This window comes from Micromonospora luteifusca (assembly GCF_016907275.1).
Lineage (GTDB): Bacteria > Actinomycetota > Actinomycetes > Mycobacteriales > Micromonosporaceae > Micromonospora > Micromonospora luteifusca.
Window position 1 is genome coordinate 1 of sequence record NZ_JAFBBP010000001.1, and the last position, 57,048, is coordinate 57,048.

At 73.0% G+C, this 57,048-nt stretch carries 52 protein-coding genes, 1 pseudogene and 1 riboswitch (1 of these 54 only partly in view); of the genes and pseudogenes, 30 read left to right on the forward strand and 23 right to left on the reverse strand.

Features of this window, described 5'->3' with window-relative positions; all coding sequences use genetic code 11:
* From JOD64_RS00005 to JOD64_RS00050, 10 genes and pseudogenes are all read right to left on the reverse strand, one after another.
* On the reverse strand, window positions 1-1,296 hold a 1,296-nt coding region (locus tag JOD64_RS00005; protein ID WP_204940249.1), incomplete at its 3' end, for a bifunctional cobalt-precorrin 5A hydrolase/precorrin-3B C(17)-methyltransferase.
* Window positions 1,293-2,639, reverse strand: a complete 1,347-nt coding sequence (gene cbiE, locus JOD64_RS00010; RefSeq protein WP_204940250.1) for a precorrin-6y C5,15-methyltransferase (decarboxylating) subunit CbiE — start codon at window positions 2,637-2,639, stop codon at window positions 1,293-1,295. The genes cbiE and JOD64_RS00005, both read right to left, overlap by 4 nt.
* A complete protein-coding gene (locus JOD64_RS00015) occupies window positions 2,627-3,778 on the reverse strand; it encodes a cobalt-precorrin-5B (C(1))-methyltransferase (protein ID WP_204940251.1) in 1,152 nt (383 codons plus the stop codon). The genes cbiE and JOD64_RS00015 overlap by 13 nt, the downstream gene beginning before the upstream one ends.
* Window positions 3,775-4,620 carry a precorrin-4 C(11)-methyltransferase gene (cobM, locus tag JOD64_RS00020; protein WP_204940252.1) on the reverse strand — a complete coding sequence of 282 codons (846 nt, stop codon included), beginning with the start codon at window positions 4,618-4,620 and terminating at the stop codon, window positions 3,775-3,777. Before cobM ends, JOD64_RS00015 begins: the two co-directional genes overlap by 4 nt.
* A complete protein-coding gene (gene cobI / locus JOD64_RS00025; RefSeq protein ID WP_204940253.1) occupies window positions 4,617-5,435 on the reverse strand; it encodes a precorrin-2 C(20)-methyltransferase in 819 nt (272 codons plus the stop codon). Before cobI ends, cobM begins: the two co-directional genes overlap by 4 nt.
* Window positions 5,432-6,793, reverse strand: coding sequence for a cobyrinic acid a,c-diamide synthase CobB (locus JOD64_RS00030; RefSeq protein ID WP_204940254.1), 1,362 nt, complete (start codon window positions 6,791-6,793; stop codon window positions 5,432-5,434). Before JOD64_RS00030 ends, cobI begins: the two co-directional genes overlap by 4 nt.
* Window positions 6,790-7,401 carry a cob(I)yrinic acid a,c-diamide adenosyltransferase gene (cobO, locus tag JOD64_RS00035; RefSeq protein WP_204940255.1) on the reverse strand — a complete coding sequence of 204 codons (612 nt, stop codon included), beginning with the start codon at window positions 7,399-7,401 and terminating at the stop codon, window positions 6,790-6,792. The genes JOD64_RS00030 and cobO overlap by 4 nt, the downstream gene beginning before the upstream one ends.
* Window positions 7,402-7,470: 69 nt before the next feature.
* Window positions 7,471-9,752, reverse strand: a pseudogene (locus tag JOD64_RS00040) (putative cobaltochelatase).
* 55 nt (window positions 9,753-9,807) lie between these two features.
* Complete coding sequence (gene cobN, locus JOD64_RS00045) at window positions 9,808-13,476, reverse strand: cobaltochelatase subunit CobN (protein WP_204940256.1); 3,669 nt, start codon at window positions 13,474-13,476, stop codon at window positions 9,808-9,810.
* A gap of 271 nt (window positions 13,477-13,747) precedes the next feature.
* A riboswitch (cobalamin riboswitch) is annotated at window positions 13,748-13,925 on the reverse strand.
* Window positions 13,926-14,243: 318 nt separating this feature from the next.
* Window positions 14,244-14,579, reverse strand: coding sequence for a hypothetical protein (locus tag JOD64_RS00050; protein ID WP_204940257.1), 336 nt, complete (start codon window positions 14,577-14,579; stop codon window positions 14,244-14,246).
* 219 nt (window positions 14,580-14,798) lie between these two features.
* Between JOD64_RS00050 and JOD64_RS00055 the strand changes: the two genes are divergently transcribed.
* The 4 genes from JOD64_RS00055 to JOD64_RS00070 all read left to right on the forward strand — a co-directional run bounded on the left by JOD64_RS00055 (window position 14,799) and on the right by JOD64_RS00070 (window position 17,385).
* Window positions 14,799-15,293, forward strand: a complete 495-nt coding sequence (locus JOD64_RS00055) for an RNA polymerase sigma factor (protein WP_275581628.1) — start codon at window positions 14,799-14,801, stop codon at window positions 15,291-15,293.
* Window positions 15,286-15,996, forward strand: coding sequence for a hypothetical protein (locus JOD64_RS00060; RefSeq protein ID WP_204940258.1), 711 nt, complete (start codon window positions 15,286-15,288; stop codon window positions 15,994-15,996). The genes JOD64_RS00055 and JOD64_RS00060 overlap by 8 nt, the downstream gene beginning before the upstream one ends.
* Window positions 15,997-16,097: 101 nt before the next feature.
* Window positions 16,098-16,646: a hypothetical protein gene (locus JOD64_RS00065; protein WP_204940259.1), complete on the forward strand. Its 549-nt coding sequence runs from the start codon at window positions 16,098-16,100 to the stop codon at window positions 16,644-16,646.
* A 70-nt stretch (window positions 16,647-16,716) separates the two neighbouring features.
* On the forward strand, window positions 16,717-17,385 hold the full coding sequence (locus JOD64_RS00070; RefSeq protein WP_204940260.1) for a hypothetical protein: 669 nt from the start codon (window positions 16,717-16,719) through the stop codon (window positions 17,383-17,385).
* Window positions 17,386-17,557: 172 nt separating this feature from the next.
* Here JOD64_RS00070 and JOD64_RS00075 read toward each other — a convergent pair whose 3' ends face one another.
* Window positions 17,558-18,454 carry an aldo/keto reductase gene (locus JOD64_RS00075; protein WP_204940261.1) on the reverse strand — a complete coding sequence of 299 codons (897 nt, stop codon included), beginning with the start codon at window positions 18,452-18,454 and terminating at the stop codon, window positions 17,558-17,560.
* Between the two features lie 73 nt (window positions 18,455-18,527).
* Complete coding sequence (locus JOD64_RS00080) at window positions 18,528-19,790, reverse strand: MFS transporter (RefSeq protein ID WP_204940262.1); 1,263 nt, start codon at window positions 19,788-19,790, stop codon at window positions 18,528-18,530.
* 159 nt (window positions 19,791-19,949) lie between these two features.
* On the opposite strand from JOD64_RS00080, the gene JOD64_RS00085 reads away from it, so the two are divergent.
* From JOD64_RS00085 to JOD64_RS00095, 3 genes are all read left to right on the forward strand, one after another.
* A complete protein-coding gene (locus tag JOD64_RS00085; RefSeq protein ID WP_204940263.1) occupies window positions 19,950-20,939 on the forward strand; it encodes a LacI family DNA-binding transcriptional regulator in 990 nt (329 codons plus the stop codon).
* A 166-nt stretch (window positions 20,940-21,105) separates the two neighbouring features.
* Window positions 21,106-21,639: an OmpA family protein gene (locus tag JOD64_RS00090; protein ID WP_204940264.1), complete on the forward strand. Its 534-nt coding sequence runs from the start codon at window positions 21,106-21,108 to the stop codon at window positions 21,637-21,639.
* A gap of 133 nt (window positions 21,640-21,772) precedes the next feature.
* Window positions 21,773-22,486, forward strand: coding sequence for an alpha/beta hydrolase (locus JOD64_RS00095; RefSeq protein ID WP_204940265.1), 714 nt, complete (start codon window positions 21,773-21,775; stop codon window positions 22,484-22,486).
* A 59-nt stretch (window positions 22,487-22,545) separates the two neighbouring features.
* Here JOD64_RS00095 and JOD64_RS00100 read toward each other — a convergent pair whose 3' ends face one another.
* Both JOD64_RS00100 and JOD64_RS00105 read right to left on the reverse strand, forming a co-directional pair.
* A complete protein-coding gene (locus tag JOD64_RS00100; protein ID WP_239559297.1) occupies window positions 22,546-23,736 on the reverse strand; it encodes an FUSC family protein in 1,191 nt (396 codons plus the stop codon).
* 103 nt (window positions 23,737-23,839) lie between these two features.
* The gene (locus tag JOD64_RS00105) at window positions 23,840-24,469 is read right to left on the reverse strand and encodes a TetR/AcrR family transcriptional regulator (RefSeq protein ID WP_204940266.1); all 630 of its coding nucleotides are present in this window, start codon (window positions 24,467-24,469) and stop codon (window positions 23,840-23,842) included.
* Window positions 24,470-24,535: 66 nt separating this feature from the next.
* On the opposite strand from JOD64_RS00105, the gene JOD64_RS00110 reads away from it, so the two are divergent.
* Window positions 24,536-25,699 carry an FAD-dependent oxidoreductase gene (locus JOD64_RS00110; RefSeq protein ID WP_204940267.1) on the forward strand — a complete coding sequence of 388 codons (1,164 nt, stop codon included), beginning with the start codon at window positions 24,536-24,538 and terminating at the stop codon, window positions 25,697-25,699.
* On the opposite strand, the gene JOD64_RS00115 is transcribed toward JOD64_RS00110, so the two are convergent.
* Window positions 25,669-26,124 carry an NUDIX domain-containing protein gene (locus JOD64_RS00115; protein ID WP_204940268.1) on the reverse strand — a complete coding sequence of 152 codons (456 nt, stop codon included), beginning with the start codon at window positions 26,122-26,124 and terminating at the stop codon, window positions 25,669-25,671. The genes JOD64_RS00110 and JOD64_RS00115 overlap by 31 nt on opposite strands.
* Before the next feature lie 4 nt (window positions 26,125-26,128).
* Entirely contained in the window at window positions 26,129-27,115 is a 987-nt protein-coding gene (locus tag JOD64_RS00120; protein WP_204940269.1) for an adenosine deaminase family protein, read from the reverse strand.
* Between the two features lie 236 nt (window positions 27,116-27,351).
* Here JOD64_RS00120 and JOD64_RS00125 point away from each other — a divergent pair, with 236 nt between their 5' ends.
* From JOD64_RS00125 to JOD64_RS00200, 16 genes are all read left to right on the forward strand, one after another.
* Window positions 27,352-28,128 (forward strand): LppM family (lipo)protein, encoded by a 777-nt coding sequence (locus tag JOD64_RS00125; RefSeq protein ID WP_204940270.1) that lies wholly within the window; start codon window positions 27,352-27,354, stop codon window positions 28,126-28,128.
* Window positions 28,129-28,274: 146 nt separating this feature from the next.
* Complete coding sequence (locus JOD64_RS00130; RefSeq protein ID WP_204940271.1) at window positions 28,275-28,610, forward strand: hypothetical protein; 336 nt, start codon at window positions 28,275-28,277, stop codon at window positions 28,608-28,610.
* A 12-nt stretch (window positions 28,611-28,622) separates the two neighbouring features.
* Complete coding sequence (locus JOD64_RS00135; RefSeq protein WP_204940272.1) at window positions 28,623-29,231, forward strand: glycine zipper family protein; 609 nt, start codon at window positions 28,623-28,625, stop codon at window positions 29,229-29,231.
* Entirely contained in the window at window positions 29,228-29,926 is a 699-nt protein-coding gene (locus tag JOD64_RS00140; protein WP_204940273.1) for a carboxypeptidase-like regulatory domain-containing protein, read from the forward strand. Before JOD64_RS00135 ends, JOD64_RS00140 begins: the two co-directional genes overlap by 4 nt.
* 23 nt (window positions 29,927-29,949) lie before the next feature.
* Window positions 29,950-31,194: a phage tail sheath family protein gene (locus JOD64_RS00145; protein ID WP_204940274.1), complete on the forward strand. Its 1,245-nt coding sequence runs from the start codon at window positions 29,950-29,952 to the stop codon at window positions 31,192-31,194.
* Between the two features lies 1 nt (window position 31,195).
* A complete protein-coding gene (locus JOD64_RS00150) occupies window positions 31,196-31,678 on the forward strand; it encodes a phage tail protein (RefSeq protein ID WP_030327509.1) in 483 nt (160 codons plus the stop codon).
* Window positions 31,653-33,158 (forward strand): hypothetical protein, encoded by a 1,506-nt coding sequence (locus tag JOD64_RS00155; RefSeq protein ID WP_204940275.1) that lies wholly within the window; start codon window positions 31,653-31,655, stop codon window positions 33,156-33,158. The genes JOD64_RS00150 and JOD64_RS00155 overlap by 26 nt, the downstream gene beginning before the upstream one ends.
* Window positions 33,158-34,060: a CIS tube protein gene (locus tag JOD64_RS00160; RefSeq protein ID WP_204940276.1), complete on the forward strand. Its 903-nt coding sequence runs from the start codon at window positions 33,158-33,160 to the stop codon at window positions 34,058-34,060. The genes JOD64_RS00155 and JOD64_RS00160 overlap by 1 nt, the downstream gene beginning before the upstream one ends.
* A complete protein-coding gene (locus JOD64_RS00165; protein WP_204940277.1) occupies window positions 34,057-35,649 on the forward strand; it encodes a contractile injection system protein, VgrG/Pvc8 family in 1,593 nt (530 codons plus the stop codon). The genes JOD64_RS00160 and JOD64_RS00165 overlap by 4 nt, the downstream gene beginning before the upstream one ends.
* The gene (locus JOD64_RS00170) at window positions 35,649-35,987 is read left to right on the forward strand and encodes a hypothetical protein (RefSeq protein ID WP_204940278.1); all 339 of its coding nucleotides are present in this window, start codon (window positions 35,649-35,651) and stop codon (window positions 35,985-35,987) included. The genes JOD64_RS00165 and JOD64_RS00170 overlap by 1 nt, the downstream gene beginning before the upstream one ends.
* A complete protein-coding gene (locus JOD64_RS00175; RefSeq protein ID WP_204940279.1) occupies window positions 35,984-36,418 on the forward strand; it encodes a GPW/gp25 family protein in 435 nt (144 codons plus the stop codon). The genes JOD64_RS00170 and JOD64_RS00175 overlap by 4 nt, the downstream gene beginning before the upstream one ends.
* A complete protein-coding gene (locus JOD64_RS00180) occupies window positions 36,415-39,147 on the forward strand; it encodes a putative baseplate assembly protein (RefSeq protein ID WP_204940280.1) in 2,733 nt (910 codons plus the stop codon). The genes JOD64_RS00175 and JOD64_RS00180 overlap by 4 nt, the downstream gene beginning before the upstream one ends.
* Entirely contained in the window at window positions 39,128-39,643 is a 516-nt protein-coding gene (locus JOD64_RS00185) for a phage tail protein (protein WP_204940281.1), read from the forward strand. The genes JOD64_RS00180 and JOD64_RS00185 overlap by 20 nt, the downstream gene beginning before the upstream one ends.
* Window positions 39,640-40,569: a carbohydrate-binding protein gene (locus JOD64_RS00190; protein WP_204940282.1), complete on the forward strand. Its 930-nt coding sequence runs from the start codon at window positions 39,640-39,642 to the stop codon at window positions 40,567-40,569. Before JOD64_RS00185 ends, JOD64_RS00190 begins: the two co-directional genes overlap by 4 nt.
* Window positions 40,566-41,027, forward strand: a complete 462-nt coding sequence (locus tag JOD64_RS00195; protein ID WP_204940283.1) for a hypothetical protein — start codon at window positions 40,566-40,568, stop codon at window positions 41,025-41,027. Before JOD64_RS00190 ends, JOD64_RS00195 begins: the two co-directional genes overlap by 4 nt.
* A gap of 70 nt (window positions 41,028-41,097) precedes the next feature.
* Window positions 41,098-41,874 carry a hypothetical protein gene (locus JOD64_RS00200; RefSeq protein ID WP_204940284.1) on the forward strand — a complete coding sequence of 259 codons (777 nt, stop codon included), beginning with the start codon at window positions 41,098-41,100 and terminating at the stop codon, window positions 41,872-41,874.
* Between the two features lie 120 nt (window positions 41,875-41,994).
* Here JOD64_RS00200 and JOD64_RS33350 read toward each other — a convergent pair whose 3' ends face one another.
* From JOD64_RS33350 to JOD64_RS00235, 7 genes are all read right to left on the reverse strand, one after another.
* A complete protein-coding gene (locus tag JOD64_RS33350; RefSeq protein WP_204940285.1) occupies window positions 41,995-42,369 on the reverse strand; it encodes a cupin domain-containing protein in 375 nt (124 codons plus the stop codon).
* Window positions 42,370-42,640: 271 nt separating this feature from the next.
* Window positions 42,641-43,504 (reverse strand): DUF6807 domain-containing protein, encoded by an 864-nt coding sequence (locus JOD64_RS00210; protein WP_204940286.1) that lies wholly within the window; start codon window positions 43,502-43,504, stop codon window positions 42,641-42,643.
* Window positions 43,501-44,280: a hypothetical protein gene (locus JOD64_RS00215; protein ID WP_204940287.1), complete on the reverse strand. Its 780-nt coding sequence runs from the start codon at window positions 44,278-44,280 to the stop codon at window positions 43,501-43,503. The genes JOD64_RS00210 and JOD64_RS00215 overlap by 4 nt, the downstream gene beginning before the upstream one ends.
* On the reverse strand, window positions 44,264-45,163 hold the full coding sequence (locus JOD64_RS00220) for a carbohydrate ABC transporter permease (protein WP_239559765.1): 900 nt from the start codon (window positions 45,161-45,163) through the stop codon (window positions 44,264-44,266). The genes JOD64_RS00215 and JOD64_RS00220 overlap by 17 nt, the downstream gene beginning before the upstream one ends.
* Window positions 45,163-46,146 (reverse strand): carbohydrate ABC transporter permease, encoded by a 984-nt coding sequence (locus JOD64_RS00225; RefSeq protein WP_204940288.1) that lies wholly within the window; start codon window positions 46,144-46,146, stop codon window positions 45,163-45,165. Before JOD64_RS00225 ends, JOD64_RS00220 begins: the two co-directional genes overlap by 1 nt.
* A 76-nt stretch (window positions 46,147-46,222) precedes the next feature.
* On the reverse strand, window positions 46,223-47,572 hold the full coding sequence (locus JOD64_RS00230) for an ABC transporter substrate-binding protein (RefSeq protein WP_204940289.1): 1,350 nt from the start codon (window positions 47,570-47,572) through the stop codon (window positions 46,223-46,225).
* Between the two features lie 19 nt (window positions 47,573-47,591).
* Entirely contained in the window at window positions 47,592-48,722 is a 1,131-nt protein-coding gene (locus JOD64_RS00235) for a LacI family DNA-binding transcriptional regulator (protein WP_307813127.1), read from the reverse strand.
* Window positions 48,723-48,959: 237 nt separating this feature from the next.
* Here JOD64_RS00235 and JOD64_RS00240 point away from each other — a divergent pair, with 237 nt between their 5' ends.
* From JOD64_RS00240 to JOD64_RS00265, 6 genes are all read left to right on the forward strand, one after another.
* Entirely contained in the window at window positions 48,960-50,288 is a 1,329-nt protein-coding gene (locus tag JOD64_RS00240) for a Gfo/Idh/MocA family protein (protein ID WP_204940291.1), read from the forward strand.
* 22 nt (window positions 50,289-50,310) lie between these two features.
* Window positions 50,311-51,744, forward strand: a complete 1,434-nt coding sequence (gene uxaC / locus JOD64_RS00245; protein WP_204940292.1) for a glucuronate isomerase — start codon at window positions 50,311-50,313, stop codon at window positions 51,742-51,744.
* Entirely contained in the window at window positions 51,741-53,045 is a 1,305-nt protein-coding gene (locus JOD64_RS00250) for an enolase C-terminal domain-like protein (protein WP_204940293.1), read from the forward strand. Before uxaC ends, JOD64_RS00250 begins: the two co-directional genes overlap by 4 nt.
* Window positions 53,036-54,526, forward strand: a complete 1,491-nt coding sequence (locus JOD64_RS00255; protein WP_204940294.1) for a mannitol dehydrogenase family protein — start codon at window positions 53,036-53,038, stop codon at window positions 54,524-54,526. The genes JOD64_RS00250 and JOD64_RS00255 overlap by 10 nt, the downstream gene beginning before the upstream one ends.
* 34 nt (window positions 54,527-54,560) lie before the next feature.
* The gene (locus JOD64_RS00260; RefSeq protein WP_204940295.1) at window positions 54,561-55,730 is read left to right on the forward strand and encodes a Gfo/Idh/MocA family protein; all 1,170 of its coding nucleotides are present in this window, start codon (window positions 54,561-54,563) and stop codon (window positions 55,728-55,730) included.
* Between the two features lie 213 nt (window positions 55,731-55,943).
* On the forward strand, window positions 55,944-57,048 hold the 5' portion of the coding sequence (locus JOD64_RS00265) for a pectate lyase family protein (RefSeq protein ID WP_204940296.1). It continues 245 nt past the right edge of the window; 1,105 of the gene's 1,350 nt are visible here — the first part of the coding sequence; its start codon is at window positions 55,944-55,946; its stop codon lies off the right edge, out of view.

Consider the following 57,048-nt stretch of genomic DNA (forward strand, 5'->3'; position numbering starts at 1 on the left):
GACCGCCCGGCCGGCGACGGCCTCGGCGACGGCGGCGCGGGCCCGCGCCTCCTCCGCGCCCAGTCCGCTGGAGAGCACCCGGGTTCCCGGGCGGAGCAGGTCGCGGACCTGGTCGAGGTACTGGTCGAGGCCGACCACCACGGCGGCGCGACGCAGCTCGGTGACCGCGCGGGGGGTGCGCAGGTCGGCGGCGCCCGGTCCGAGCCCGACGATGGCCAGCCGGCCGCGCGGCGCGTGGCGGGCCACCGCCACGGTGGCCATCGCCGTCGCGGTCTTTCCCACCAGCAGGGTGGCGTCGCCCGGTCGGCCCGCCGGGCCGAGCAGCGCCGCGGCCTCCGCCACGCTCGGCGTGCCGACCGCGGCGCGGACCACCTCGCTGGGGTGCGGCACGTCGACCGTGGCCAGCCGCGTCGCCGGCCAGGTCACCAGGGGTACGCCGATCGCGTCGGCGGTGCTGAGGATGCCCGCCTCGTCGGCCTTGACGTCGGCGCTGGCCAGGCAGCGCAGGCTCGCCGGGCTGAGGCCGGCGTCGGCCAGCACCCGGTGCAGCAGCTCGGTCACCTCGGCGGCGGGTACGCCCCGACTCGCGCCCACGCCGGCGACCAGCGACGGGGGCCGGAGCACGGCGGTCCGCCCGTCCAGCGGCACCACCCGGTCGGTGACCAGCAGCCGGTACCCACTGCCCTGCTCGGCGCCGCGGTCGGCGGCGGGCTCGGGGGTGGCGGCGGACCCGGCGCCGCTGTCGGTGGCGGCGCTGTCGGTAGCGGCGGGTTGGGGGTGGACGTTCGGGGGCAGGGCGGGCAACGGCCAGTCTGCGTCGGCGATCAGCTGGACCGGCTCGCCGTCCAGGATGGCCCGGGACACCGCGGCGACCGCGCCCTGCACGGGCCAGCCGAGGGTGTCCAGCCCCGGCAGGCCGACCGCGTCGGTGGCGGTGGTGATCACCGGTCGGGCGTCCAGTACCGCGCCGATCTGTTCGGCGAGGTCGTTGCCGCCGCCGGCGTGCCCGCCGAGCAGCGCCACGGCGTGCCGGGCCGCCTCGTCGACGACCACCACGGCCGGGTCGCTGTGCTTGTCGCCGAGCAGCGGCGCGAGGATCCGCACCACGGCACCGGTGGCCAGGAACGCGACCACGGCGTCACACTCCGCCCAGGCGGTCCGCAGCGCGTCGGCCACGGTCTCCCCCTCCACCGGCCGGGCGTGCGGCCAGGCGGCGGCGATGGTGTCCGCGTGCCGTCGGCCGGCGGCGGTGGCCGCCACCAGTCCGATGCGAGCGGGCGGGTTCTGGTCGTTCACGGGCGCTCCCCGGTGAGGACGACCACCGGGTTGGTGGCCGCGAGGCGGATCGACCCACCGGGCAGGTCGGCGAGGCGGGCGGCGGAGAGTTGGCTGCCCTCGACCGTGTAGCCGGCGGTGCGCAGGAGGCCCACGGCCGGTGCGACCCGGTCGAGTGCGGCCAGGGTGAGCACCACCCGTTCGGGCTGGCGGGCCACCACGGCGGCGAGGACCTCGGCACCGCCACCGCCGACGAAGACCGCGTCCGGCTCGGGCAGGCCGGCCAGCGCCTGCGGGGCTGGGCCGGTAACGAGTCGGACGGTTACGGCGTGCGCGGTGGCGTTGGCCCGGATGGTCGCGCCAGCCTGCGGGTCCTGTTCGACGGCGACCACGGCCGCGCCGAGCAGCGCGCACTCGATGCCGACCGAGCCGCTGCCCGCGCCGACGTCCCACACCAGCCGACCGAGCCGGGGGCGCAGTCGGGCGACGACGAGGGCCCGCACCTCCGACTTGGTGATCATGGAGTCGCGGTGGGCGTACCGGGTCTCCGGCAACGCCCAACCGCCGACCGGAGCGGCAGCCGGCTGGTTGTCCGACCGCATGCCACCGGCCGCGACCAGAGGTGCGGGGTCGGGTGCGGATTCGGCGGCGTCGGGTGCGGGGTCCGCAGCGTCGGGTGCCGATCCAGTGGCGTCGGGTGCGGATTCGGCGGCGTCAGGTGTGGCGAGGCTGAGCAGGACGTGCGGGTCGGACCAGGTCTGCGCGGCGGCCTGCTCGGGGGTCACCTCGCGGATCCGTTCGGCGTCGGTGCCCAGGTGCTCGGCGACCAGCAGGCGGCGGGACCAGCCGGCCAGGCCGGCGCCCAACTCGGCCGCACCGGCGCCGGGTGCGGTGAGCACCGCGACCAGCGGCAGTGCCCGGCAGGCGTTCAGGGCCGGTCGCGGGTCGCGCCCGTGCGCGGTGACCACGGCGGCGCCGTCCCAGGGCAGCCCCGCGCGGGCGAAGGCGGCGGCCACACTGGACACCGCTGGCACCACCCGCAGTGGCAGCCCGGCCGCGCGCAGCCGCCGGACGATGCCGAAGAACCCGGGGTCCCCGCTGGCCAGCACCACGGCCGGCACCCCGGCGGCGACCGCCTCGGCCAGCCGGTGCAGGGCCGGGGCGAGCGGCCCGAGGGTGACGGTGTCGGCACCGGCCGGTACGGGCACCGCGGTCAGGTGCCGGGCGGCCCCGACCACCAGCCCGGCAGCGGCCAGCACCGGAGCGAGAGCGGGGTGTGGCGGGGCGCCCGCGGCGTCCAGACCGACCACGGTCACCGGGGACGGCACCCGGGTCACCGGGTCCACGCGGGTCACCGCGGCCACCGGCCGGACGAGGCAACGACGTGCGCTCCGGCGAAGTCGACCATCGCCACGTCCACGGTGACCGTCGGCCCGGCGAAGCGTCGCAGCACCTGGCGTACCCGTTGGCAGAGCAGGTCGCCGGCCGGGCCGAGCAGTCCGGCCGCCTCCCACAGCTCGTACGCGTGCCGCCCGGTGTTCGCCTCGGTCACGGCGTCGACGAGCGCCGGGTCGCCACCGGCTTCGGCGGTCACCGCGCCGAGCAGGGACAGGTCCACCATGGAGCGGGTGTAGTGGGTCATCAGCACTCCGGCGGCGAGTTTGGCCAGTTTGCCGGCCATGCCGACGAAGACGACGCCGGTCATGCCGTCGCCCACGGCGGCGGTCACCGCGGCACCGGTGAAGTCGCCGACCTCGACGAAGCAGACCTCGGGAAGGTCGGGCAGGAGCGCGCGGGCGGCCCGCTCGGTTCGCCCGCCGGTGCAGAGCACCACGGTCCGCTCCCCCTGGGCGGCCATCACGTGCACGGCCTGGACGACGCTGGCCCGCCAGGAGGCGGTGGAGAAGGGACGGACGATCCCGGTGGTGCCGAGAATCGAGATCCCGCCCAGGATGCCGAGCCGCCGGTTGGTGGTCTTGCGGGCCATGATCTCGCCCCGGGGCACGCTGATCACCACGCGTACGCCGACTTCGGTGAGGTCGACCACCTCGGCCACCGCCTCGTCGATCATCCGGCGCGGGGTGTCGTTGATCGCGGGGCCGCCGACGGTGAGCCCGAGGCCGGGCTTGGTGACCATGCCGACACCGGCACCGCCGGCGAGCCGCAGCCCGGGGACGTCGGTCCAGTCCACGGTGGCGGTCAGCTCGGCCCCGTGGGTGACGTCCGGGTCGTCCCCGGCGTCCTTGACCACGACCGCCTCGGCGCGGGCCGGCGGGGTGCCGGTCACCTCGCAGCGTTCGACCGGGAAACGCACCCGGCGTCCGGCGGGCAGCCCGATCTCCACCTCCTGTTGGGTCGTGCCGGTGACCAGCGCGGTGACCGCGGCCTTGGCCGCCGCGGTCGCGCAGGCGCCGGTGGTCCAGCCGGTACGCAGCGCGGTGGGCCGGACCTTCGCGGTTCGCGGCAGGTCCGGCTCGCGCAGCGGCGGCTCGGCGTACGTCATGGTGTGTGCCCCGGGGTGGCTGTCCCCCCGGTGCGGGCGCCGGCCTGGCGGCGCAGCTCGGCGCGGGCGGCCGGCTCGGCGCGGCGGAAGGTGTGGAAGTGCCCGGGGTGGTAGAGGTGCGAGCGGGTGCCCTCGGCGGCGAGCGCCGGCCCGACCAGGAACAGGGTGTGCTTCCACAGCTTGTGCTGCTTGACCGTCGCCTCCAGGGTGCCGATCGTGCAGCGCACCACCAGCTCGTCCGGCCAGGTCGCCTGGTACGCCACGATGGCCGGGGTGTCCTCCGGGTAGCCGCCGGCCAGCAGCTCGACCTGCACCTGCCCCGAGCGGGCGGCGGAGAGGAACAGCGCCATGGTGGTGCCGTGCCGGGCGAAGTCGCGGACCCGCTCACCGGGCGGCATCGGGGTCTTGCCGCCTTCGAGGCGGGTGAGGATCACCGACTGGGCCACCTCGGGCACGGTCAGCTCCCGTCCGACGATCGCCGCGACGGCGGTGAACGAGGAGACCCCCGGCACGATCTCGACGGCCAGGCCGAGCGCCCGGCACAGGTCCAGTTGCTCCTGCACCGCGCCCCACAGCGCCGGGTCACCGGAGTGGATCCGGGCCACGGTCAGCCCCTGCTCGGCGGCCCGCTCGTAGAGCGGCAGCACGCCCTCGATGGGCAGCTGCGACGAGTCGACGATCTCCGCGCCGGAGCGGGCGTGCTCCAGCACGTCGGCGTGCACCAGGCTGGCCGCCCAGATCACGATGTCCGCCTCGGCGATCACCCGGGCGGCCCGCAGGGTCAGCAGGTCCGCCGCACCGGGGCCGGCTCCGACGAACCACACCTTGCCGTCGCTTGTCACAGTTTTCCTCCTCGGTGGTCGCGGCGGGCCGGGACCAGCAGTGTCGACAGGTACGGCAGGTCGTGCGTGGTGTCGTCGACCGGGCCGATGCGTTCGCCGGGCAGCCCCAGGCTGCTCCCGAGCACCGCGTCGGCGAGCCGGCCCTGTCGGCGCAGCTCGGCGAGCAGCTCCGGGTGCCGCCGCCAGCCCTTGTAGGCGACCACGGTGCCCGGCCCGGCGAGGGCGTCGGCGAACAGCGCCAGGCCCGCGGTGGCGGGCAGCAGGGTCAGCGGCTCCCGTCCCTCGCAGAGCGGGGTGCCGCTGCGCGCCGCCAACTCCTGCATGGCGGTGACGCCGGGCACGGTCGCCACCCGCACCGCCGGGCGCAGCGCCCGGACGCTCTGCGCGAGGTAGCCGAAGGTGGAGTAGACGTTGGGGTCGCCGATGGTGGCGAACGCCAACGACCGCGCGCCCGCGTCGATCGCCTCGACCACCACCCGGGCCGCGTCGTCCCAGGCCGCCGCGCGGCGGGCGGTCACCCCACCCCGGTCGTCCAGGGCGAACGGCAGCCTGCGCAGGCGGTTCGCCGCGACGTAGGACCGCACGGTCCGCTCGGCCCGCCCGGCGTCCCCGCCCGGCGGTGTCGGACCGGCGGTCGCGGTGGGCTCGACCCGGTCCGCCATCACGGGTACGAAGACCACGTCGGCCTCGCCCAGGACCCGCACCGCCTTGACGGTGAGCAGTTCCGGGTCGCCCGGGCCGACGCCCACCCCGGTCAGCGTGGCGTCGGCCGACCCGGCGTGCACTCCGGCGGCGGAGCGATCGTCGGCGCTCATCGGCACGCCTCGACCAGCCGGCGGGCGGCGGCGGGGTGACCGGCCCAGTGGGTGTGCAGGTAGGAGGCGTGCACCCGGCCGGCGACGAAGCCGTGCTCCGCGTCGTCCCAGCGCCACGCCGGCGCCTCGCCGTGCTGCGGGTCGGTGGTCGTGCGGTGGAACTCGTGGCCGCGTACGCCCTCGCCGGCGCGGGCCACCGGGGAGTCGCTGACGGCCACCGCCTCGCGGTAGCCGAGGGTGAGCCGGCCGGTCATCCGGGCGCTCAGGTCCAGCCGCCCGCACATCGGCACCTCGTCCAGGGACCGTCCGAGGTAGAGCAGCCCGGCGCACTCGGCCACGATCGGCCCGTCGAAGTCGGCCAGCTCGGCGCGGAGTGCGGCGTTGCCGGCGAGCGCCTCGGCGTACGCCTCGGGGAAGCCGCCGCCGATCACCACCGCGCGCGTGCCGGCGGGCAGCGCCGGGTCGCGCAGCGGGTCGACGGTGACCACGTCGGCGCCGGCCGCGGCGAGCAGTTCGGCGGTCTCCGCGTACGAGAAGGTGAAAGCCGGACCACCGGCGAGCGCGACCAGCGGCCGCTCGGCGCCGGCCGGCCCGCCGACGGCGGCGACCGGGTCCCAGGCCGGGGTGGTCAGTGCCGGGGCGGTACGGGCCAGGTCGAGCACCGCGTCGAGGTCCACGGTGGCCTCGACCAGCTCGGCGAGCGCGGTGACGATGGCGAGGGACTCGGGTGCCCGCTCGGCGACCGGCACCAACCCGAGGTGCCGGGCCGGGGCGGCGACCTCGGCGGCGCGGGTGACGGCCCCGAGCACCGGCACGCCCACCTCGGCCAGGGCGTCGCGCAGCAGCGTCTCGTGTCGGGGTGAGCCGACCCGGTTGAGGATCACCCCGCCGATGCGCACGGCCGGGTCGAACGCGGCCATGCCCAGCGTCAGCGCGGCGGCCGAACGACCCTGGGCGGTGGTGTCCAGCACCAGCAGCACCGGCGCCTCGATGAGCCGGGCGACGTGCGCGGTGGAGGCGTAGTCGCGGCGGCCGACCGCGCCGTCGTGCAGACCCATGACGCCCTCCACCACGGCGATGTCGGCGGGCGTGGGCACACTCGCGCCGTGCCGCAGCAGCGGGGCGATCCGCTCGGCCCCGACCAGGAACGGGTCGAGGTTGCGGCCAGCCCGGCCGGCGGCGAGGGCGTGGTAGCCGGGGTCGATGTAGTCCGGGCCGACCTTGTGCGGGCTGACCGTCAGGCCGCGACGGCGCAGCGCGGCGAGCAGCCCGGTGGCCACGGTCGTCTTGCCGTGACCACTGGCCGGGGCGGCGACGACCACCCGAGGCAGCGGCCACGGTTCGGTGGGGACGTTCACCACTCGATGCCCTTCTGGCCCTTCTGGCCGGCGTCCATCGGGTGCTTGACCTTGGTCAGCTCGGCCACCAGGTCGGCGGCGGCGACCAGACGCGGGTCGGCGTCGCGGCCGGTGATGACCACGTGCTGGAAGCCGGGCCGGTCGGCCAGGGTGGCCACCACCTCGTCGACGTCCACCCAGCCCCACTTCATCGGGTAGGTGAACTCGTCCAGCACGTACAGCCCGTAGCGCTCGGCGGCGAGGTCACGCTGGATCTGCCGCCAGCCCTCCAGGGCGTCGGCGGCGTGGTCGGCGTCGCCGCCGCGCTGGATCCAGGACCAGCCCTCGCCCATCTTGTGCCAGGCCACCGGTGCGCCCTGACCGGTGCGCTCGTGCACCTCGCCGAGCGCGCGGAAGGCGTTCTCCTCCCCCACCCGCCACTTGGCGCTCTTGACGAACTGGAACACCCCGACCGGCAGGCCGGCCGTCCAGGCCCGCAACGCCAACCCGAAGGCGGCTGTCGACTTCCCCTTCATTTGTCCGGTGTGGACGATCAGCAGTGGCCGGTGCCGCCGTTGCCGGGTGGTCAACCCGTCGGCGGGCACGTTGGTCGGCTGTCCCTGCGGCATCAGCAATCTCCCCTGCTCGTCACGCCCACGCCCATTCCTCCCGCGATCTTTCGGTCTGCGATACGTGCATTACGTCCTCTGTGCCGCGACCGGAAGTGCAAGATCGCGCGAGTGGGGGCTGGGGTGGGTCAGGGCTGTCAGGGGGTGTAGTGGGGCAGTCAGCTGGGTTGCCAGGCGACCTGCCAGGTGCAGGCGTACCGGGCCGGATTCGCAGTCGATGACCACGCAGGCGGCTCCGGTTGCCGCCAGGACCGCTGCCGCTCCCGCGGAGCGGTCCAGCGGGCGGGTGCCCGCGGTAGCCCGGCCGTCGGTGACGATGAGAACCAGGGGGCGGCGCTTCGGGTCACGCAACCGCTCCACCCGCAGCAGGTCGGCGGCCGCGAGCAGCCCCTCCGCCAACGGCGTACGCCCACCGGTGGGCAACTCGGCCAGCCGGGTCGAGGCGGCCAGCACCGACGAGGTGGCCGGCAGCAACGTCCGAGCGCCGGCACCCCGGAAGGCGATCACCGCGACCTTGTCCCGCCGCTGGTAGGCGTCGGTGAGCAGAGCGAGCACCGCGTCCTTCACGGCGGTCATCCGCTGCCGGGCACCCATCGAGCCGCTCGCGTCCACCACGAACAGCACCAGGTTTCCCTCGCGCCCCTCCCGGACCGCCTCGCGCACGTCGTCCGGGCGTAACCGCAGCGGGCCGGTCAGCCGCCCCCGGGAGGTCTGGTGCGGCGCGGCGGCACGGACCGTCGCCGGCAGGTGCAACGCCCCGACCCGACCCGTCGGCACCCGGGCCCCGGCGGTGCGCCCCCGGCCGGTGCGGGCACGCGAGCGCCGGCCGGGCACCCCGTCACCCACCCCGGGCGCGGTGAGCACCCGCGCCTTCAGCCCACCCCGGGGTACGGCCACCGGCTGAGCTTCTCCGCCGCTGCCCCGCCCACGGGTCGAGTCCTCGTCGACGCGGGCCGCAGCTCGACCGCCGGCCGCCCCCGCGTGCTGACCGGGCCCACCCCGGTCGTCTGTCGGGTGCTGCGGCCGTCCACTGTCGTCCGCCCCGTTCGGCCCCTCGACGTGCCCGTCCGGGCCAGCGCCGTCACGGGCCGGGTGCCCGGCCGAACCCGGTCCACCCTGGTCGACCCCGTCGGAGCCACTGCCGTCACCACCCTGCGAGCCCTCACCGCCCGCCGGACCGGTGTCGTCGGGGCCACGATCGTCCGGGCCACCGCCATCGGGGCCACCGCCATCGGGGCCACGGTCGTCCGGGCCGCTGTCGTCCGGGTCGTCCGGGTGCGCGTCCTGGGCACGTTGCAACGCCTCGTCGAGGCGCTTGTCGTCCAACCCGGGGGTGTCGAACGGGTCGCGGCGCCGACGGTGCGGCAGGGCCAGCCGAGCCGCCACCCGGACGTCGTCGATGGTGACCCGGTCCCGGCCATGCCAGGCGGCGTGCGCCAACGCGGTACGGGCGGTGACGATGTCGGCGCGCATACCGTCCACGTCGAACGCGGCGCACACCTCGGCGATCTGCCGCAACGCCGCGTCCGGAAGTCGTACCCCGGGAAGCCGACGGCGTGCGGCGGCCACCTGGCGGGCGACCTCCGCGTCGGCGTCGGCCCAACGGGCGGCAAAGCCGGCCGGGTCGGCATCGGCGGCGAGCCGGCGACGGACCACCTCGACCCGGACCTCCGGGTCACGGCTGGCGCCCACCTCGACGGTGAGCCCGAACCGGTCGAGCAACTGCGGGCGCAACTCCCCCTCCTCCGGGTTCATCGTGCCCACCAGCAGGAACCGGGCGGCATGGCTGACCGAGACGCCTTCCCGCTCGACGTGGCTGCGGCCCATCGCCGCCGCATCGAGTAGCAGGTCGACGAGGTGGTCGTGCAACAGGTTGACCTCGTCGACATAGAGGACACCCCGATGCGCGGCGGCGAGCAGACCCGGCTCGAAGGCGCGGACACCCTCGCCGAGGGCCTTCTCCAGATCCAGTGAGCCGACCACCCGGTCCTCGGCGGCACCGACCGGCAACTCCACCAGCCGGGCGGGGTGAGTCTCGGCAGCGGCACCGACCGGGTGCGGGCCATCCGGGCAGGCCGGGTCGGGATCGGCCGGGTCACAACCAAAACGGCAGCCGGCGACCCGACGGACCGGAGGCAGCAACGCGGCGAGAGCCCGCACCGCAGTGGACTTGGCAGTCCCCTTCTCGCCACGCACCAACACCCCGCCGATCGCCGGGGAGACCGCGTTGAGCAGCAACGCCAGTCGCATGTCGGCCATGCCGAGCACGGCACTGAACGGATACGTGGTCACTGTGCCTCCTTGGATCGCGACTGCGGGGCTCGCAAACCCGGCTCACTCCTCGCGCTCACGCTGCCTCCTTGGATCGCGACTGCGGGGCTCGCAAACCCGGCTCACTCCTCGCGCTCACGCCCGGTCCTCCAGGTCGCCCTCACTGGCCAGGTACGTGTCGCGCAGCCGGTCCAGGGTGGCCGGCTCGGGTTTGGCCCACAGCCCCCGGTCGGCGGCCTCCAACAGCCGCTCGGTGATGCCACGCAGCGCCCACGGGTTGGACTGCTCCAGGAACTCCCGGGTCGTCTCGTCGAATAGGTACGCGGCGGCCAGGTGCTCGTACATCCAGTCGTCGACTACGCCCGCGGTGGCGTCGTAGCCGAACAGGTAGTCCACGGTGGCGGCCAGCTCGAACGCGCCCTTGTAGCCGTGCCGGCGCATCGCGGCGATCCACTTCGGGTTGACCACCCGGGCGCGGAACACCCGCCGGGTCTCCTCGCCCAGGGTGCGGGTACGCACGTCGTGCGGCATCGCCGAGTCACCCACGTACGCCTGTGGCGAGGTGCCGGTGAGGTGACGGACCATCGCCACCATCCCGCCGTGGTACTGGAAGTAGTCGTCGGAGTCGACGATGTCGTGCTCGCGGGTGTCCTGGTTCTTCACCGCCACGGCGATCCGGGCGAAGGAGCGTTCCATGTCGGCGCGTGCCTCCCGCCCGTCCAGGCCCTGGCCGTAGGCGTAGCCGCCCCACACCGCGTACACCTCGGCCAGGTCGGCGTCGCTGCGCCAGGTCCGGGCGTCGATCAGGGGCAGCAGGCCCGCGCCGTACGCTCCGGGCTTCGACCCGAAGATCCGCGCGGTGGCCCGTCGCTCGTCGCCGTGCTCGGCGAGGTCGGCGGCGACATGCGCCCGCAGGTAGTTCTCCTCGTCCGGTTCGTCCAGGGCGGCGACCCGCCGGACGGCGTCGTCGAGCAGCGCCACGACGTGCGGGAACGCGTCGCGGAAGAACCCGGAGATGCGCACGGTGACGTCGACGCGGGGCCGGCCCAGCTCGGCGGTCGACACCACCTCGATGCCGGTGACCCGCCGGGACCGGTCGTCCCAGACGGGACGGCAGCCCAACAGCGCGAGCACCTCGGCGATGTCGTCGCCCTGGGTCCGCATGGCACTCGTGCCCCACACGGTCAACCCCACCGAGCGGGGGTACGCGCCGGTGTCGGCGAGGTGCCGGGCCAGCAGGGAGTCGGCGAGGGCCACTCCGACGTCCCAGGCGTTGCGGCTGGGAATGGCCTTCGGGTCGACGGAGTAGAAGTTACGGCCGGTGGGCAGCACATTGACCAGGCCACGGGTGGGTGAGCCGGACGGGCCGGGTGGCACGAACCGGCCGTCGAGCGCGCCGAGGGTGTGGGTCAACTCGTCGGTGGTCCGGTCCAGTCGGGGCACCAGCTCGGTGGCGGCGAAGTGCAGCACCGCGGCGACGTCCGGGACCCGCTGGCCGGTCACCTCCTCGACCACCGTGTCGACGGCGTCGGTGTTCCAGCCGAGCGTCTCCATGCCGAGGACCAACCGCCGGGCGAGTGCCTCGATCAGGTCGACGGCGTCGGCGGCGGTGCCGGCCGGACCGTCCACCACGTCGGTCAACGCGGTGGGCAACGCCAGTCGTTGTCCCGGTGACGCGAGCAACGCCTGCTCGTCGAGGGAGTACGCGCCGGCGAGGGCCTGGCGCAGACCGGGCAGGGCACGGGCGCCGCCCCAGACCTGTGGCGCGCGCAGCACCGCGAGGACCAGGTTGACCCGCGGCTCACCGGTGGGCGCGTCGGCGAGAATGTGCAGACCGTCGCGGATCTGCACGTCCTTGACCTCGCAGAGGTACCCGTCGAGGTGCAGCACGAAGTCGTCGAAGTCGTCGGCGTGGGGCATCGCCTCGGCGTGCAGGTCGTGGTGCAGTTCGGCGGCACGCACCAGGTCCCAGATCTGCGCCCGCACGGTGGGCACCTTGGCCGGGTCGAGCGCCTGCACGGTGGCGTACTCGTCGAGCAGTTGCTCCAGCTTGGCCAGGTCGCCGTAGGTTTCGGCGCGCGCCATCGGCGGCACCAGGTGGTCGATCACCACGGCGTGTGCCCGCCGTTTGGCCTGGGTGCCCTCGCCGGGGTCGTTGACGATGAACGGGTAGACCAGCGGCAGGTCGCCGAGGACGGCGTCGGGTGCGCAGTCGGCGGCCAGGCCGAGGCCCTTGCCGGGCAGCCACTCCAGGGTGCCGTGCTTGCCCAGGTGCACCACGGCGTCCGCGCCGAAGCCGCCGTCGGCGACGGGCGCGGCCAACCAGCGGTACGCGGCCAGGTAGTGGTGGCTGGGCGGCAGGTCCGGGTCGTGGTAGATGGCGATCGGGTTCTCCCCGAAACCGCGTGGCGGCTGGATCAGCAGCACCACGTTGCCGAAACGCAGCCCGGCGAGCACGATGTCGCCGCCCTCGGTGTAGAGCTCGCCGGGCGGCTCACCCCAGTGTTCGCGCATCCGCTCGCGCAGCTCGGCCGGGACCTGGTCGAACCAGCGTCGGTAGGTCTGCCCCGCAATCCGGGCCTCGGCGCCGGCCAACTGTTCCGGGGTGAGCCATTCCACGTCGTGACCACCGGCGGCGATCAGCGCGTGGATCAACGCGTCCCCGTCGGTGGGCGGCGGCGCGGCGCCCAGGTCATAGCCGTCCTCGGCCAGCGCGGCGAACAACCGGACCGCCGAGACCGGGGTGTCCAGCCCGACGGCGTTGCCGACCCGGGAGTGCTTGGTGGGGTACGAACTGAGCACCACGGCGACCCGCTTGTCGTGGTTCGGCAGGTACCGCAGCCGGGCGTGGCGCACCGCGATGCCGGCGACCCGGGCGGCCCGCTCGGGGTCGGCGGCGTAGACCGAGAGGCCGTCCGGGTCGATCTGCTTGAACGAGAACGGCACGGTGATGATCCGGCCGTCGAACTCGGGGATGGCCACCTGCATCGCCGCGTCCAACGGGGACAGTCCGGCGTCGCTGCCGGCCCACTGCTCACGGGTGCTGGTCAGGCAGAGCGCCTGGATGATCGGCACCTCCAGGGCGGCCAGTGCGCCGACGTCCCAGGCGTCCTCGTCGCCGCCTCCGGAGGCGTCCGCGGCGACCGCGCCGCCGGCCGCGAGCACGGTGACCAGCAGCGCGTCGCAGCGGGCGAAGAGCCCGAGCGGACCGGCGGTCGCGGTCAGCCCGCGCAGCGAGCCGCAGAAGATCGGCAGCGGGTTGCCGCCGGCCGTCCGCACCGCCTCGGCCAGCACGTCGACGAAATCGGTGTTGCCGGCCAACGCGTGCGCCCGGTAGAAGACGATCCCCACGGTGGGCTGTTCCGGATTGGTGGGGTACTCGCGGTGCACGCCGTACGCCGGAGTCGGTGCGGGTGGGGCGAACCCCTCGCCGGTGAGCAGCACCGTGTCGGACAGGAACCGGGCCATTTGCCCGAGGTTGTCCGGGCCACCCTCGACCAGGTACGCCAGCGCCTGGGTGACGACCCCGGACGGCACGGTGGAGATGGCCATCAGCTCCGCGTCGGGTAGTGCCTCGCCGCCGAGCACGGCCGTCGGGATGCCGCTGTCGAGCACGGTGGCGAGGCCGTCCGGCCACGCCTGCCGACCGCCAAGGAGGCGTACGACGACGAGGGCGACCCCGTCGAGCAGGGCGGGCACCTCGTCGGCGGCGACCCGGGCGGGGTTGGCCAGCCGGTAGTCGGCACCGCTGGCGCGGGCGGCCAGCAGGTCGGTGTCGGCGGTGGAGAGCAACAGGATGCGCACGGCAGGCTCCGGACAGTGACGTCGAGGCGCTCGCGGGAGCGACCCGGCATGAGGGATGGGCGCAGGGTTCGGCCTGGTCAGCGGCGCAGGGCCGGAGACGACGGGCGGTGCGGTACGGACTCAGCGGTGAGCGGAGAGATCGCGCCCGGGAGCCGGTGGGCCGACGATGCTGCCGATCGTGGCGACGGCACGGCAGCCGCACGAGCCACGACGATATCGGTCGATGAATGAGACGCCCTGCGTCATCGGGTCCTCCTCGGGTGTCCACGCCCTGGGGTACGTCCCGACGGCCGAAGTATCCTGGCTTCCGGATCGACGCTCTTCCCCCGGCCTTCCAACCGCAGACACACGGCCGTGACTCACGAGGGGGGATCGCTCCCCGGTGACAGTGGCGGGACCGCGTCGGATTCGCACCGACTTCCTTCACTGCCGTCAGGCCGCGAATGCTGCCACACCCTCGCGCCGCCGGTCAACGCAGACCCCGGCACCGCCCCGCCATGCTCACCACATTGACCTGCGGAAATATCGGCGCGCGGGGTTGCCTGATGCACGAGACGACGAGCTGATTGGCCGGTGGCGGCGTGACCCTGCGGAGGGAGCCGACTGTCTGTGTGACTCCCTTGAAGCTGATGCCGTAGACGCGGAGGTGTTCAGCGATCACTCGCACGTGCGGAACCCGATGGGCGTGCAGGAACATCCCCGGTCTAGCCGGGCATCCTGACGGAACGGGCGACTGCGCCGCTCGCCATGATCCGCTGCCGCGGGGCTCAGCGGGCGTGGCGTTCCGGGTGGGCTCGGCTCCAGGTCCGCATCCGTTCCGGGTAGCCGGTGCGGGCCGCCTCGTACAGCGGCACCGCGTGCTTGCGGGCGATGGCCCCCGCCGCGCGTGGCGTGCCGGTACGGCGACGGATCCACTCGCCGTCGTGGGCGATCGCCACCACGGTGGTGTCCGTCGCGGTCGTCTCCGGCTCCAGGTAGAACTCCACCCCCCGCCGAGAGGCGACGAACGACTCCAGCGCGGCGAGATCGTCGCGGGTCGCCTCGCGGTCCAGCTTCGTCGGGGTCGCCTCGGCACCCCGTGACCGGCGGTTGAACCAGCTCATGACCAGCCCCTCTCCTCGACGCCCTCCAGTGCAGCACCGATTCCTGGCAATACGCTGCACGCCGGGTGGGAGACAGCTGAGCCACTTTTCGAGAACCCGGAGTTGGAACCGGCAGCGCGTGAGCGGTGTCATGGGTTGTGACCGGAACGGAGGTTCGCCCTGGACGACGACGCACTCGTCACCCGCGCTCGGGCAGGTGACCTGGAGGCGTACGACCTCCTGGTCGCCCGGCACACCGCGTCCGCGTACCGGACGGCGGTGCTGCTCGGCGCGGGCTCGGACTCCGAGGACGTCACCCAGGAGGCGTTCGTGAAGGCGTACCGCAAGCTGTCCCGTTATCGGGGCGAGTCGTCGTTCCGGTCCTGGCTGCTCGCGATCGTCGCCAACGAGACCCGCAACCTGCACCGCTCCCGTGGCCGGCGCGACGGGCTCGTCCTGCGGGCCGCCGCGGCGAACCCGACGTCGGAGATCGCCGAGGACGGGGCGGTCAGCGCGGTTCTCGCCGGGGAGCGCCGCACCGCGCTGGTCGAGGCCCTGCGTCAACTGCCGGTACGCGATCGCGAGGTGATCGTCTGCCGGTTCTTCCTCGATCTCACCGAGGAGGAGACGGTGGCGGCGCTGGGCTGGCCCCGCGGCACGGTGAAGTCGCGTACGTCTCGGGCCCTGACGAAGCTTCGCGGCCTGCTCGACCACGAGGAGGTCCGGTATGGGTGACCTCGAACGGGAACTGCGCGACCTGTCCACCTGGCTGGAGACACCCGACCCGCCCGACGTGACCGCAGGCGTGCGCGTACGGCTCAGCAGGCCGGCACACCGGTGGCGTCGGCTCGCCGCGGCGGCGCTCGTCGCGGCCGTCGTGGCGGTGGTGCCGCCGACCCGTGCGGCCGTCGCCGACGCTGTCACAGGGCTGCTGCGCTTCGCCGGTGTCAGCATCGCCACCACGCCCGCCCGGACGCTGCCCGGCGACAGTCCGTCGCCCTTGCCCAGCCAGCGGTCCATCGCCCTGGACGAGGCCCAACGGTCGGTACGGTTCCCGATCCGCCTACCGGCGAAGCTGGGTCCGCCCGAGCGGGTGCTGGTCGCCGACCCCGACCCCACGGGCAGCTACCGGGTCGCGACGCTGCTCTACGACGGGGGTGCGCTGCGCGTCGACGCGTTCGACGGCGGCCTCAATCTGGCCTTCCACAAGGAGGCCACCCCGCCCGGGGTGGACTGGGTCCAGGTCAACGGGGACTTCGCCGTGTGGGTCGACCGCCCGCACGTGCTGTCGTACGTGGACCGGGCCGGGCAGGTCCGCGAAGAGACCGCCCGGCTGGCCGCCTCCACCCTGATCTGGGAGGACGACGACGTGAGCTACCGGCTTGAGGGCGCCCTCTCCAAGGCTGAGGCGATCGAGATCGCCCGGTCGCTGCGCTAGGGAACCGGGCGGGCCCGGCCGGTGTCGTGAAGGTACGACGAGTCGTCGACGCCCGGCCTGCTCCAGACCGGGGTCGCGGCCCGCGTACCGGGAGGGGCGAGATGGGTGCATGGGGCAGGTTGATGCTGGCGTCGTCGGTGGTCCTGCTGGCGGGGTGCACGACCACGGCCAGCGGCGGGTCGGCCACGCCGACCAGCGCCAGCGCCAGCGGCGGGCCGGCCGCGCCGACCGGCGCCACCGCCACCACGGCGAGCGCCACGGCGGGTTGCGGTTCGCGGGTCGAGACGGGGTCGCTGCCCGACTGGGCGGACGCCGGTTTCCACGGGGACGCCCGGGTACCGCACGTGTTCGGCGCCAAAGGTGACATCGTGGCGGTGCTGTTCGCCCACCCGCTGAGGCTGGACCGGAAGGACGGGTCGAACAACAAGATCCTGTGGGTGGCCCAAGCCTCCACGACTTCACCCGACCCGACGTCGCCGGCGACCCTGGTGATCACCGCGACACTGGACGGCACCGACACCAGGGTGACCCGGGAGGTCGCCGGCGGTCCAGGTCCGTCGATCATCGACATGCCGCAGGCCGGTTGCTGGCACCTCGACCTGCGTTGGTCGGGGCACACCGACACGATGGACCTGGTCTACGCCCCATGAGCTGCTGCGACGCCGCCCGTCCCGAGCCGTCGTGCTCAGGTCGATCGGGGCGCGGCCTAGGCTGCCGGGCGTGCTGAAGGACGCACGGGCTGCGGCGGCCCGCAACAACGCCGAATGGTGTGACATCGTCTGCGGCAGCCACGGGCTGACCGGCCGTACCGACGCCGAAGCCTGGTCGGTCCCCCGCCGCTCGCCACCGTGGTACCCGGACGCGGTCACCCTGCGGCCGGGCGTCGACGCCGAGGCCCTGCTGGCCCGGATCGACGCGGGACCCGGCGCGTCGGTGAAGGACAGCTTCGCCGACCTCGACCTGTCCGGGTACGGGTTCCGGGTGCTCTTCAACGCCCAGTGGATCCACCGCCCTCCGGCGAAGCCACCGGTCGACGCGCCGCTCACCCCGGTCGGCACCCCCGACGAGTTGGCGGCCTGGGCGGCGGCACACGGCGGCGCGGACCTGTTCCGCTTCGCGCTCCTGACCGACCCACGGGTACGGGTGCTCGCCCGCCACGACGACCGGGGCGTGCTCACCGGCGGCGCGGTGCTCAGTGGCAACGACGGCCGGTACGGCGTCTCCAACCTTTTCACCCACACCGACGACCCTCTGGACATCTGGCACGGAGTCTGCGCCACTGTGCCCGCAGCAGCACTTGTCGGCTACGAATCCACCCCGGACCTGACCCCAGCCCTGAGCGCAGGCATCACCCCAACAGGCCCCCTCCGAGTCTGGCAAAACGCCTAACCCACCCCGGCCCACCCCGGCCCCCACCCAGCCCCGCCCGCCCCCGCCCGCCCCCGCCCGCCCGCCCCCGTTGATCATGAGGTTATCGCCCCGACACGCCGGACGGGATGGCAATAACCTCATGATCAACATGGGAGGGCGGGGGCGGGTGGGGGGCGGGGGTGGGGGTGGGTCAGGACAGGTTGGTTAGGTCTTCGGGGGTTAGGCGTAGGGCTGCGGCCGCAATGTTCTGCTCCAGGTGCTCCGGGTCTGTGGTGCCGGGGATGGCCAACACGTGTGGGCCCTGGTGCAGCGTCCAGGCCAGACGTACCTGCTGCGGGGTGACGCCGTGGGTGCGGGCCACCGCCTCGACGGCCACGCCCTGCGCGGCGCTCGCGCCCGCCTCCCGGCCGGTGCCGGCCAGCGCGAAGAACGGCACGTAGGCGATGCCCCGCTCACCGCAGAGCCGGACGAACTCGTCCTGCTCGCGGTAGGCGTCCACCCCGTAGTTGTTCTGCACGCAGACCACCGGCGCGATGCCCGCCACCTCGTCCAACTGCGTGGGCCGGGCGTTGGAGAGCCCGAGGTGCCGGATCAGCCCGGCGTCGCGCAACTCCGCGAGGGCGCCGAACCGATCGACCAGCGGCACCGGGCCGGGTCCGCGACCGAGGCGCAGGTTCACCACGTCGAGCTGGTCGCGGCCGAGCCGACGCAGGTTCTCCTCCACCTGGGCGCGCAACTGCGCCGGGGTGAGCGCCTCGGTGAAGCCCGCCTCCGGGTCGTACCCGAAGCCGACCTTGGTGGCGATCACCAGATCCTCCGGGTACGGGGCGAGCGCCGCGCGGATCAGCTCGGTCGCGTAGCGGGCCGGGCCGGTGCCGACCCGCAGGACGCCCCCGGGTGAGACGTAGAACGCGGCCGTGTCGATGTGGTTGACGCCCAGCTCCACGGCCCGGCGCAGCAGGGCGACGGCCCGGTCGCGGTCGGGGTTCGCGGTGATCCGCATGGAGCCGAAGCCCATGCGGTGCACGGTGCGGTCACCCAGGGTCCAGCTGCCCGCCGCGGCGGCGGTGATCTCGTCGGTTGGCATTCGGCGACCATAGCCAGCACGGGTACGCGGCGCAGTCGGCCACGTACCCGATACCGCTCGGCGACCGCGTGGGTTAGTTTTTGTGTGCTGACGGAGCCGTCTCGGCGGCGTGCGGCGGGCGCAGCACCCGCACCAGCAGCAGGGTCGGCAGCAGCAGCAGAGGCACCACCAGCAGCGCGCGCAGGGTGCCGACCTCGTCGCCGAGCAGCCCCAGCAACGGCGGCCCACCCAGGAACGCGGTGTAGCCGATCACCGCGACCACGCTCACCCGCACCGGCGCGTGCGCCTCCTCGTCGGCCGCCGCGCTCATCCCGACCGGGAAGCCCAGCGACGCCCCGAGGCCCCACAGCGCGACGCCGACGATGGCCACCGGCCCCGACCCGGCCAGCACGGCCAGGCCGGCCCCGACGACGGCGAGCCCGATGGTGCCGGTGAGCACCGGCACGCGACCCCACCGGTCCAGCGCGATGGTGCCGGCGGTGCGCCCGATGGTCATGCCCACCACGAAGACACCGAAGACCGCCGCGCCGGCGGCCTCGCTCAGGTCCCGTCCGTCGATGAACGCAACTGCCAGCCAGTCGTTGGCGGCACCCTCGGTGAACGCCGCCACCAGCACGAACAACCCGATCAGCAGGGTGCGCGGCTCCCGCCAGGCGGCGAGCTGCGCCCGGCGACGGGCAGCCGGGGTGGCGTCCGCCGGGTCGCCGGTGTGATCGCTGGCCACGGGCAGGAACGTCCGGGCGGCGAGTACGGTGCCGGTCAACACGACAACCGCCACCGCCACGAGATGCGTGCCGACGGGTACGTCGAACCGGGCCGCCAAGGCGCCCAGCCCCGCGCCGGCCACCGACCCGAGGCTCCACCCCGCGTGGAAACGGGGCATGATCGTCCGACCCAGCCGCCGTTCCACCGCCGCGCCCTCGACGTTCATCGCCACGTCGCAGGCGCCGGAGCCGTAGCCGAAGGTGGCCAATCCCAACGCGACGACGACGAACGACCCGGTCATCGTGGCGCCCAGCCCCGCCACGGTCAGGCCGACCGCCACCAGCACGGTGGCCAGGGTCACCGTGCGGGCCGCGCCGAGTCGCTGGGCGAGCAGGCCGGAGGTGGGCATGGCGAGCAGCGCGCCGACGCTCATCGCCAGCAGGAGCAACCCGAGCCGGCCGGCGGAGAGGTCCAACGCCTCACGGACCGCCGGCACCCGGGAGAACCAGCTGCCGACGGCCAGCCCGTTGAGGGTGAAGGTGACAGCGACGCCGTTGCGGGCGAGCAGCACAGCCCGCGAAGGCGGCGGCGCGGTGTCCGGGGCAACGGGTCTACTGGTGGTGGCGCTCACGGAGACAGGTCCTCTTTCTCGGGGTGATCTCTTGGGACGATCGCACACCTGAGAGCGCTACCACCACAAGCGGATACGCCCCTTACCGGCGGTGCGCCGGCCGGGGCATGATGTGAGCAGGCGTTTGTCCGACCGGACGGGCCGCCGCAGGAGGCGACGATGACGGCAGCGGCACACCGACCGGCCACCCTCGAAGACGTCGCGCGGGTCGCCGGGGTGTCCCGGTCCACCGCGTCGCGGGTGATCGCCGGCACCGGGTTCGCGTCCCCGGCCGCCCGGCAACAGGTCACGGCCGCCGTCGATCAGCTCGGTTACGTCCCCAACCCGGCCGCCCGGGCACTGGTCCGTGGTGGCGGCGTGCGACTGGTCGTGGCCGTCCTGGGGACCAGTGCGGCGGTGCTGGAAGACCCGTACGTCCACCAGGTGGTCGGCTCGGCCGCCCGGGTCTGCACGGCCGCCGGTGTCGGGGTGGCGCTGCACTGGCTGCCACTGGGCGACCCCCGCGGCCTCGACCAGCTCGGCGGGGATCGCACCGTCTGCGGGGTGATTCTGGTCAACACCACCGAGGACATGCTGGATGCGGTGCCCCGGTCGCTACACGGCCGGGTGGTCTCGATCGGCATCGGCTCGGCGGCGGTGCCGTCGTTCGACGTCGACAACGGCGCCGGCTCCGAGGCGGTGCTGCGCCACCTGTACGCCACGGGTCGCCGTCGGATCGCCATGGTGACCGGTCCCCGGTGGCTGCCCTGCGCGCAACGCCCCGTTGAGGCGTACCGCCGCCTCATGCGCCTCGTTGGCCTGCCGGAGCGGGAGCTACCGGGGGACTTCACCGCGGCGCGCGGCCGGTTGGCCGCCGGTGAGGCGCTGCGCCGCTGGCCGGACGTCGACGCGATCTACGCGATCAGCGACGACACCGCGCTCGGGGTGATCGCGGGCCTGCGTGACGCCGGCGTACGCGTGCCGGGCGACGTCGCGGTCGCCGGCTTCGACGACATCCCGCTGGCCGGCATGACCGCCCCGGCGCTGACCACCGCGAGCCACCCGGTGGGACGGATCGCCGTCGCCGCGGCCACCGCACTGCTGGACGGGCGTCCCGCCGCGCCAGAGACCCTGTTCCCTTCCGTCCTGGTGGCCCGCGCCAGCGCCTGAGCTCCGACGGTCAGAGGGTCACGGCCGCTCCCACCCTGGTGCGCGCGGCATGAAGCGGTGTTCGTGAAGCCGCAGCAGACGGCCGAACTCTTCGCCACGTTCGGGGCTCCACCGACGGACGTGACCGCCGTCGACCTGGCCATCCCGCAGATTCCGGTGTTCGAGAATGTTCCGCTCGGTTAACCGTCCACACCGGCCGGTCGCCGTCACGATCGTCGCCGGTTTGGTGCTCCTCGTCCCCGCGCCGGCGGGGGCCGCACCTGGAGGCACGGCCGGCGCGCCGACGACAGTGGTGGACGGGCCACGGCCGGGAGCCGACGGCGGGCAGGTGACGACTCCGGTGGTCGACGTGGTGGCGCCGGCGGTGGACGTTTTCGTCGTCACCGGCAGCGTCGAGGGTGACAGCACCGAGGCCGAGAGCTTCGACCGGGTCGAGCTGACCCTCGGCGCCGACGTGCTGTTCGCGTTCGGCAAGGCCGACCTGTCTCCGGCCGCGCACCAGCGGCTGGCGCAGATCGCCGAACGGATCCGCCAGCAGGCCAAGGGCGTGGTCCGGATCGACGGGCACACGGACGCGATCGGCGACCCGGCCGACAACCAGGAGAGCGAGCCGATCGCGACGGAGACCACCCCGGACGGCAGGGACAACCCGGCCGGCCGGGCGAAGAACCGCCGGGTCGAGATCCGCTTCGACAAATAGCGGGGTACGTCGGCTGGGGCCGGCGTACAGATGTCTCCTGCTGCAGTGTCAACCCTGTCAGCCCTGACGAATAACCCCTGGCGGGCCGGGTAACCGCGTCGGGCACTCCGTCGACCGCGAGGAGGGATGAGCCGTGTCCGACTCCTCGCCGTCGCGGCGGGACCCCACGCAGGGGCCCCGGCACGGCCGATTGACCACCCGCCGCCACCAGCCGGTGACACAGGCACCCACCGGGCTCGTGCCGATGAACGGCCCAGACGGTGAGCGGCTGGCGATGGCGTACGCCCCGGAGCCGGCAACCGACGCTTCGGCGTACCGGTTGGTGTTGCTTTTGCACGGTGCGGGCGGTTCGGCGCGGCAAGGCCTGGACCTGCTGCTGCCCGTCGCGGACGCGCATCACCTGCTGCTGGTTGCCCCACAGTCATCGGCGGCGAGCTGGGACCTGATCGCTGGCGGCTTCGGGGCGGACGTGGCGCGTATCGACGGACTGCTCGCGACCGCCTTCGACGGCTACCCGGTGCGTGACGTCACGCTGGGCGGCTTCTCCGACGGCGCTTCGTACGCGCTGTCGCTGGGCCTGGCCAACGGCGACCTGATCGACGCGCTGCTGGCCTTCTCGCCCGGTTTCGCCGCGCCACCGGCGACTCACGGCCGTCCACGGATCTTCGTGTCACACGGTGTGGACGACCGGGTGCTGCCGATCGACGTGTGCAGCCGCCGGCTCGTCCCCCATCTGCACGGCCTCGGCTACGACGTCACCTACCAGGAGTTCCAGGGCGGCCACGAGATCCCCACCCCCATCCGCGATACGGCCACCACCTGGCTGACCACCCCACCCCCACCCTGAAAAATAGACCGCCGGGCACGAGCATCGATGATCGCGGCGCTCGTCGTCAACGCACGACGTCAGACTGCGGGAAGGCCCAGGGCTTCGTCGACGCGGGCGAGGACGGCGACGTCGTCCTCGGGGTTCACGCCTCGTAGCAGGTCGATGGCCGTGGCACGAATCTGCCCGATGATCATGGCCAGTGGGAGGGTCTGCGTGGAGCCGAAAAGCTGCCCGGCGGTGTGCACGGCGGCCAGGGCGGCTTCGTCGGCCCGGGTGGCGTGCTGATCGGCGGCCTCGTCGTGTCCGTCCAGGTCGGCGGCGAGAGCCGCGCCGGCCTGCCGGACCGCCTCCGCCAGCGACCGCAGGGCGGCACCCAGCTCGGGCGGCGCAGCCGGGGCACGCAACTCCGACGGCGGAGCCGGGGTTTGCAGCCGGCTGAGTGTCACGCCGGCCCGGGCCAGCACCCGGACGTTGCGGACCGCATAGTCGATCTGTCGGATCGACTCGTCCACCGACCTCAGTCGACCGATGTGCTGGCGCCGACGGACGTTGAGCCGCAGCGCCTCACCGGCGGCCAGCACCCCGTTGCGCAGCCCGTCCACCCGGGCGTCCATCCCCCGGGCCTGCGTGAGCGCGGCGATGGCGGCGGCCTCGTCGCGGTGGTCCAGCGCGTCGGCGATCTCGCCCAGCAGCCCAGCCAACTCGTCGAAGGTTCGTCGTACCTCGGCGACCAGCGGTGCCAGCGGGTGCCGGGCGTCGACCAGCAGGCTGACGGCGAGGGCGACCGCGCCACCGAGCAGCGCGTCGACGAAGCGGAACGGCACCAGCGACCCGTCCGGCGGTGCGACCACCACCAGGTAGAGCGCGGAGACCGCGGCCTGCACCAGCGTCACGCCAGTGGCACCGAAGGCCACCGCGAGGAGGACGGTGAGCAGGATGACGGTGAACACCGTCCAGGTGGTGCCCGGGCCGAGCGCCTGCACCACCAGGTCCGCGACGAGCACCCCGGCGGCGACCCCGAGAACGACCTCGACCGCCCGGCGGATGCGCTGCCCCCGGGCCTGGCCGAGAACGATCAGGGCTGCGGCTGGCGCGAAGAAGGGCTGCGGGTGCCCGAGCAACCGGGTGGCCAGCAGCCAGGCCACCGTCGCGGCGACGGTCGCCTCCAGCACCGGCCGCCAGCCGTGCCGCAGCCGCCCGCCGGCCGTCCGCAGCCCGCCGAACCGCATCATCACCGACCTCCCGTACGCGCGCCTACCGGCCCGCATCCACCAGCACGATCGTCTCCCATCAGGCGGAGGACCTGCTCACCGGGCTGCTCCGCCTCCCTGCCCGTCGAACCGGTCGCCGCCGGCAGCCGCCTGCTGACGGTCAACTCCCGGTCAGGGCCCGCAGCAGCGTACGGACCGCGGCGCTCAGGTCGGCACGGCTGGCCGCGCTCCCGGGCTGCGGAGCGCTGAGCGCGCCTGCGCCGACGAGCCGATCGAAGAGCAGCCCGTCCACGAATGCGACGAACTGGTCGCCCTGCCGGTCGGGGTCGGTGGCACCGGCCCGGGTCAGCAGGTCCCGGGCCTGCACCCGAAGGCCGGTGCCGTGTTGCAGGATGCCCCGCAGTTCGGGCCGGTGCACCGCCTCCAGTAGGCAGGCGTAGCGGGCCAGGGTCCGGCTGCGCCCGGTGCTCAGCCAGCGGTCGAGCACCTCGGCGACGCCGGCGGCGAGCCCGTCGAGGTCGTTGCCGTCGAGGCGGGGTGCGGGTGTCGGGGGTGGCGGGCCGGTCGGCAGCTCGTATTCCGCCAGGTCGGCCCGGTCCCGTTCGGCGAGCCGTCCCACCACGGCCTCGATCAGCGACTGCCGGGTCCGCAGGTACGCGGAGGTGGTGCCGGGCGGCATTCCGGCGCGCCCGTCGACCGCCCGGTGGGTCAGCGCTCGCATCCCACCGTCGGCGATCAACTCGATGGCCGCGTCGGTCAGCAACGCGATCCGGTTCGTGCGGGCCGTCACGGCACTCCTTCTGTCCATGGTCCGCAGGTAGTATCACTCTTCTACAGGTGTAGAAAGGTGATCGACATGGACGACTCACACGCGGTGGTGGTCGGCGCCGGCATCGGCGGGTTGAGCGCGGCGCTCGCCCTGCACCGGCGCGGCTGGCGGGTCACCGTGCTGGAACGTGCCGCCCAGGCGCGCGAGGTCGGCGCCGGCCTGACCCTGATGGCCAACGCACTGCGCGGGCTGGACGCCCTCGGCCTCGGCCCGGCCGTGCGACGGGGTGGGCACGCCGAGGCGCCCGGCGGGATCCGCGACCGGCACGGGCGGTGGCTGTCCCAGGTGGACGGGGCGGAGATGACCCGACAGTTGGGCACCACGGCGCTTGGCGTCCACCGGACCACGCTGCACCGCATCCTGCGCGAGGCGCTGCCCGCCTCGGTGCTGCGGACCAGCGCCGACGTGGAGCACGTGGAGTCCGACCCGGACCACGCCGAGGTGCGCTATCGAGGGACGGACGGCCCGCACACCCTCACCGCCGACCTGGTGGTCGGCGCCGACGGCCTGCGCAGCCGGGTCCGCGCCCAGCTCTGGCCGCGACACCCCGGCCCGGCGTACGCCGGGTCGACGACATGGCGGGCGGCCATCGCGTTTCCCGAACCGGTTCCGACCGCGATCAGCTGGGGTCCGGGAGCCGAGTTCGGCATGGTGCCGATCGGCGATGGCCAGCTCTACTGGTTCGGCGCACTCAACGCCCCGCCCGGTGGCCACGCCCCCGACGAGTTGGCCGCCCTGCGGGAGCGCTTCGGGGACTGGCACGCCCCCATCCCGGCGCTACTCGCGGCGACCCCACCCGGAGTTGTCCTGCGCAACGACATCCACCACCTGGCCGTGCCGCTGCCGTCGTACGTGCGGGGACGGGTGGCGCTGCTCGGTGACGCCGCCCACGCGATGACACCCAACCTCGGGCAGGGTGCCGGGCAGGCGATCGAGGACGCGGTGGTGCTCGGCGCGGTCTGTGTCGGCGGTGCCGAGGGGGTGCCGGCCGCCCTGGCGGCGTACGACGAGCAGCGTCGCCCGCGCAGCCAGGCCATCGCCCGGGCCTCCGTCACGGCCGGCCGGTACGGCCAGCAACTGCGCAACCCGCTCGCCGTCGCGGTGCGGGACACGGCGTTGCGGCTCACTCCGGCCCGGGCTGCCCTGCGCGGTATGGCCCGCTACGCGGACTGGAGGCCTCCGGCGGGCTGAGTCGGCTCCGCGGGTCGGCCGGCGTCGTACTCGGGTGAGGCGAGAAACCGGGTCAGCACCTCGACAGTGCCCGGGGTCCAGGGGCGACCGTTGAGCACCTCGTCGCCGGGCACGAAGACCATCGCCGCACCCTCACCGAGCACCACGTCCTCCTGCCGGGCCCGAGTGGAGCCGAGGAAGTAGTGCTTCACCCGTCCCAGCTCGGGATGCGGCTGCACGGCGATCGGGTGCAGCGGCCCGTCGGCGCGCAGGCCGGTCTCCTCCCACAGCTCCCGCTCGGCAGCCTCCTCCGGCGTCTCCCCCGCCTCGGCGTGGCCGCCGGGCAGCCCCCACACGCTCGGGTGGTACGGGGCATTGTCGTCGCGCAGTTGCAGCAGCAGCCGCCCGTCGGGATCCACCAGCAGCACGCACGAGACCACGATCATCGGCTCAGCCTAGGGCGGGTGCGCCGCCCTGGTAGGCCCTCTCCCCCAACTCCACCAGTCGGGCGTGGTCGGCTGCGCTCCCGAGCATGCCGCGCAGGCCGGCGGCATAGGCGGTCGCGCCGTCCACTCCGAGCCGGGCGGCGACCGCGTACTCGTCGGCCAGGGTGATGTCGAAGATGGCCGGGTCGTCGGTCGACACCGAGCAGGCAACCCCGCCATCGGTCAGCACCGTCAACGGATGGGGGCGGTCCGCCCGGGCCACCCGGAGGCGCAGGTTGGAGGTGGGCGTCACGTCCAACACGATGCCCCGCTCGGCCAACTCGGCGACCAGCTCGGGATCGTCCACGGCCCGCACACCGTGCCGGATCCGGACCGCGCCCATCGCCAGCACCTCGCGGACCGCCTCCGGCCCGGCCGCCTCACCGGCGTGCGGCACGAACGGCAGGCCGCCGTCGCGGGCCACGTCCACCATCCGGGTGTACGGAATGGTCGGGTGCCGCCCCTCGGCACCGGACAGCCCGAAACCGACCACGCCCCGCCCGGCGAACCGGGTAGCGATGCGGGCTGCGGCCTCGGTGTAGCCGATGTCGTGACCTCGACAGACCTGCGGGGTCAACCCGATCGAGACGCCGTACGACTCGCGGGCCTCGGCCGCCGCGTCGACCAGAGCGGCGAGCACGTTCCCCCAGCCGGCCAACCCGAGCCGCTCCTCCGCGTCCACGATCGGTTCCAGGTGGACCGCGCCGTCGCGGGCGGCGTCCTCGGCGTAGGCCAGCAACGCCCGCCGGTAGTCCTGCGGGGTACGCAGCACCGCCGTCATCGCGTTCCAGGTGGCGATGAAGTCGTACAGGTGGTCGAACGTGCCGGGCGTCTCGGCCGGCACCGGGAGGCGATGGCCGTGGGCCAGCGCGGCCAGCAGCGCCGGGCGGATGGTCCCCTCCAGATGGACATGCAGTTCGATCTTCGGGGTGTGGCGCCGCGCCGGCGTCATCGCGGTCCTCCGGGGTGGCCGAACGGGGGCCTCAGCCTGCCCCACCCCGACCCGCGCCGACCTCCCCCGCGGGAGGGATCATCACCGTGAAAACGTGCTCGGCCCAAAACTCCAGAGTAGTCAATTGCACCGCCGAGAACCCCGGTCAAATATGACAGTGCGTCGGTACAATCGGCGACTGCGTTGTGACCGATCGCTGACTGCCCATGGTGAAAGCGATCACACACACTCATCCCATGAACAGGAGAGTCAACCGCGGTAAGGCACTCCGCGTCGCGGTGTGTCTCCTTCTTCTCGCCGCACTGAGCAGCTGCATGCAACTCAACATGGGGCTCACCGTCAACGCCGACGACACGGTCGACGGGCAATTGCTGCTGACGGCCCAGAAGTCCCTGCTGAGCTCCCGGAACAAGAACATTCCGGCGGCGTTCGCGGAGCTGCGGCAGAACATTCCCGCCCTTCCGCAGGGCGAGGAGACCGGTTACGAGGATGACAAACTCTTCGGCTCCCAGATCAGTTATCACAAGGCGCCGCTGGCAGGTTTCGACACGGAGAGCGTGAAACTGGTCCGGGACGGTGATCTGTACCGGTTCACATTGCCGCTCGACCCGTCGAAATACGGCGGTAAGGTTGCGCAGCAGAATCCGCAACAGCAGCAGGCATTCCTCAAGCTGATGTCGTTCGAGATCTCGGTGACGTTTCCCGGCAGGGTGATCGACAGCAATGGCACCGTCAACGGCCGGTCGGTCAGCTGGCAGGTGGACTCCAACCAGGACAAGCCGACCGAGCTGCGTGCGGTCGCCGAGGCGCCACCCCGACCGTCCCCCTCGCCGGCCGCCGCCAGCGACGAAGGCGGGTTCGGCTGGCCGCTGGTCGTCGGCGGCGTACTCCTCCTGCTGCTGCTCGGCGCGGTGGGCGTACTCCTGTTGTTGCGCCGTCGGCACCCCGCGGCGCCGGCGGCGCCCGGCCCGACCCCGCCCGGCCCACCCGCCGGCGCCCCGGGGCCCGGCTGATCCACCTGGTGGCCGGCTCAGCCGGCCACGCCCGGCCCCGGCCGCCCCCGAGACGACGGCGACCGGCCACGGTGCCCCCAGCCGGGAGCGCCGAACCTCACCACCACCACCTTCCGGTCGCACCATCGTAGAAAAGGGGGATCGCCATGGACGATCTCTTCACCTGGGCCGCCCTGGGCAGCCTCGCCGGCGCGAGCGCCGCCACCCTGTTGGCCACCAACGTCATCGGCGGGCTGATCGGCCCCAGTGGCGACAAGCTCCGCAAGTGGATCGCCATCGTCATCGCGCTCCTGCTGTCCTACCTGACGGCGGCGTTCGCCGACGAGGCCGGCGGCGAAAAGTGGATCATCGCGTTCTTCAACGCGCTGGTCATCTTCTCGGCCGCGCTCGGCGTCAACCAGTTCCCGCCCGGCAACCGGCAGGCGACGCCGACCCAGGTCGCGAGCGGTCGCGAGCCCAAAATCTTCCGCTCCTGGGTTTGAGGCGGTGACGTCATGATCTTCGGAATTCTCAGCGCGGCGGCCCAGGTCATCCTCGGCGCCCTGTTCGGCTTCCTCGCCGGCGGCCCGATCGGCCTGCTGATCGGCGCCGTCGTGGGCCTGCTGATCGGCGCGGTCTTCGGCTGGGCGGTGACATCCGCCGGGGTGTACGCACCGGACGCCCGCGGCATCTTCCTCTTCGTCGTCGACCACACCTGGAGCCTGCTCAACACGGTCGTCGGCGCCATCTACCTGACCGTGCACCTGATCTTCGGGCACTCGCTGGACCGGCCCACCTCGTCCGGCAGCGGCCGGGTCAGCGTGCTGGAGGGAGTCTCGCCCCGCTACGCCACCACCATCGGCACCGTCTGCGCCGGCTCCAGCTCCGGCATCCAACGGCACGAGGACGTGCACATCTTCCAGGGTCGCCTGCTCGGCCCGCTCTACATCCCGCTGGTGCTGGCGAACTACGTCCTGTTCACCATCGCCCCGGTGTGGCTGCTCTACCACGACCACACCAACGCGCCGATCAACCGGTTCACCCGGTACTTCGAGATCGGTGTCTACCCGCACGTGTGGAACGAGGCCATCGCGTACCGGATTCAGGGGACCCCGCCGCGATGAGCACCGGCGGGCGCGGACCGATCGAGACGGCGACCGCCGAGCTGGCCGCCTGGCTGACCAGCGCGGCGGGGGAACCCGTCCCGATCGGCCCGCCCCGCGCGTGCGATGACACCACCGGGCTCACCCTCTGGCCACTGGAGCTGCGTCCGGCTCGGCAGACCCGCTCCAGCGGCGCGGTCCGCGAACCCTACCGGTTCACGGTCCGCTACCTGCTGTGCGTGAGCGGGCCGGGTGGGATGCCCCGGTTGGACCGGGTGCTCACCGCCGCGACGAGCGACGGCAGCTACCCGGTCGCCCTGGAGGCCGGCGAGGCCGCACTGTGGACGGCGTTCGGCGCCACACCCCGCCCGGCGCTGCTGATCGACGTACCCGCACAGGTGGACCACCCCACCCCGGCCGCACCGCCGGTGCTGCAACCGCTGCGGCTGCGACAACTCGAGGTACGCGCCCTCACCGGCCGGGTGGTCGGTCCCGAGGACCAGCCACTGGCGGCGATGCGGGTCGAACTGTCCAGCACCGGATCCGCCACCCGCACCGACCCCGAGGGCCGGTTCCTGATCGCCGGCGTTCCGCACGACCCGGAGCAACCGAGCCCGGTCCGGCTCCGGCTGACCGGCCGTGGGCTCGTCCTCACCGCCGACGTCGACCCCGCCGAACCCGACATCGTCATCGTCTGCGCGCCACCGACCCACTGACGCCCACCCGCACAGGAGGACCGATGCCCAGCTACTTCTCCCCCGGCATCTATGTCGAGGAGGTCCCCAGCGGCGCCCGACCGATCGGCCCGGCGAGCACCAGCATCGCCGCCTTCGTCGGCGTCGCCCCGGACCGCTCCGCCCAACTGGGCAAAGCGGTGCCGGTCAACAACTGGACGGAGTTCCTGCGGCTCTTCGCCGGCGGGGAACGGGTGGAGAGCACCCCGTTGGCCCGGGCGGTCTTCGGTTTCCTGGACAACGGGGGCGCCCGCTGCTGGGTGGTCAACGTCGGCGAGGGCGGCGCGATCACCGGCACCGGGCAGCGGCGCGGCGGCCTGCAACTGCTGGAGGCCGTGGACGAGATCTCCATCATCGCCGCGCCCGGCTTCCACGACGTGGTGTCCCACGAGGCGCTGCTCAGCATGGCCGAGCGCACCCGCACCATGGTCGCGATCTGCGACCCGGCACCGGACATCGACGACATCGCCGCACTGACCCGGGTCGCCACGCCGTCCTCCGGCAAACCCCCCAAGCCCGCCGAGGGTACGGGCGCTTCCGGAGGTACGGCCGGGCCTGGCGGCTCCGGCGGGCACGAGGGGGCGGCCTACCGGCCCCGACAGTCCGAGTTCGGCGCCTTCTACTACCCCTGGCTGCGGGTACGCGACCCGATCAGCGGCGAGTTGGAACTCACCCCGCCGAGCGGACACCTGGCCGGCATCTGGGCCCGCACCGACGCCCTGCGCGGGGTGCACAAGGCGCCAGCCAACGAACCCGTTCGTGGCGCCGTCGACCTGGGTTACCTGGTCACCCGACCGGAACACGACGTGCTCAACCCCAAGGGCGTCAACGTGATCCGCTACTTCGCCGGCGAGGGCATCCGGGTCTGGGGCGCCCGTACGCTCGCCGCCGAGGCCAGCGAGTGGCGCTACCTCAACGTACGGCGACTCAGCATCGCCATCGAACAGGCCATCGCCAACGGCACCCGGTGGATGGTCTTCGAGCCCAACGACTTCACCCTCTGGCGCTCGATCCGGCGCGACATCGGGGCGTTCCTCACCCGGGTATGGCGCGACGGTGCCCTGCTCGGGCGCAGTCCCGAGGAGGCGTTCTTCGTCAAGTGCGACGAGGAGACCAACCCGGCGGACGTCCGCGACGCGGGCATGGTGATCGCCCACATCGGGATCGCCGTCGTCAAGCCCGCCGAATTCGTGGTGTTCAAGCTGAGCCAGTGGGCCGGCGGCACCGAGACCGAGACGATCGGAGGCTGACATGCCCACCACAGCCACCCCGCAGCCCGGCGCCCCGGTCGACCCGTACCGGGCGTACAACTTCCGGCTGCTCATCAACGGCGTCACCAACGGCCACTTCACCGAGATGACCGGGCTGGAGGTGAACATCCCCGGGCAGCCGTACCGGGAGCACGGCCTCGGTCGGATGCGCATGGTGCCCGGCCAGGCCGAGTACGAGCCGGTGACGCTGCACTTCGGCCTCACCGCCTCGCGCGAGCTGTGGGACTGGGTGAACGCCACCGCGCAGGGCACCCTCAACCGTCGCAACGTCTCCGTGGTGCTGCTCGACTCGGTCGGGACCGCCGAGGTGCTGCGGTGGAACCTGATCGACGCCTGGCCCACCCGGTGGCGGGGCGCGCACCTCAACACGCTCAGCCACGAGATCGCCATCGCCTCGTTGACCCTGCGCTACGAGGGCCTGGAGCTGGAGACCGGCGGTGCCACCGCGCCGACACCCGCGTAGCTGGCTGGCCGGCCGGTTGCGCTCGGCGGCCGGTGCGGTGCACCGCCTCGCCGGGCGGGTCGAGGTCGCCGGGCTCCTCCCGGCGAGCCCGCCGTCGGCCCCGCCCACGGCAGCACCGCGCCGCTTCGGCGAACCTCCGCAGCACTGGCTGGACCTGGTCAGCGCACACGCGCCCGGCCTGCTGCACAACCTGGACCTCCCCGTGTCCCCGGTCAGCGCCGACGACGCGACCGCCCACGATGACCGGCCCGGCGAGACGGGTTCGATCGGTCGGCTCGCAGGTGGTGTCGCGGCCCCCGCCCCGGGTACCGCGTCCGACAGCACCACCGGCGCGAGCGGCACTGCCGGCGCGAGCGGCACTGCCGGCGCGAGCGGCACTGCCGGCGCGAGCGGCACTGCCGCGGCTGGCCGGCGCGGTGGCCCGGGTACGAGCCGGTTCGCCGGCACGGACGGGTCGCGCTCGCCGGGCGGGACCAAGCGTTCGGGTCGCAGGTCGGCGACAGGTGACGGACCAGCCGGCGAAGGCACCGACGACGCAGGCTCACCCGGCGGAGTCGGGCCCGACACATCGGCAGGGCCGTCCGGGTCGGGCACCTCGGCGCGACCGGCGGGATCGGATGCGTGGGGCGATACCGCAGCGGTCGGCGGGACCGGGGTGCCACGGGCCGGCGAACCCGCTCAACCAGTCCGCCCGCTGATCCGCCCCGCGATCTGGGGTCCACCCGCCAGCCACCTGCCGCCCCGGACCGACGACGTCGAATCCACCCGACCCACGGCACGCGCTCCCCGCTCAACCCTTGATCCACTCTGGTCCGGCCCGCCCTCGACCAGCGGTGACGCCGTCGCCGACCGACTTTCGAGTGGTCACGACCGGCTTCGCGACGACCCGGACGGATCGGGGGACGACCAGACCCGGAGCCGGGCTGGCCACCCCGGGTTCGCGGGCGGCCACCCCGGGTTCGCGGGCGGCCACCCGGGGTTCGCGGGCGGGCGAGGGGTACCAGGCGGGACACGGCCTTCCGGGCCAGGCGACGCGGCGACGCGGCGGACACCGGCGGACCCGGACCTGGACGGGGTCGACCGGCCGTGGACCGGTTCGACCGGCGCGACGGTGGCAGCCGACGGTGGGGGTTCGACCATCGAGCGGCGTCGCGACCTGGACCACGCCGCGGGCGACTGGCCCTGGCTGGCCCTCCCCGACGAGCCGGCACGACCTCGGCAACGGCCCCGGCGAGCAGCCGGGCGGCGGGTCGACGAGACGGGAACGTTCGGCGGCGCGGCGTGGGCCGCCGGATGGGGGCGCGGCGCGACCGGCGGCGGGCGGTCGACGAACACCGGCCCGCCGTCGTCCACGGTCGAGCTGAGGGTCACCGACCCGTGGCCGGCGCTGCCCGACGACGCGACGCTCTGGACCGTGCCGGCTGACGCGTTGAACGATGCCCAGCTCAGCCGGTTGGATCACGAACAGGCGGGCGACTGATGGAACGCGTCGCCTTCCTCATCGACTCCTCCGGCGAGCGGGTGGACTGCCTGCTCAACCCGGAGACCGTGCAGGTGACCCGGCTCGCCGGCGTACGCCATCGGGGTGTCGCCGGCGGGCAGCTCACCGGATCCGGGCTGGCCGACGATCCGCTGGTCTTCACCGGCGGCGGCCGGACCGAACTGGTGCTCGACCTGCTCTTCGACGTCGACTTCGTGGAGGCGCAGGTCCGCCCGGCCGACGTACGGGTGCTGACCCGTCCCCTCTGGATGCTGGCGGAGAACTCAACCGCCGAGCATGGCTGGCTGCGACCGCCGCTGGTCCGGTTGGTCTGGGGCAAGACCTGGAACGTGCCCGGCGTGATCATCGCGGTGGCGGAACGGTTCGACGCGTTCACCGGCACCGGGTCACCTCGACGCTCCTGGCTGCGGCTGAAGCTGGTCCGGGCCGCCGAGTCCGCCGACCAGGCCGAGGCCGGCTTCGCCGAGGAGTTGGCCGCGGCGAGCACCCCGACCGCCGCACCGGGCAGCGCGGTCATCGCTGCCGGCGACGGCGCGGCAGAGCCGGGTCGGTCCGGGGTGCGCTTCGACCTGCTGGCCAACGACGCCCTCGGCTCTCCGCTGCGCTGGCGCCTCCTGGCCGAACACAACCGGATCACCGATCCGCTGGCGGTGCCCGCCGGCACCACCCTCGCCGTCCCGCCAGCCGCCGGCATCCGGGCCGGCGGCACGCCGGGGAGCGGATCGACGTTTGCCGGTGCGGTTGCGGGGATGGCGCGGACGATGGCCGGCGCGGTGAGCGCAGGAGCATCGTTCGTGGGCGCCTCGATCGCCGGCAGCACCGGGCCAGGCAACCCCGGGCCAAGCAGCACCGGGCCAGGCAGCACCGGGGGTACGCCGTGACCAGCGTGGCGCCCCGGGCGTTGATCGTCCTGCTCGACGGTGCCGAGCTGACCGGTGCGGCCCGTCAGCGGATTCGCTCACTGCGGGTGGCGGCTCGGCTCGACCAGCCCACGCAGGCGGAGCTGGTGCTCGCCACCACTGCCGGCCCGGGCGCGCTCGACCCGGCGGTACGCCCCGGCACGACACTCGACGTACGGCTCGCCGACCATGCCGACGTCCTGTTCAGCGGTGAGGTCACCGCGGTGGAGGTCGAATACGCCGCGGACGGAGCGGCGGTGCTGCGGCTGCGGGCGTACGACCCGCTGCATCGGCTGCGTAAGCGGCAGGGGTTGCGGGTCTTCACCTCGGTGACCGCCGTCGAGCTGGCCCGGGAGCTGTGCGGCGAGGTGGGGCTGGACGTGACCGCCGAGGTCGACGGGCCACGGCTGGAACGGCTGCTGCAACACCGGCACAGCGATCTGGAGCTGCTCCGCGAGGTGGCCGGCCGGGCCGGGCTGCACCTGGCCACCGACGGCGACGGGCTCCGGCTGATCACTCTGGCCGGCTACGGCGAGCCGATCGCGTTGACCCTCGGCGCGGGCGTGCACACCCTGCGGCTGTCCACCAACGCCGACCAGTCCAGCGGTGCCAGCGCGGCGCTGGGCTGGCACCCGCAGCGGGCCGAGGTGATCAGCCAGCAGGCCGACGAGGCGCGCTGTGGCCGACCCGCCCGCGATCGCCCGGACCCGGCCGACGTGGGTGCCGACGGGGTACGCACCGTCGTCGACCAGCCCGGCCGCAGCGACGACGAGTTGGCGGCGCTGGCCCAGGCGCGACTGGACACCCGCGCGGCGGCGCTGGTCACCGCCGAGGGGGTGGCCGAGGGTGACCCGGCACTGCGGCCCGGCCGACGGGTCGACCTGAGCGGTGTGCCCGACCCGGTCGCCGGGGCGTACGTGTTGACCGAGGTGGTGCACACCGTGGACGGCAACGGCCACCTGACGCGGTTCTCCACCGTGCCGCCGGCCACCCCGTCGGCGCCGACCGCCGGCGCGGTGGTCACCCTCGGGACCGTCACCGACGTCGCCGACCCGGACGGGTTGGGCCGGGTCCGTCTGACCCTGCCGGCGTACGGGGACCTGGACGCCGGCTGGCTCGCGGTGCTCTGCCCCGGTGCCGGGCGCGGCAAGGGTCTGGTGGCGCTCCCCGATCCGGACGACACCGTGCTGGTGGTGCTGCCCGGTGGCGAGCCGGCCTCGGGCATCGTGCTCGGTTCGCTGTTCGGCGCTGTCGAGCCGTACGACGCGGGCATCGACGACGGGAAGGCGCGTCGCTGGACGCTGCGCACCGCCGGCGGGCAGTCGATCGTCGTCGACGACGTGCGGCGCAGTCTGCGGCTCGGCACCGAGGGTGGCAGCTTTCTGGAACTGACCCCCGATCTGGCCACTCTGCACGCGGCGTCCGACCTGGTGATCTCCGCACCCGGCCGGGCCATGGTGGTGCGCGCCCGCAGCGTGGACTTCCTGCACGCCGACTCGACCGAGGACTCGACGACCGCGGCGCGGCAGGCCCGTTCGCTCGCCCGCGCCCACCACGAAGGAGGCGGCTGATGCGCTGGATCCACCGTGACTCCGTGATCACCTGCGATCACGACGGCCGGGTCGAGAACCGACCCTCGCGGCAGTGGGTGACCGTCACCGGCGTGCCCGTGCTGGTGGACGACGACCCGGAGGGCCGCACGATCGTCGCCTGCCCGAACTACGGCCCGACCATCAAGCCGTGCACGACGACCCTGACCGTCCGAGTCGGCTACAGCGACTGGGTCCGCGTCGACGGACACCGGGTGGTGCTGTCGCACCTGGAGGGGTTCACGAACGGCACGCCGCCGGGGCTGGTCAAGCACACGGTGCGTGACCCGCGCCAGCAGTTCCTGGGGTCGGACCGATGAGGGCCTTCCGCTTCGTCGGTGCCGGCTTCGACGCCGGTCGTACCGGTGGCCTGGCGCTCACCGCGGCCGGCGGCCTGGCGATGACCGAGGGCGACGAGAGCGTACGACAGGCGCTGTTCCTGCTCCTGTCGACCACACCGGGCGAGCGGCTGATGCGACCCGGGTACGGGTCCCGGTTGCACCGGCTCGTCTTCGCGCCCAACGACGACACCACCGCTGGCCTGGCCATCCACTACGTCCGGCAGGCCATCACCCGCTGGGAGCCACGGGTTGAGGTGATCGACGTCGACGCCGGTCCGGACCCGGACGACGCGTGGCAGCTGGTGATCCGGTTGGACTACCGGGTGCGGGCCAGCCTGACGCCCGGGCAACTGGTCTTCTCCGTCGACCTGCTCCCGGCCGACGAGCCCGCGCAGGGAGGCGCGTCATGACACTGCCCGTGCCGCACCTGGACGACCGCGGCTTCCTCGACCTGGTCACCGAGGCCCGGGAACGGATCCGGCAGTCCTGCCCGGGCTGGACCGACCTGTCGGCGCACGACCCCGGCATGGCGCTGGTGGAGGCGTTCGCGCACCTGACCGAGGTGATGATCTACCGGCTGAACCAGTTGCCGGAGAAGGCGTACGTCTCGTTCCTGAACCTCCTCGGGATCTCCCGGCACGCGCCCACCGCGGCCTGGGCGGACGTCCGGTTCACCCGCAGCGGCACCGACAGCGCCGCGGTGCGGATCCCGGCCGGTCTGCGGGTCGCGGCGGCCCGTGGCGCGGATCCCCGGCCGGTCATGTTCGTCACCACCGAACCGGCCCTGCTGCCCGCCGGTGAGGCGTCGGTGACGGTCCGGATGCACCACTGTGAACCGGTCGAGGCGGAGCTGCTCGGCGTGGGCACCGGCCAGCCCGGGCAGGTGCTGCGGGCCGCCCACGCCCCGCTGGCGCACACCGCCGAACCGTTGGATCTGCTGCTCGGGGTGGAGGTGCCGGCCGGCACGGTCGAGTTGGGTGCGGCGGCCCGCGAGCACGACGGCCGCACGTTCGAGATCTGGCCGCCGGTGGACAGCTTCGCGGGGATCGGGCCGCAGGCCAAGGCGTACCTGATCGATCGCTGTTCGGGCACCGTCACCTTCGCCCCGGCCCTCGACCTGCGACCGCCCGCCGGGACGACCCCGGCCACGTCCGGCGACCCCGAAGCAGCCGCGACAGGCGGCCCGACGGTGGCGGCGGTGCCGCCGGCCGGGCGACAGGTCCGGCTCTGGTACCGGGCCGGCGGCGGACCCACCGGCAACGTGGCGGCGGGCACGCTCACCAGCCTGCGCGACCCACTACCCGGGGTACGCGTCGACAACCCCGCGCCGGCAGCCGGCGGCCGGGAGATGGAGGCGCTGGAGTCGGTGTTGCTGCGCGGTCCGTACGAGTTCTTCGCTCAGCAGCGGGCGGTCACCGCGCGTGACTTCGAGGTCCTCGCCACCAGTTCCGGCGCGGTGGCGCGGGCGCGGGCGTTCACCCGCGCCGCGGTGTACAGCTTCGCCCGGCCCGGTGAGGTCGAGGTGGTGCTGGTGCCGTACGTGCCACCGGCGGCCCGCCCCGGTGGCCGGCTGCCGGTGGCGGTGCTGCGTGAGCACGAGGTGCCCGAGGCGCGGCGCCGGGTGGAGGCGGACCTGGAGGAACGGCGGATGGTCGGCATCCGGTCCCGGGCGACCTGGGCCCGGTTCAAGGCGGTGTCGGTACGCGCCCGGGTGGTGGTCCGCCGGGAGGAGGACGTGGACGCGGTCCGGCGCCGGATCCACGACCGGCTGCACCAGACGTTGAGCCCGCTGCCGACCGCGCTCAACCCGACCGGCTGGCCGTTCGGCGAGCCCCTGCGGGCATCCAACGTGTACCGGCTGCTGGAGCACGCCGAGCCGGGTGTGCGCTACGTCGAGTCGGTCCGGTTCGTCGTCGACGAGGCGCCCGACGCCGGGGTACGCGCGCTCGCCGTCGACCAGTACCAGCCGCGCACCTGGTACGCCGGGCGCGGCCCGGTGCTGTTTCGCTCCAGCAACGGCGGTGCGGGTTGGGAGCCGGCCGGCCGGTTCGACGACGAGACCGTGCTGCGGGTGGCGCCCGCCCCCGCACCGGTACGGCCCGGCATCGTCGCGCGTCCCGGCTCGGTGGCGGTGGTGACGCTGCGCGCCTCCGGCGGTTCCCGGGTGCACCTGAGCACCGACCTGGGCGAGACGTGGTCACTGCTCACCGACCTGGATTCGCGGATCTCCGACGTGGCCTGGCTGGACCGCGACGGAGCGGGCGCGCTGCTGGTGGCCACCGACACCGGCCTGTACGAGGTGTCGCTGCTGCCCGGGGCGGTGCCGCTGCAGATTCTGGTCGACCCGTCCGACGCCGACCGGGGGTTCTACGCGGTGCGCGCGTTCGTCTCGGAGCGGGGCGCGCCGGGCGTGGCGGTGGCTGCGCAGGCCAGCTTCGGGGTGTACCTGTCGACCGCTGGCGGCCGGCCCGGCAGCTTCACGCACGTCGGTCTCTCCAACGTGGACAACCGAGTCCTCGCGGTGCAGTACGACGGCCCGGCGACCCTGCTGTGGAGTGGCGCGGGTGAGCCGGACCCGAGGAAGCCCGGCCAGGGTTGTCACCGCACCCGGCTGTTCGAATCCGACGTGAAGTGGCAGTCGGTGCAGGCCGGCTGGATCGGCGGCACCTGCCGGGATCTCGCGTTCGCCGGGCCGCAGGCGGTGGCGGCCACGCAGAGCGGCGGGGTGTTGCGGCTGGACACCCTGGCCGCCCAGCCACAGTGGCAGTCGGTGTCGGTCAACTGCGGTCTGCCGCTGCGGGACCGGACCCGCTTCGTGCCGGTCGACGCCATCGCCGTGAGCGGCGGCTCCGGCTCGGCCGGTCCCGCGACCGGCGGCTCCGGCGGCTCCGGCGGTGCTGGCGGTGCTGGCGGTGCTGGCGGAACCATCGGGGCTGGCGGGGCCGGCGGAGCCGCCGCGGAGCGGTTGATCCTGGCCGGCGGTGAGCGCGGCGTGCACCGCAGCGCCGACGCCGTCGACTGGACACCCAGCGCCAACCAGGCCACCGCCGACGTGGTGACCGTCCCGGATACCTGGCTGCTCTGCTCCGGCGAGCACGACATCGAGGTGGTGCGCCAGGATGCGACGTTCGGCGATTGAACGGCTGCTGCCCGCCGCCTATCAGCGGGCCTGCGTGCCTGGCAGCGTGCTCTGGGCGCTGCTCGACGTGATGGAAGGGCTGCACGCCCCGGACGAGGCGATCCTCGCCGAGGTGGACGCCCTGTTCGACCCGTACCGGGCGCCGGACGGGCTGGTCGTGCGGTTGACCCGCTGGGTGGCGATGGACCACGTGGTGGCCTCGCACCGACCGGACGCCCCGCTGCCGCTGCCGGTGGGCCGGCTGCGCGACCTGGTGGCCAACGCCGCGCTGTTGGCCCGGTGGCGTGGCACCCCGTACGGAATGCGCAGAGCCCTGGAGTTGGCCACCGGGCTGCCGGGCTTCGCGATCGACGAGCCCGCCGAGCAGCCCTTCCACGTCGTGGTGCGGGTGCCGGCCGCCGCCGCCGGCCAGCTCGCCGTGATCACCCGCATCGTCGAGGCGGAGAAACCCGCCTCGACCACCGTCGAGATCGTCCTGGAAGAGGAGTCGTCATGACCACCGAGTGGGCGGTCGTCGCCGCCGCCGAGCAGTTCACCCTCGACCCGCGCAACAGCGGCGAGCTGACCTTCACCGTCTCCAACCCGGGAAACGCACCGGACACGGTGGTGTTCGACGTGGCACCCGGCGACGGCTCCCAGCGGGCGTGGTTCACCGTCGCCGAACCACAGCGGGTGGTACCCGGCCAGGGCTCAGTGTCGTTCCTGGTCAAGCTGGCCGTGCCGGCGGGCACCCCGCCTCGGCGCTACGACATGACCGGGTTCGCGTACTCGGCGAACACGGCCCCGGAGGAGAGCTCCCGTTCCAGCGGCCGGGTCACGTACGAGGTGCGGGCGGTCGCGCCACCACGGCGTACCCCGTGGTTGTGGATCGCCGCCGCGGCGGCGTTGGTGCTGGTGGTGGTGACCGTGGGGGTGGTGCTGCTGACCCGCGACGGCGAGCCGGCCCCCGGCGAGCCCCGCGTGGTCACCGTCGAGGCGGAGAGCCTGGTGGAGGGCGCAGCCGTCGAGTCGCCGCGCAAGAGCGGCGCGGTCGTGGTGGCGCAGCCCAACTGCTGCGGGGTGACCTGGTCCGGCGACAAGCAGCTGTTCTTCCAGGGGTTGGCCATCGGTGACCAGGTCACCGTGACGGTGCAGATCCCAGCCGACGGCACGTGGCGTTTCGCCGCCGTGCGCACGACCTCGTTCGACTACGCCAACACGGTCTTCACCATCGACGGCGCCCAGGTCGGCGGCGCGTTCCTCGGTTTCAGTCAGACCGTGAAGAAGACCGAGTTCCTGGACGTGGGCACGGTCCGGCTGACCAAGGGCCCGCACCGGGTCACCCTGGCGGTGGTGGGCAAGACGCAGGGCACCAACCGCTACTTCGCGGGCGTGGACGAGATCCGGTTGACCGAGATCGTGGCGCAGGCCGTGGCGCGATGAGTGGCCGGCAGAAGGCGCTGCTCGGGCTGCTCGCCGTGCTGCTGGTGGCGCTGTTCGTGGTCGCCGTCGGCGCGGGCCGGGACGACCCGGGTGATCCGGGCGCCCGGCATGGGTTCGTCGACCGGCTGGGTGCGCTCGGGGGCGAGCGTTCCACGGTGGACCCGTCGACGGTCAGCGCCGACTGCGCGGATGGGACCGGCCGGTTGGTGTTCTCCGGCAGCTGCGTGGTGCGGGTCGCCGACCCGGGCGGGCTGCGCACCCTGGTACTGCGCAGCGCGGCGCGGTTCACGGTCGTCGCGTCGGCGCCCGGCGACGCCGAGCTCACCATCCGCGACGAGGTCGAGCCGGCGTCCGACGGCTCCGGCGCGGTGGCGAAGGTCGCCGTCGACCAGGCCACCGAGGTGGGCCTGACCTGCCCCGGCCTGGGTAGCTGCACAGTCCTCGTGGCCACGTCCTGACCTGATCGTCGTGGTCACGTCCCGAGCTGATCGTCGTGGTCACGTCCTGACCTGAGAGGAAGGTGCCGCCGTGGGTGACCTGCGTAAGCCGTTCCTGCTGCTGGCCATGCTCGCGATCGTCCTGGCGATCGGGGTGGAGCTGGGTGCCGAGCTGCTGCTGGGCGGCGCCGACGCCGGCGCGGCGCTCGCCGACAGCGCCGGCGCGCTGGACGTGGAGCTCGACGACGCGTCCGGGGTCAGCGAGCCGTCCGGTCGAGGCACCGGCTACCTGGCGTTGATCGACGCAGTGGCGGTGTGGAGCACCGGGCTCTTCTGCCTGGGCCTGCTGCTGCCCGAACGCGTCCAGGGCCGTGTGCAGGGCGTGGCCAGCCTGATCTTCTCGATCATCCTGATCATCGTCGGGCTGGTCGCGCTGATCGTCGCGTTCGTGGAACTCATGATCATGGTGTCGCTGTTCCTGGCCGTCCCGTTCGGCACGCTGGCGTACCTGGCGCTGTGGGGGTTCTTCCCGGTCGGCGAGGCGGCGGTGCTGCTCGGGCTGGTGCTCCTGCTCAAGCTGGTGTGGGCCGGGCTGCTGGTGCTGGCCCAGCCGCGCTTCCTACAGAACAAGGGCCTCGTCCTGTTGATCGTCACCACCCTGCTCTGCACGGTCGTGCTGGAGTTCCTGCACAACCTGGTGCCGGTGATCCTGGTCAGCATCGTCGACGACGTGGCGGCGCTGATCTTCGCGGTGATCGCGATCATCTGGGGGCTGGTGCTGCTGATCGGCTCGATCCCAGCGATAGCCAAGGCCATCCGGGTCACCGCAGCCCTGCCCGCCCGGGCCGGAGCGCACCCTTCCCGCTGAACCCCGGTGATCATGAGGTTATTGCCATCCCGGCCGGCGTGTCGTGGCAACAACCTCATGATCGACCCGGCCCTGGCCGGCCGGGGGCGGGCGGGCGGGCGGGCGGGCGGGCGGGCGGGGTCAGTCCACCTTGGTTAGGAGGGGTTTGCCTTTTTCCACCACGTAGGTGGCCAACTCGACCGCGATGCCGTCGCCGACGTTGCGGGCCTGGTGGTGGACGCCGTAGGGCACCGTCAGCGCATCACCGACATTGCACACCACCGGTGGCTGACCCTCGAGCGTGTATTCCAGAGTTCCCTGCAGAACGCAGATGATCTCTTCGCCGGGATGGAAGTGCTTGAACGGCGGTGAGTCCGGCGTGAATTCCACGCGACTCTGGATGACCTCACGTCCGGGAATGCTGAGATCGTGTTTCTGCAGATCGACACGCCACACTCCCGGCGCTCCCTCGACCGCCGCCGGACTGATGCCCTTGGGCCGATCCTGTCCGCTCACCACGGCCTCCTATGAGCCGTCGCGCAGACGGCGCCCGTTCCCGTTGACATCCGCTCGAGGATAAGGGGCCGCAGACCCCTCCGGGGCAGGGATGACTGACAAGCAGACCCACGACGCGACGCGCATCGTGGGCTGCCGAGCCCGGTCACTGACGAGCGGATTCCCACCACGCCAGATTGGCGGTCGCCTGCGCCGCCGGTTCGATGAGCTCCCACCTACCCGGCAGACCCGGAGAGCGCCACCAACTTCACAAAGTAGTACCCCTGTCCGGTCACCGGACGGAGGCGCTGACCGCCAGGGCGGCGGCAGCGGCGGCGTCCAGTGCGCCGTCGGCGACGACCACCGCGTGCCGGCCCCGCCGCTTCGCGCCGGCCGCGATGGTGACCGGCCGCTCGAACGCGAACGCCACCCCCACACCCGGATACATCGCGGTCCGCGTGAACCACCGGTCGCCGTCGCCGAGACCGCTGAAGACCAGGGTGTACGCCCGCCCGTCCGGCCCGGTGCCGGCGAGGGCGACCCACGCCTCGGCGGAGCCGTTGACCGCCTTCTCCCCCGTCGCCGACGCGCTGAACACCGACGCGGGCTCGGTCGAGACCGCCCGCCAGAAGAACCCGCCGTAGCCAGCACCGTCGGGACGGCCGTTGGTGGCCGGGCTGCCCAGCCGTACGTCCTGCCCGTCCGGGGCCCGCAGCGTGTAGTCCACGTCCAGCCGCCAGGCCGACACGTCCCCGGTCAACGGCGTGGCGGTGAGCCGACGGTCTTCGGTGAGCAGCACCGCCGCGTGCGGGTCGCGCCACTCGAGCCGGTGGGCGAGATGGTCGGCGGACCGCTCCGACCAGCCGGTGTGCGCGATCCGCCCGTGGTCGTCGCGCCAGGTGTAACCGACGTCGCGGACGTAGGTGCGCCCGCCCCAGAGGTTGCTGCCGTTGACGTCCTGCACGGCCAGGGACGCGCCGAGGTGCCACACGTGGTCGGCGGGCAGCGCGTCGGTGACCACCGTGCCGCCCAGGGTGCGGACCGGATGCAGGTACGGCCGCGGTCCGTGCCGCGCGTCCAACGCCGGGTCGACCACGTACCGGGCCACCTCCGTTCCGTCGACCACCAACCGCGCCGACTCCTGCGCGGCGTTCACGGCAACTCGGCGTGGGCGGGGAGCGACCCGCGGCCGGCGATGTGAGCGGGGACCGACCTTCGGCCGGCTGCGTGGGCGGGGACCGGCCCGCGGCCGGCTGCGTGGGCGGGGACCGGCCCGCGGCCGGCTGCGGGAGTGGGGACCGGCCCGCGGCCGGCGACGTGAGCGGGGACCGACCTGCGGCCGGCGACGGCGTGCAGGGCGGCCACGGTGTAGCCGGCGAGGATCGGCACCGCGACCGGGGTGACCAGGACGGCGAGCAGCCCGGCCAGCGCGGCGACCCCGGTGAGCGCCGCCCAGCGGGCGGGCGCGTCGAGGCAGGCGCGGGCGGCGGACCGGGCTGCCGCCCGCCACCGCCCGCCCCCGTTGCCGCCCACCTCGACGACGACCAGCCCGGCGTACCCGATCAGGCCGGCCGTGATCAGTGCGGTCACCAGCAGCGCTGGCGGGCCGCCCGGCACCCGGCCGGTGGCGAGCGCCGCCAGGTCGGCGGCGAGCAGCCCGACCACGGCGAGCGCGAGCAGGCTGACCGGTACGCCGGGCAGCACCGAACGGACGAACCGGCGCAGGGTGGCCCGCGCCGATGGCCAACTGCCGGTACGCGTCCAGTCGTGCACCGCCGCGCTGGCCGTCCCGGCCGCCGCCGCCGCGGTGAGCAGGGGCGCTGCCGCCAGCGTCAGCAGGATGCCGAGCAGTGCCAGGTCGGCGGCGTCGCGGGCGACGTCGCGCCAGTCCCGCCGCCCGGCGGTGTCCGTCGGCTCAGCCCTTGATGCCACTGGTGTTGATCCCCTCGACGAGCATCCGCTGGAACGCGACGAAGAACAGGAAGACCGGCAGCAGCGACAGCACCGACATGGCGAACATCGGCCCGACCGCGCTCTGGCTGGTCGAGTCGATGAACAGGGTCAACGCGACCGGGACGGTGTAGTCCTCCAGTTGGGACAGGAAGACCAGCTGCCGGAAGAAGTCGTTCCAGGTCCAGATGAACGAGAAGATCGCGGTGGTGACCAGCGCGGGGCGGCTGAGCGGCAGAATGATGTGCCGGAAGATTCCGTACGGGCCGGCGCCGTCGATCCGGGCCGCCTCGTCCAGCTCGCGTGGGACGCCCCGCATGAACTGCACCATCAGGAAGACGAAGAACGCCTCGGTGGCCAGGAACTGCGGGATGAGCAGCGGCAGGTACGGCCATTCGCCGCCGACCAGGCTCAGCGTCCGGAACAGGATGTACTGCGGCACGATCAGCACGTGTTGGGGTAGCAGCAGGGTGCCGATCATGACGGCGAACCACATCCCGCGCAGCCGGAACCGCAGCCGGGCGAAGGCGTACGCGGCCAGCAGGCAGGAGAGGCCGTTGCCGACCACGGTGAGCAGGCTGACCATGGCGCTGTTGAGGAAGAACCGGCCGAAGCTGACGTCGAAGTTGGACCACCCGGCGGTGTAGTTGCCCGGGGTGAACCGCTCGGGCAGCAGCCCCACGTTGTTGACGATCTCCTCCTGGGACTTCACCGAGGTGCCGATCATCCAGATCAGTGGGTAGAGCACCACGGCGACGATCGCCACCAGGATCAGCAGTCGCAGCACCGGTCGGCCGCCGGGCCGGCGGGGTGTGGTCGGCGCTGGTGTGGTCGGCGCGTCGGCCGTCGGGGTCACCGTCACCATCACCGGTCCTCCCCGTCGGAGTAGTGCACCCAGAACCGTCCGGTGCTGAAGAAGATCGCGGTGATCACCGCGATGGCGAGCAGGAACACCCAGGCCATCGCCGAGGCGTAGCCCATCTCGAGGTCGGTGAAGCCGGTGATGTAGAGGTTCAGCGTGTACATCAGGGTGGAGTCGACCGGGCCGCCGAGGCCGTTGCTGAGCACGAACGCGGCGGTGAAGCCCTGGAACCCGTTGATCGTCTCCAGCACCAGGTTGAAGAAGATGACCGGGGAGAGCATCGGCAGGGTGACGTTGCGGAACTGGCGGAACCGGCCGGCCCCGTCGACCGACGCGGCCTCGTACAGCTCGGTGGGCACCTGCTTGAGCCCGGCCAGGAAGATCACCATCGGTGCGCCGAACTGCCAGATGGCCAGCACCATCAACGTCTCCAGGGCCCAGTCCGGGTCGTTGACCCACGGTTTGCCCTGGATGCCGACGAGGCTCAGCAGCGAGTTGAATGCGCCGTCGCGGTTGAACATGTTGACCCAGACGATGGCCAGCGCGACGCTGCCACCGAGCAGCGACGGCAGGTAGAACAGCCCGCGGAAGAGCCCGACCCCGCGCCAGGCGCGGTTGAGCAGCAGCGCCACGCCGAGCGCCGCGGCCAACTTCAGGGGTACGGCGATCAGCGCGAAGGTCAGGGTCACCCGCACCGAGTGCCAGTACGACGGGTCGGCGGTGAACATCCGTTCGTAGTTGGCCAGCCCCACCCATTCCACCTCGGAGAAGGGGGTGAGGATGTCGTAGTTGGTGAAGCTCAGGTAGAGCGACAGCAGCATGGGGATCGCCGTGATACCCATCAGGCCGATGAGCCACGGCGACAGGAAGACGTACCCCGCCAGGCCTTCGCTGTCCCGGAAGCGTCCGGGCCCACGCCGCTCTGCGTGGACCCGGACGGATCCGGGATCAGGTCGGGTCGGGTCGGGTGCCGTGGTCAACGCCACGAACAGCTCCTCTCCTCGCGCAGGGTCTGCGTCGAAGTCCCCGGCCAGGGACTTCGACACAGACCATGGGGGGCGGTCAGGCGATGGCGGCCTTGCACGCCTCGATGAACTGGGCGGCGGCCTGGGCGGGGGTGGCGCGGCCGTACTGTGCGTTCTCGGCGGCCTTGGTCAGCTCGGAACGCACCTTGCTGTGCCCCTTGATCGGCACCTGTGGCGACGGGCCGAACTTCTGGGTCAGCTCCGCCTCCACGGCGAGGGACTGCTTCATGGCCGGGTCGGTGGTGTCGTCGCTGACCACGCGACGCAGGTCCTGATTGGATGGCAGGCCCCGGTCGGTGCCGAGCAGTTTGACCGCCTCCAGGTCGTTGTTCAGGAAGTTGATCACGTCGACGGCGACGTCCTTGTTCTTGCTGCCCTTGAACACCGACCAGTACATCGAGGCCCGGGCCCACTGTGCGCTGGGGTCACCGGGGTAGGCGATCACGCCCAGCTCGTCCTTGGTGTTCTTCTTCAGATCGGGCATCTGGTTGGCCCAGACCCAACTGGTGCCGGCCTTGCCGGTGACCACCAGCTGCTTGGTGATGTCGGTGGCGTTGCCCTCGTGGATGACGTCGGCGGTCGGGGTGGCCTTGCGGTCCCGGGCGCCCTTCCACAGCTCGAACCACTTGGTCACGTCCTCGGCGGTGAAGCCCAGCTCGGAGCCCTTGTAGAGGTCCTTGCCCTGCTGGCGCAGCCAGACCCAGAGCGCCTTGTAGTCGGCGCTCGGGTCCTGGGTGCCGGGTACGCCGGTCTTCTTCGACACCTCCTCGGCCCAGGCGATGTGCTGCTCCCAGGTCATTCCGGTGGTGGGCTCGGGCAGGTTGTTCTTGGTCAACAGCGTCTTGTTGTAGACCAGGCCCTGGGTGTTCTCCCCGGCGGCCAGGCCGACGAGCTTGCCGTCGACCACGCCGTACTGCCAGAGGCTCTCGGGAAACTTGGAGGTGTCCAGCTTCCCGGACTTCTGGTACGAGGTCAGGTCGAGCGTGGTGTTGCGGGCCGCGTACTCGGCCAGGAAGTTGTCGTCGATCTGGAACAGGTCCGGCGGGTTGCCGCCGGCGGTGAGCGTGGCCAGCTTGTCGAAGTAGCCCTGGTTGGCCTGCCAGGTCTTCTCGAAGGTCACGTTCGGGTGCTTGCTGGTGTAGAGGGCCAGCGCGTCCTCGGTCAGCTTGGCCCGGGCGTCGCCACCCCACCAGAAGATGGAGAGCTTGACTGGGGCGTTCGGGTCGGCGGCGCCGCCGTCGTCGTCTCCGCAGGCGGCGGCCCCGAACATCAGCGGCGCGGCGACCGTCACGGCGAGCAGGCCACGCAGCAGGCGCCGCCGAGGCAGCGGGGTACGGTGATTGCGCCCGACAGGCGCGTTGGTGGTGGGGGGCGTTGCGGGGTGCATGTGCGCTCACTCCTCGGCATTAGGAGGCGACGGCGTCACCGGTGACCGCGGTCGGGATGCCCGGGCCCGCAGGGCAATGCGGGTCCGGGCCAAGCGGTGCGGCCAGGGGACGTGCCGGTCGGGCGTGCGGGCCCGGGCCGGTCGAGTCGCGGATGACCAGGTCGGTCTGGAGCATTACCTGTGCGGTCGTACGACGGACGCCGAGCGCCGTGCCGGCACCGGACCCCCGCGCGGCGCGCGGTGACTCGATGTCCTGTTGCAGCAGCATGTCGACGGCCGTCCGGCCGGCGGCCCCGGTGGGTGTGGCCACCGTCGTCAGTTTGGGGCGGGTGAGCCGGCTCAGGGTGATGTCGTCGACCCCGACGACGCTCACCTCCTGCGGCACCCGGATCCCGAGCGCGTGCAGCCCCTCGATGAGGCCGATCGCCATCAGGTCGTTGTAGGCGAGCACGGCCGACACACCGCTGCGCCGCACCTGCTCGGCGACGGCGGAGCCGCCGGTCTCGGTGGGCGCGTTCGGGCCGAGCAGGGTCAGCTCGGCCCCGCCGGATCGGGCGGCCGTGCCGGCGGCTCGGCGCATCTCCCGGTTGGTCCACGAGCTGCGCGGGCCGCCGAGCAGCGCGATGCTGCGGTGGCCCAGGCCGATCAGGTGCTCGATCGCCGCCCGAGCGCCCTGCCCGACGTCCATCAGCACGCAGGGCAGGCCGGTCACCTGGCGGTTCACGACCACCAGAGGCACCTCACGGCTGAGCTGCTCGATCAGGCTGTTGCTCATCCGAGGGCTGCACAGCAGCACACCGTCCACCTGCTTGGCCAGCGCGTGGACCAATTCCTCCTCGGCGGTGGGGTCCTCGTTGGTGTCGGCCACGAAGACGTGGTAGTCGCGGTGCCGGGCCTGACTCTCCGCTGCCTTTATCAGCGGCGGGAAGAACGGGTTCGCGATGTCCGCGATGATCAGCCCGATGTTGTGCGTACGGCCGGTGATCAGGGCGCGGGCGGCCCGGTTCGGCCGGTAGCCCAGATCCTCCGCGCACGCGAGCACCCGGACCCGGGTCTCCGGGTTGACCAGGTGCGGAGCGGAGAAGGTGCGGGACACGGTGGAGATGTGCACACCGGACGCCCGGGCGACGTCCCGGATGGTGACTGGCACGGCGGCCCCTTCGTCCGATGTGGCGGCGGTCACGCGGTGTGGCTCATTAATGCAAACGGTTGCGCCAGTGTCAACGGTCAATGGTTACGGCTTAGTTGCACCGAGGCTCCCCTTGGTGACTGACAGCCCCGCAAACACTGATAAATACCGCCGATTGTGTCGCCGTCGTTGACGCGATCGGATCGATCGTGATTACTTCACTGCAAACCTTTGCAGGATCACTGGGGAGGCGACCCAATGACACGGAGAGTCGACGGCCGGGTCCGGTACGCCGTCGTGGGCACCGGCGCACGGGCCGAGATGTTCGTCCGGGCCCTGGTGCTCGACCACCCCGACGCCACCGAGCTGGTCGCCTTCGCCGACGTCAACCAGGCCCGGATGGACGCGCACAACCGCTGGCTGGCCGAGCTGGGCCACCGCCCGGTGCCCACGTACCCGGCGGGTGACTTCGCGGGAATGCTGGACAAAGAGCGCGTCGACGTCGTCCTGGTCACCAGCGTGGACGTCACCCACGACGAGTACGTGGTGGCCGCGTTGCGCGCCGGCCGGGAGGTCATCACCGAGAAGCCGATGACCGTGGACGCGCCCCGCTGCCGGCGCATCCTGGACACGGTGTTCGAGACCGGCGGCCGGGTGACCGTCGCGTTCAACTATCGCTACAACCCGTTGCACGAACAGGTCCACCGGCTGCTCGCCGAGGGTGCGGTCGGCGAGATCGGCTCGGTGCACTTCGAGTGGCTGCTCGACGTCCGCCACGGCGCCGACTACTTCCGCCGCTGGCACCGCGACAAGGCCACGTCCGGTGGGCTGATGGTGCACAAGGCCAGCCACCACTTCGACCTGGTCAACTGGTGGTTGGCCGCCACCCCCGTCGAGGTGTACGCGGCCGGCCGGCTCTTCTTCTACGGCGCGGACGGCCGCCGGCACGGCTACGCCCGCGACTACGAACGGGCACATGGCTCCCCCGCCGCGGTCGACGATCCGTTCGCGCTGCGGCTGGACGCGCACCCGCGGCTACGCGAGCTGTATCTCGACGCCGAGGCCGAGGACGGCTACCAGCGCGACCGCAACGTCTTCGCCCCGGGCGTGAGCATCGAGGACGACATGGCGGTGCTGGCCCGCTACTCCACCGGCGCCACGATGACCTACCACCTCACCGCCTACGCACCCTGGGAGGGCTACCGGGTGATGGTCAACGGCAGCCGGGGCCGGCTGGAGCTGGAGGTCACCGAGAACGACTTCGTCGACCGGGGCACCGCCGGTGCGGTCAAGGGCGCCGCCCTGCACGGCACCGAGGCACCGGCCGAGGGCGGCGGTGCGACACTCACCCTGCGCCCGTTCTGGGAACCGCCCCAGCAGATCCCGATCGCGGACCGGCCCCGACACGGGCACGGCGGAGCGGACGCCCGGATGACCGGGGTGCTCCTCGGCGGCCAACCCGACCCGCTGGGCCGCGCCGCCACCGCCGACGACGGCGCGTTGGCCCTGCTCACCGGCCTGGCCGCCAACCGGTCCTTCGAGACCGGCCAGCCCGTCCGTGTCGCCGACCTGCTCACCCCCCGCTGACCCAGACGAGGAGCCCATCCCCGTGCCGACGTTCGACCACAACGACCTGCTCCTTCCGCCCGAACCCGGCCAACGCGCGCTGGCCCGGGAGCTGTACGCCCTCGCGGCGGAGCAACCCATCATCTCGCCACACGGGCACGTCGACCCAGCCCTGCTCGCCGAGGACCTGCCCTTCCCCGACCCGGCGCAGCTGCTCATCGTGCCCGACCACTACCTGACGAGGATGCTGCTCAGTCAGGGCGTACCCCCGGCGGATCTGGGCGTGCCCACCAGCGACGGCAGCCCGGTGGAGACCGACGGCCGGGTGATCTGGCGGCGCTTCGCCGCGCACTGGCACCTGTTCCGGGGCACCCCGTCGCGGCTCTGGCTGGAGCAGACCTTCCGCACCGTGTTCGGGGTGCACACCCGGTTCGGCCCGGCCACCGCCGACGAGATCTACGACGAGGTCGCGGCCCGGCTCGCCGAGGCGGACTTCCGGCCCCGGGCGCTGTTCGAGCGGTTCGGCATCGAGGTGCTGGCCACCACCGAGTCCCCACTGGACGACCTGGGCCGGCACGCCAAGCTGGCCGCCGACGGATGGGGCGGGCCGGGCGGTCGGGTGGTCACCACCTTCCGCCCGGACGACGTGGTGGACATGGAGTTCGAGGGCTGGTCGAAGAACGTGGACCGCCTCGGCGAGCTGGCCGGCGAGGACACCGGCACGTACACCGGCTACCTGGCCGCGCTGCGGGCCCGGCGCGCCGCGTTCATCGCCGCCGGGGCGACCTCCTCCGACCACGGCCACCCCACCGCGCGCACGCTGGACCTGGCGCCGGCCGAGGCCGAGCGGCTGTACGACCGGGGCCGGCGCGGCGAGGCCGACGCCGCCGACGCGGAAGCGTTCCGGGCGCACATGCTTGTGGAGTTCGCCCGGATGTCGCTCGACGACGGACTGGTCATGCAGTTGCACCCCGGTGCGGTGCGCAACCACAACCGCTGGCTGTACGACCGGCACGGCCGCGACGTCGGCGGAGACATCCCGCAGGCCACCGAGTACGTGCACGCGCTCGCCCCGCTGCTGGAACGTTACGGCAACGACTCACGCCTGCGCGTGGTGCTCTACACCCTCGACGAGGACACCTTCACCCGCGAGCTGGCGCCCCTCGCGGGTGGGTACGCCGCGCTGCTGCTCGGGGCGCCCTGGTGGTTCCTGGACTCCCCCGAGGTGCTGCGCCGCTTCCGGGAGACGGTCACCGAGAGCGCAGGTTTCTACAACACCACCGGGTTCGTCGACGACACCCGCGCGTTCTGCTCGATCCCGGTCCGCCACGACGTGGCCCGCCGGGTGGACGCCGGATTCCTGGCCCGGCTGGTCGCCGAGCACCGGCTGCCGATGGACGAGGCGGCCGAGACCATCGTCGACCTGGCGTACCGGCTGCCGAAGCGGGTCTTCAACTTCGGAGGACACCAGCAATGACGGTCACCATCACCTCCGTCGATGTGCACGACGTGCGGTTTCCGACCGCCGCCAAGGGCGACGGCTCCGACGCGATCAATCGCGGCGACTACTCGGCGACGTACGTGCAGCTGGGCACCGACGCCGGGCCGGCCGGCGCGGGGTTCACCTTCACCAACGGTCGGGGCAACGAGATCACCTGCGCGGCGGTCCGCGCGCTGGCCCACCACGTACGCGGGCGCACGATCGAGGAGATCGCCGCCGATCCGGTGGCGTTCTGGCGCTCGCTCAGCGCCGACGTGCAGCTGCGCTGGCTGGGCCCCGAGAAGGGCGTCATCCACATGGCGACCGGCGCGCTTGTCAACGCGGTCTGGGACCTGCGGGCGACCCTGGCCGGCAGGCCGATGTGGCGGTTCCTCGCCGAGCTGCCCACTGACGAGTTGGTCGCCAGCATCGACTTCCGGCACATCACCGACGCGCTCACACCGGACGAGGCAGCGGCCATCCTCGACAAGGGCCGCGACGGGTTGGCCGACCGGTTGGCCACCCTGGAACGTGACGGCTTCCCGTCGTACACCACCTCGGTCGGCTGGCTGGGCTATCCCGACGACAAGGTGCGGGCGCTGACCCGGGCGGCGTACTCCGACGGTTGGCGGGCGATGAAGATGAAGGTCGGCGGCCCGCTCGCCGACGACCTGCGTCGGGCTCGGATCATCCGCGAGGAGATCGGCCCGGACGCGCTGTTGATGATGGACGCCAACCAGGTCTGGGACGTCGACGAGGCGATCACCGCGATGGCCACGCTGGCCGAGGTCGACCCGTACTGGATCGAGGAGCCGACCCACGCCGACGACATCCTGGGCCACGCCCGGATCGCCCGCGCGGTGACCGAGTTGACCGATGGCCGGTGCCGGGTGGCGACCGGTGAGGTGGCCGCCAACCGGGTGGTCTTCAAGCAGTTGTTGCAGGCCGAGGCGATCGGTGTGATGCAGGTCGACGCGTGCCGTGTCGGTGGCGTCAACGAGGTGCTCGCCGAACTGCTGCTGGCGGCGAAGTTCGGGGTGCCGGTGTGCCCGCACGCCGGTGGTGTCGGCCTCTGCGAGTACGTCCAGCACCTGGCGATCTTCGACTACCTGCGGGTGGGCACCGGCCTGGACGGTCGGATGATCGAGTACGTCGACCACCTGCATGAGCACTTCGTCGACCCGGTGCGCACCCGCGGCGGCCGGTACCTGCTGCCCGACCGGCCCGGCTACAGCGCCACCATGAAACCGGCGTCGATCGCCGAGTTCCGCTTCCCGGACGGCCCGGCATGGCGGTGACTGTCAGCGCTTCCCGGCTCGGCCTGGGCATGCTGCGCCGGTTGCCCGCCGAGGCTCGTCCCCTGGTCCGGCCGGGCACTGTGCCGACCGGCATCGTGCACCTGGGGCTGGGCGCGTTCCATCGGGCGCACCAGGCCGTCTACACCGAGGCGGCGATCGGTGCGGCCGGCGGCGACTGGGGCATCGTCGCCGTCGCCCCGCGCAGCACCGCCATGGTCGAGGCGCTCGCCGCGCAGGACAACCTGTTCAGCGTCAGCACCCTCTCCGCCGCCGGCAACGCCACGCGGGTGGTGGGCGCCCTGAGCGGCGTACGGCACGCGCCCAGCGACCCGGAGGCCGTGGTGGCGCTGCTCGCCGACCCGGCGGTACGCGTCGTGACGTTGACCGTCACCGAGAAGGCGTACCAGCTCGATCCGGTGACCGGCCAGTTGTCCCCCGACTCGGCGCTCGCCGCGGACCTGGCCGGCGGTCACCCGCCGAGCACGGTGCCAGGGCTGCTGCTGCGTGGGCTGGCCGCCCGGGCCGCCGCGGACGCCGGGCCGGTGGCCCTGGTCAGCTGTGACAACCTGCCGGCCAACGGCCGACGTCTGCGCGGCATGCTCGACCAGGCGGTCAACCGTGCCGTCGGGGTGCCCGGGCTGGTCGAGTGGGTCACCGGCAACGTCACCTGCCCGGGCACCATGGTGGACCGGATCGTGCCGGCCAGCACACCGGAGACGATCGAGATGGCCCGCCGGGCGCTCGGCGTGACCGACCTGGCCGCGGTGGCCGCCGAGCCGTACGCGCAGTGGGTGATCGAGGACGACTTTCCCGGCGGCCGGCCGGGCTGGGAACACGCCGGAGCGGTGCTCACCGGTGACGCTGGCCCGTGGGAACGATTGAAGTTGCGCACCCTCAACGGCGTGCACTCGGCCGCGGCGTACCTCGGCGCGCTGGCCGGTCGGGAGACGATCGCCGACGCGCTGGAGATCCCGCACCTGGCCGACGTGCTGCGACGGCTGATCGCCGAGGACGTCGCGGCCAGCTTCACCCCACCCGACGGGGTCCGGGTGGTCGACTACGGCGAGCAGGTCCTCGCCCGGTTCGGCAACGCGGCGATCCGACACCGCACTCTGCAGGTGGCGATGGACGGCTCGCAGAAGCTGCCCCAGCGGGTCCTGCACACCATCGCCGACCTGCGCGCGGCCAACCGGTCCGCGCGCTGGGGCGCGCTGGTCGTGGCGTCCTGGCTGCGCTTCGCGCTCGGGTACGCCGACGACGGCCGGCCGTTGCCGTTCCAGGACCCGTTGGCCGGGCCGATCCGCGCAGCGCTGGTCGCCGGCGCGCAGAGCCCCGAGGGCGCCGTCGACGCGGTCTTCGCGCTGCGCGAGGTCGTCCCGGTCGAGGTGGCCGAGGACGACGAGGTCCGCACCGACGTGATCACGTGGCTGACCGCGCTGCAACGGCATGGTGTCGAGGCCACTCTGGCCGGTGCCCGATGATCGGGCTGACACTGGCCGGTGGGGGGTGAACGGGATGCCACCGCCGCCCCGGGTGGCGGTGATCGGGGCGAACGGGCACGGCCGGTCGCACCGGCGCGTCATCGCGCCGCTGCACGACGCGGGTCGACTACGGCTGGTGGCCCTGGTCGACGTCCGGCCGGTGGAGGACGATCCGGCCGCGCCGGTGCCACCCGGCGTCGGGGTCTTCACCGACCACCGGGCGATGCTCGCCGCCGCCCGGCCCGAGGTGGTGGTGATCTGCACTCCGCCACACACCCACCTGGCGATCGCCCGCGACGCTCTGGCCACCGGCGCGGACCTGCTGCTGGAGAAGCCGCCGGTGCTGTCGATGGCCGAGCACGAGGAGCTGACCTGGGCTCTCGCCGCCGCCGGCCGGGTGGCGCAGGTCGGTTTCCAGGCACTCGGTTCGGCGGCGCTCACCGCGCTGACCGACGCGCTGGCCGCAGGCCGGCTGGGCACGGTCACCGGCATCTCCACCATCGCCGCGTGGCAACGACCGGACGACTACTACGCCCGCTCCCCCTGGGCGGGTCGCCGGAGCCTGAACGGCCGGCCGGTGCTCGACGGCGCACTGGCCAACCCGCTCGCACACGCGGTGATGCAGTGCCTGGCGATCGCCGAGGCGCTCGGCGGGGCGACGCCCTGGCCGGTCACGATCGAGGTGGAACGCTACCGGGTACGGCCGATCGAGGTGGAGGACACCGCCGTGCTGCGGGTCCTGTTCCGCGCCGGCCCGCCCGTCCTGGCGGCGGTGACCCTGGCCGCCGAGGAGTTCGTGGCGGGCGAGGTGGTGGTGACCGGTACGGCGGGACAGGCGGTGCTGGAGTACCCGACCGACCGGTTGCGGCTGCCCGGGGACGTGGTCACCCGCCGCGTCCCGGGACGACAGGGCCTGCTGGAGAACCTGCTCGCGCACCGGGTCGACCCGTCGGGGGTGCCGCTGATCGCTCCGCTGGCCCGTACCGCGCCGTTCACCGCACTGCTGGACGCGTTGCGGGCCGCGCCGGAGCCGCGGCTGCTCGACGGCGACCTGGTGACCGCGGTGGGCGACGGTGGGCAGCGGGTCCGCCACCTGCGGGGCGTGGTCGACGTGCTGCGTCGGGCGGCCGAGCGGGGGGCGCTGCCGAGCGAGTTGGCGGTGCCGTGGGCAGCCGCCGCGTACCGCGCCGAGTTGGCGGGATAGGGGGCGACGGCAACCCGAGTGCAAACATCGCCCGGATTCTGACGGGCCACATGGGACAGATCCCCGGATATCCTGCCGGCAACGGTCGGGGCAATTCCGGTTGAGCCCGGCAACTGCAACATTTCTGCACACACTACATATTGACCCGCATAAAACTGCGAATCTACCGTTCCTGGTGACTGCCCTACCGCCACCATCGAATGGGAAGAGTCGATGCGCAGAATCCTCGCCGGCGCCACCGTGATCGCCCTCCTGCTCGGTGCCTCCCCGGCCGGCGCCGCCGCACCACCCGCCGACACCGATCGGCTCTCCTGGTCGGCCCGTCACCTCGGCCGGCAGGCCCTGCCCGAGCGCGATGGCTGGGCGGCCGAGGGCGCCGGCACCACCGGCGGCTCGGCGGCCACCCCCGAACGGACCCGGGTGGTCCGCAGTCGGGCCGAGCTGGTCGCCGCGCTCGGCGGCGACAACGCCAGCAACGCCACCGATGCCACGCCGAAGCTCATCTACGTCGACGGCACCGTCGACGGCTTCGAGGGGCCCGACGGTACGCCGCTGAGCTGCGCCGAGCTGGCCGATCCGTCGTACCGGCTGGACGCCTACCTGGCCGCGTACGACCCGGCGGTGTGGGGCCGGGTGCCGCCGACCGGGCCACTGGAGGAGGCGCGGGTCCGCTCGGTGACCAACCAGACCCGGCAGACCCAGATCAACGTCGGCCCGAACACCAGCATCGTCGGGCTGCGCGGGGCCCGGTTGACCGGGCTCACCCTCATGATCGACCGGGCGTCGAACGTCATCGTCCGCAACCTGACCCTCGTCGACGCCCGCGACTGCTTCCCCGCCTGGTCGCCGACCGACGGCGAGGCCGGCAACTGGAACAGTCAGTACGACCAGATCTCGGTGCGCCGCAGCGACAACGTCTGGGTCGACCACAACACCTTCAGCGACGGCGACAACCCGGACAGCGCCCAGCCGGTCCACTTCGGGCGGCCGTACCAGGTGCACGACGGGTCGTTGGACGTCACGCACACCGCGAGTCTGGTAACCGCCTCCTGGAACCGCTTTGTCGGGCGAGACAAGCTGATGCTGATCGGCTCGTCCAACATCGTGGGTCCCGACGTGGGCCGGCTGAAGGTCACCCTGCACCACAACCTCTTCGACAGCGTCCTGCAACGGCTGCCCCGGGTGCGCTTCGGCCAGGTCGACGTCTACAACAACCACTACCGGCTCGGTGGGGACGACTTCCAGTACGCGCTCGGCGTCGGCGTCCAGTCGGCGATCTACGTGCAGAACAACTTCTTCACCCTGGACGCGACGGTCG

Bases quoted from the DNA above. Each gene is read 5' to 3' on its own strand.
- JOD64_RS00015 (WP_204940251.1), bottom strand. From the start codon at position 3,778: ATGACGTACGCCGAGCCGCCGCTGCGCGAGCCGGACCTGCCGCGAACC.
- cobI (WP_204940253.1), bottom strand. From the start codon at position 5,435: ATGAGCGCCGACGATCGCTCCGCCGCCGGAGTGCACGCCGGGTCGGCC.
- cobO (WP_204940255.1), bottom strand. From the start codon at position 7,401: ATGCCGCAGGGACAGCCGACCAACGTGCCCGCCGACGGGTTGACCACC.
- JOD64_RS00050 (WP_204940257.1), bottom strand. From the start codon at position 14,579: ATGAGCTGGTTCAACCGCCGGTCACGGGGTGCCGAGGCGACCCCGACG.
- JOD64_RS00060 (WP_204940258.1), top strand. From the start codon at position 15,286: ATGGGTGACCTCGAACGGGAACTGCGCGACCTGTCCACCTGGCTGGAG.
- JOD64_RS00065 (WP_204940259.1), top strand. From the start codon at position 16,098: ATGGGTGCATGGGGCAGGTTGATGCTGGCGTCGTCGGTGGTCCTGCTG.
- JOD64_RS00075 (WP_204940261.1), bottom strand. From the start codon at position 18,454: ATGCCAACCGACGAGATCACCGCCGCCGCGGCGGGCAGCTGGACCCTG.
- JOD64_RS00085 (WP_204940263.1), top strand. From the start codon at position 19,950: ATGACGGCAGCGGCACACCGACCGGCCACCCTCGAAGACGTCGCGCGG.
- JOD64_RS00090 (WP_204940264.1), top strand. From the start codon at position 21,106: ATGTTCCGCTCGGTTAACCGTCCACACCGGCCGGTCGCCGTCACGATC.
- JOD64_RS00100 (WP_239559297.1), bottom strand. From the start codon at position 23,736: ATGCGGGCCGGTAGGCGCGCGTACGGGAGGTCGGTGATGATGCGGTTC.
- JOD64_RS00110 (WP_204940267.1), top strand. From the start codon at position 24,536: ATGGACGACTCACACGCGGTGGTGGTCGGCGCCGGCATCGGCGGGTTG.
- JOD64_RS00115 (WP_204940268.1), bottom strand. From the start codon at position 26,124: ATGATCGTGGTCTCGTGCGTGCTGCTGGTGGATCCCGACGGGCGGCTG.
- JOD64_RS00120 (WP_204940269.1), bottom strand. From the start codon at position 27,115: ATGACGCCGGCGCGGCGCCACACCCCGAAGATCGAACTGCATGTCCAT.
- JOD64_RS00125 (WP_204940270.1), top strand. From the start codon at position 27,352: ATGAACAGGAGAGTCAACCGCGGTAAGGCACTCCGCGTCGCGGTGTGT.
- JOD64_RS00130 (WP_204940271.1), top strand. From the start codon at position 28,275: ATGGACGATCTCTTCACCTGGGCCGCCCTGGGCAGCCTCGCCGGCGCG.
- JOD64_RS00135 (WP_204940272.1), top strand. From the start codon at position 28,623: ATGATCTTCGGAATTCTCAGCGCGGCGGCCCAGGTCATCCTCGGCGCC.
- JOD64_RS00140 (WP_204940273.1), top strand. From the start codon at position 29,228: ATGAGCACCGGCGGGCGCGGACCGATCGAGACGGCGACCGCCGAGCTG.
- JOD64_RS00145 (WP_204940274.1), top strand. From the start codon at position 29,950: ATGCCCAGCTACTTCTCCCCCGGCATCTATGTCGAGGAGGTCCCCAGC.
- JOD64_RS00150 (WP_030327509.1), top strand. From the start codon at position 31,196: ATGCCCACCACAGCCACCCCGCAGCCCGGCGCCCCGGTCGACCCGTAC.
- JOD64_RS00160 (WP_204940276.1), top strand. From the start codon at position 33,158: ATGGAACGCGTCGCCTTCCTCATCGACTCCTCCGGCGAGCGGGTGGAC.
- JOD64_RS00170 (WP_204940278.1), top strand. From the start codon at position 35,649: ATGCGCTGGATCCACCGTGACTCCGTGATCACCTGCGATCACGACGGC.
- JOD64_RS00175 (WP_204940279.1), top strand. From the start codon at position 35,984: ATGAGGGCCTTCCGCTTCGTCGGTGCCGGCTTCGACGCCGGTCGTACC.
- JOD64_RS00180 (WP_204940280.1), top strand. From the start codon at position 36,415: ATGACACTGCCCGTGCCGCACCTGGACGACCGCGGCTTCCTCGACCTG.
- JOD64_RS00185 (WP_204940281.1), top strand. From the start codon at position 39,128: ATGCGACGTTCGGCGATTGAACGGCTGCTGCCCGCCGCCTATCAGCGG.
- JOD64_RS00190 (WP_204940282.1), top strand. From the start codon at position 39,640: ATGACCACCGAGTGGGCGGTCGTCGCCGCCGCCGAGCAGTTCACCCTC.
- JOD64_RS00195 (WP_204940283.1), top strand. From the start codon at position 40,566: ATGAGTGGCCGGCAGAAGGCGCTGCTCGGGCTGCTCGCCGTGCTGCTG.
- JOD64_RS00220 (WP_239559765.1), bottom strand. From the start codon at position 45,163: ATGGTGACGGTGACCCCGACGGCCGACGCGCCGACCACACCAGCGCCG.
- JOD64_RS00230 (WP_204940289.1), bottom strand. From the start codon at position 47,572: ATGCACCCCGCAACGCCCCCCACCACCAACGCGCCTGTCGGGCGCAAT.
- JOD64_RS00240 (WP_204940291.1), top strand. From the start codon at position 48,960: ATGACACGGAGAGTCGACGGCCGGGTCCGGTACGCCGTCGTGGGCACC.
- JOD64_RS00250 (WP_204940293.1), top strand. From the start codon at position 51,741: ATGACGGTCACCATCACCTCCGTCGATGTGCACGACGTGCGGTTTCCG.
- JOD64_RS00255 (WP_204940294.1), top strand. From the start codon at position 53,036: ATGGCGGTGACTGTCAGCGCTTCCCGGCTCGGCCTGGGCATGCTGCGC.
- JOD64_RS00260 (WP_204940295.1), top strand. From the start codon at position 54,561: ATGCCACCGCCGCCCCGGGTGGCGGTGATCGGGGCGAACGGGCACGGC.